74 protein-coding genes, 2 tRNA genes and 3 pseudogenes (2 of these 79 only partly in view) are annotated in these 50,476 nt (G+C 57.9%); 37 read left to right on the top strand and 42 right to left on the bottom strand.

Going from position 1 to position 50,476, the window contains the following annotated elements; all coding sequences use genetic code 11:
* From AC07VR_RS23460 to AC07VR_RS23395, 14 genes are all read right to left on the bottom strand, one after another.
* Window positions 1-802, bottom strand: the 5' portion of a protein-coding gene (locus AC07VR_RS23460) for a hypothetical protein (RefSeq protein ID WP_495012721.1). The gene continues 20 nt to the left of window position 1, outside the view; 802 of the gene's 822 nt are visible here — the first part of the coding sequence; it begins with the start codon at window positions 800-802; its stop codon lies beyond the left edge, outside the window.
* Between the two features lie 2 nt (window positions 803-804).
* On the bottom strand, window positions 805-1,443 hold the full coding sequence (locus tag AC07VR_RS23455; protein ID WP_495012720.1) for a hypothetical protein: 639 nt from the start codon (window positions 1,441-1,443) through the stop codon (window positions 805-807).
* Between the two features lies 1 nt (window position 1,444).
* The gene (locus AC07VR_RS23450; protein WP_495012719.1) at window positions 1,445-1,837 is read right to left on the bottom strand and encodes a hypothetical protein; all 393 of its coding nucleotides are present in this window, start codon (window positions 1,835-1,837) and stop codon (window positions 1,445-1,447) included.
* Complete coding sequence (locus AC07VR_RS23445; protein ID WP_495012718.1) at window positions 1,838-2,026, bottom strand: hypothetical protein; 189 nt, start codon at window positions 2,024-2,026, stop codon at window positions 1,838-1,840. It lies immediately after the preceding gene.
* 46 nt (window positions 2,027-2,072) lie between these two features.
* Entirely contained in the window at window positions 2,073-3,197 is a 1,125-nt protein-coding gene (locus AC07VR_RS23440) for a major capsid protein (RefSeq protein ID WP_495012717.1), read from the bottom strand.
* A 14-nt stretch (window positions 3,198-3,211) separates the two neighbouring features.
* Entirely contained in the window at window positions 3,212-3,967 is a 756-nt protein-coding gene (locus tag AC07VR_RS23435; protein ID WP_495012716.1) for a DUF6651 domain-containing protein, read from the bottom strand.
* A gap of 126 nt (window positions 3,968-4,093) precedes the next feature.
* A complete protein-coding gene (locus AC07VR_RS23430) occupies window positions 4,094-4,405 on the bottom strand; it encodes a hypothetical protein (protein ID WP_495012715.1) in 312 nt (103 codons plus the stop codon).
* Window positions 4,402-5,190: a hypothetical protein gene (locus AC07VR_RS23425; RefSeq protein ID WP_495012714.1), complete on the bottom strand. Its 789-nt coding sequence runs from the start codon at window positions 5,188-5,190 to the stop codon at window positions 4,402-4,404. The genes AC07VR_RS23430 and AC07VR_RS23425 overlap by 4 nt, the downstream gene beginning before the upstream one ends.
* A complete protein-coding gene (locus AC07VR_RS23420; protein WP_495012713.1) occupies window positions 5,187-5,435 on the bottom strand; it encodes a hypothetical protein in 249 nt (82 codons plus the stop codon). Before AC07VR_RS23420 ends, AC07VR_RS23425 begins: the two co-directional genes overlap by 4 nt.
* A 58-nt stretch (window positions 5,436-5,493) precedes the next feature.
* Complete coding sequence (locus tag AC07VR_RS23415; protein ID WP_495012712.1) at window positions 5,494-6,882, bottom strand: DUF4055 domain-containing protein; 1,389 nt, start codon at window positions 6,880-6,882, stop codon at window positions 5,494-5,496.
* 12 nt (window positions 6,883-6,894) lie between these two features.
* The gene (locus AC07VR_RS23410; RefSeq protein WP_495012711.1) at window positions 6,895-8,376 is read right to left on the bottom strand and encodes a terminase; all 1,482 of its coding nucleotides are present in this window, start codon (window positions 8,374-8,376) and stop codon (window positions 6,895-6,897) included.
* Between the two features lies 1 nt (window position 8,377).
* Entirely contained in the window at window positions 8,378-8,902 is a 525-nt protein-coding gene (locus AC07VR_RS23405) for a hypothetical protein (RefSeq protein WP_495012710.1), read from the bottom strand.
* A 12-nt stretch (window positions 8,903-8,914) separates the two neighbouring features.
* Entirely contained in the window at window positions 8,915-9,346 is a 432-nt protein-coding gene (locus AC07VR_RS23400) for a proteasome subunit beta (protein WP_495012709.1), read from the bottom strand.
* Complete coding sequence (locus tag AC07VR_RS23395; protein ID WP_495012708.1) at window positions 9,347-9,535, bottom strand: hypothetical protein; 189 nt, start codon at window positions 9,533-9,535, stop codon at window positions 9,347-9,349.
* A 183-nt stretch (window positions 9,536-9,718) separates the two neighbouring features.
* Between AC07VR_RS23395 and AC07VR_RS23390 the strand changes: the two genes are divergently transcribed.
* Together AC07VR_RS23390 and AC07VR_RS23385 are read left to right on the top strand one after the other, a co-directional pair.
* On the top strand, window positions 9,719-10,024 hold the full coding sequence (locus AC07VR_RS23390; RefSeq protein WP_495012707.1) for a hypothetical protein: 306 nt from the start codon (window positions 9,719-9,721) through the stop codon (window positions 10,022-10,024).
* Between the two features lie 12 nt (window positions 10,025-10,036).
* The gene (locus tag AC07VR_RS23385) at window positions 10,037-10,285 is read left to right on the top strand and encodes a hypothetical protein (RefSeq protein WP_495012706.1); all 249 of its coding nucleotides are present in this window, start codon (window positions 10,037-10,039) and stop codon (window positions 10,283-10,285) included.
* On the opposite strand, the gene AC07VR_RS23380 is transcribed toward AC07VR_RS23385, so the two are convergent.
* The 10 genes from AC07VR_RS23380 to AC07VR_RS23335 all read right to left on the bottom strand — a co-directional run bounded on the left by AC07VR_RS23380 (window position 10,282) and on the right by AC07VR_RS23335 (window position 15,659).
* Window positions 10,282-10,581: a hypothetical protein gene (locus AC07VR_RS23380; RefSeq protein ID WP_495012705.1), complete on the bottom strand. Its 300-nt coding sequence runs from the start codon at window positions 10,579-10,581 to the stop codon at window positions 10,282-10,284. The two genes, AC07VR_RS23385 and AC07VR_RS23380, sit on opposite strands and share 4 nt — an antisense overlap.
* A gap of 56 nt (window positions 10,582-10,637) precedes the next feature.
* On the bottom strand, window positions 10,638-10,853 hold the full coding sequence (locus AC07VR_RS23375; protein WP_495012704.1) for a DUF7940 domain-containing protein: 216 nt from the start codon (window positions 10,851-10,853) through the stop codon (window positions 10,638-10,640).
* Window positions 10,850-11,164 (bottom strand): phage holin, lambda family, encoded by a 315-nt coding sequence (locus AC07VR_RS23370; protein ID WP_495012703.1) that lies wholly within the window; start codon window positions 11,162-11,164, stop codon window positions 10,850-10,852. Before AC07VR_RS23370 ends, AC07VR_RS23375 begins: the two co-directional genes overlap by 4 nt.
* 102 nt (window positions 11,165-11,266) lie before the next feature.
* Window positions 11,267-11,524 carry a hypothetical protein gene (locus AC07VR_RS23365; protein ID WP_495012702.1) on the bottom strand — a complete coding sequence of 86 codons (258 nt, stop codon included), beginning with the start codon at window positions 11,522-11,524 and terminating at the stop codon, window positions 11,267-11,269.
* 158 nt (window positions 11,525-11,682) lie between these two features.
* Complete coding sequence (locus AC07VR_RS23360) at window positions 11,683-12,363, bottom strand: bacteriophage antitermination protein Q (protein ID WP_495012701.1); 681 nt, start codon at window positions 12,361-12,363, stop codon at window positions 11,683-11,685.
* Window positions 12,360-12,941: a recombination protein NinG gene (locus AC07VR_RS23355; protein ID WP_495012700.1), complete on the bottom strand. Its 582-nt coding sequence runs from the start codon at window positions 12,939-12,941 to the stop codon at window positions 12,360-12,362. The genes AC07VR_RS23360 and AC07VR_RS23355 overlap by 4 nt, the downstream gene beginning before the upstream one ends.
* Entirely contained in the window at window positions 12,938-13,378 is a 441-nt protein-coding gene (locus AC07VR_RS23350) for a recombination protein NinB (protein WP_495012699.1), read from the bottom strand. The genes AC07VR_RS23355 and AC07VR_RS23350 overlap by 4 nt, the downstream gene beginning before the upstream one ends.
* 96 nt (window positions 13,379-13,474) lie before the next feature.
* Window positions 13,475-14,098: a hypothetical protein gene (locus AC07VR_RS23345; RefSeq protein WP_495012698.1), complete on the bottom strand. Its 624-nt coding sequence runs from the start codon at window positions 14,096-14,098 to the stop codon at window positions 13,475-13,477.
* Complete coding sequence (locus AC07VR_RS23340; RefSeq protein ID WP_495012697.1) at window positions 14,095-14,820, bottom strand: replication protein P; 726 nt, start codon at window positions 14,818-14,820, stop codon at window positions 14,095-14,097. Before AC07VR_RS23340 ends, AC07VR_RS23345 begins: the two co-directional genes overlap by 4 nt.
* Window positions 14,817-15,659, bottom strand: coding sequence for a replication protein (locus AC07VR_RS23335; protein ID WP_495012696.1), 843 nt, complete (start codon window positions 15,657-15,659; stop codon window positions 14,817-14,819). The genes AC07VR_RS23340 and AC07VR_RS23335 overlap by 4 nt, the downstream gene beginning before the upstream one ends.
* Before the next feature lie 241 nt (window positions 15,660-15,900).
* Here AC07VR_RS23335 and AC07VR_RS23330 point away from each other — a divergent pair, with 241 nt between their 5' ends.
* Window positions 15,901-16,143 (top strand): hypothetical protein, encoded by a 243-nt coding sequence (locus tag AC07VR_RS23330; RefSeq protein ID WP_495012695.1) that lies wholly within the window; start codon window positions 15,901-15,903, stop codon window positions 16,141-16,143.
* Here the strand turns inward: AC07VR_RS23330 and AC07VR_RS23325 are convergent.
* Window positions 16,112-16,354 (bottom strand): hypothetical protein, encoded by a 243-nt coding sequence (locus AC07VR_RS23325; RefSeq protein WP_495012694.1) that lies wholly within the window; start codon window positions 16,352-16,354, stop codon window positions 16,112-16,114. The genes AC07VR_RS23330 and AC07VR_RS23325 overlap by 32 nt on opposite strands.
* Before the next feature lie 154 nt (window positions 16,355-16,508).
* On the opposite strand from AC07VR_RS23325, the gene AC07VR_RS23320 reads away from it, so the two are divergent.
* Entirely contained in the window at window positions 16,509-16,718 is a 210-nt protein-coding gene (locus AC07VR_RS23320) for a hypothetical protein (RefSeq protein ID WP_495012693.1), read from the top strand.
* On the opposite strand, the gene AC07VR_RS23315 is transcribed toward AC07VR_RS23320, so the two are convergent.
* The 3 genes from AC07VR_RS23315 to AC07VR_RS23305 are packed head-to-tail and all read right to left on the bottom strand — an operon-like array spanning window position 16,708 to window position 17,604.
* Window positions 16,708-17,067 (bottom strand): hypothetical protein, encoded by a 360-nt coding sequence (locus AC07VR_RS23315; protein ID WP_495012692.1) that lies wholly within the window; start codon window positions 17,065-17,067, stop codon window positions 16,708-16,710. The genes AC07VR_RS23320 and AC07VR_RS23315 overlap by 11 nt on opposite strands.
* Before the next feature lie 4 nt (window positions 17,068-17,071).
* Window positions 17,072-17,419 carry a CII family transcriptional regulator gene (locus AC07VR_RS23310; protein ID WP_495012691.1) on the bottom strand — a complete coding sequence of 116 codons (348 nt, stop codon included), beginning with the start codon at window positions 17,417-17,419 and terminating at the stop codon, window positions 17,072-17,074.
* Entirely contained in the window at window positions 17,383-17,604 is a 222-nt protein-coding gene (locus tag AC07VR_RS23305; protein ID WP_495012690.1) for a transcriptional regulator, read from the bottom strand. The genes AC07VR_RS23310 and AC07VR_RS23305 overlap by 37 nt, the downstream gene beginning before the upstream one ends.
* Window positions 17,605-17,701: 97 nt before the next feature.
* On the opposite strand from AC07VR_RS23305, the gene AC07VR_RS23300 reads away from it, so the two are divergent.
* From AC07VR_RS23300 to AC07VR_RS23285, 4 genes are all read left to right on the top strand, one after another.
* The gene (locus tag AC07VR_RS23300; RefSeq protein WP_495012689.1) at window positions 17,702-18,142 is read left to right on the top strand and encodes a hypothetical protein; all 441 of its coding nucleotides are present in this window, start codon (window positions 17,702-17,704) and stop codon (window positions 18,140-18,142) included.
* On the top strand, window positions 18,139-18,960 hold the full coding sequence (locus AC07VR_RS23295; protein ID WP_495012688.1) for a HipA family kinase: 822 nt from the start codon (window positions 18,139-18,141) through the stop codon (window positions 18,958-18,960). The genes AC07VR_RS23300 and AC07VR_RS23295 overlap by 4 nt, the downstream gene beginning before the upstream one ends.
* Entirely contained in the window at window positions 18,957-19,802 is an 846-nt protein-coding gene (locus tag AC07VR_RS23290) for a hypothetical protein (RefSeq protein WP_495012687.1), read from the top strand. The genes AC07VR_RS23295 and AC07VR_RS23290 overlap by 4 nt, the downstream gene beginning before the upstream one ends.
* A gap of 488 nt (window positions 19,803-20,290) precedes the next feature.
* Window positions 20,291-20,479, top strand: coding sequence for a hypothetical protein (locus tag AC07VR_RS23285; protein WP_495012686.1), 189 nt, complete (start codon window positions 20,291-20,293; stop codon window positions 20,477-20,479).
* Here the strand turns inward: AC07VR_RS23285 and AC07VR_RS23280 are convergent.
* A complete protein-coding gene (locus AC07VR_RS23280) occupies window positions 20,461-20,745 on the bottom strand; it encodes a hypothetical protein (RefSeq protein ID WP_495012685.1) in 285 nt (94 codons plus the stop codon). The genes AC07VR_RS23285 and AC07VR_RS23280 overlap by 19 nt on opposite strands.
* Window positions 20,746-20,800: 55 nt before the next feature.
* Between AC07VR_RS23280 and AC07VR_RS23275 the strand changes: the two genes are divergently transcribed.
* The 14 genes from AC07VR_RS23275 (at window position 20,801) to AC07VR_RS23210 (ending at window position 29,805) form a co-directional block, all read left to right on the top strand.
* Window positions 20,801-20,998: a hypothetical protein gene (locus AC07VR_RS23275; RefSeq protein WP_495012684.1), complete on the top strand. Its 198-nt coding sequence runs from the start codon at window positions 20,801-20,803 to the stop codon at window positions 20,996-20,998.
* Between the two features lie 65 nt (window positions 20,999-21,063).
* Complete coding sequence (locus AC07VR_RS23270; protein ID WP_495012683.1) at window positions 21,064-21,648, top strand: Lcl C-terminal domain-containing protein; 585 nt, start codon at window positions 21,064-21,066, stop codon at window positions 21,646-21,648.
* A 445-nt stretch (window positions 21,649-22,093) separates the two neighbouring features.
* Complete coding sequence (locus tag AC07VR_RS23265) at window positions 22,094-22,405, top strand: hypothetical protein (protein ID WP_495012682.1); 312 nt, start codon at window positions 22,094-22,096, stop codon at window positions 22,403-22,405.
* Window positions 22,402-22,635, top strand: coding sequence for a hypothetical protein (locus AC07VR_RS23260; RefSeq protein ID WP_495012681.1), 234 nt, complete (start codon window positions 22,402-22,404; stop codon window positions 22,633-22,635). The genes AC07VR_RS23265 and AC07VR_RS23260 overlap by 4 nt, the downstream gene beginning before the upstream one ends.
* Window positions 22,632-22,766 carry a hypothetical protein gene (locus tag AC07VR_RS23255; protein ID WP_495012680.1) on the top strand — a complete coding sequence of 45 codons (135 nt, stop codon included), beginning with the start codon at window positions 22,632-22,634 and terminating at the stop codon, window positions 22,764-22,766. The genes AC07VR_RS23260 and AC07VR_RS23255 overlap by 4 nt, the downstream gene beginning before the upstream one ends.
* Window positions 22,767-22,940: 174 nt before the next feature.
* Window positions 22,941-23,150 carry a hypothetical protein gene (locus tag AC07VR_RS23250; RefSeq protein ID WP_495012679.1) on the top strand — a complete coding sequence of 70 codons (210 nt, stop codon included), beginning with the start codon at window positions 22,941-22,943 and terminating at the stop codon, window positions 23,148-23,150.
* Between the two features lie 157 nt (window positions 23,151-23,307).
* Complete coding sequence (locus tag AC07VR_RS23245) at window positions 23,308-24,063, top strand: recombinase family protein (protein WP_495012678.1); 756 nt, start codon at window positions 23,308-23,310, stop codon at window positions 24,061-24,063.
* Window positions 24,060-25,715 carry a YqaJ viral recombinase family protein gene (locus AC07VR_RS23240; protein ID WP_495012677.1) on the top strand — a complete coding sequence of 552 codons (1,656 nt, stop codon included), beginning with the start codon at window positions 24,060-24,062 and terminating at the stop codon, window positions 25,713-25,715. Before AC07VR_RS23245 ends, AC07VR_RS23240 begins: the two co-directional genes overlap by 4 nt.
* Window positions 25,712-26,254, top strand: coding sequence for a hypothetical protein (locus tag AC07VR_RS23235; protein ID WP_495012676.1), 543 nt, complete (start codon window positions 25,712-25,714; stop codon window positions 26,252-26,254). The genes AC07VR_RS23240 and AC07VR_RS23235 overlap by 4 nt, the downstream gene beginning before the upstream one ends.
* An 81-nt stretch (window positions 26,255-26,335) precedes the next feature.
* Window positions 26,336-26,644: a hypothetical protein gene (locus tag AC07VR_RS23230; protein WP_495012675.1), complete on the top strand. Its 309-nt coding sequence runs from the start codon at window positions 26,336-26,338 to the stop codon at window positions 26,642-26,644.
* Window positions 26,645-26,712: 68 nt separating this feature from the next.
* Window positions 26,713-27,318, top strand: coding sequence for an Lcl C-terminal domain-containing protein (locus AC07VR_RS23225; protein ID WP_495012674.1), 606 nt, complete (start codon window positions 26,713-26,715; stop codon window positions 27,316-27,318).
* A gap of 77 nt (window positions 27,319-27,395) precedes the next feature.
* A complete protein-coding gene (locus AC07VR_RS23220) occupies window positions 27,396-28,013 on the top strand; it encodes an Lcl C-terminal domain-containing protein (protein WP_495012673.1) in 618 nt (205 codons plus the stop codon).
* Between the two features lie 57 nt (window positions 28,014-28,070).
* A complete protein-coding gene (locus tag AC07VR_RS23215) occupies window positions 28,071-28,433 on the top strand; it encodes a four helix bundle protein (protein WP_495012672.1) in 363 nt (120 codons plus the stop codon).
* A gap of 211 nt (window positions 28,434-28,644) precedes the next feature.
* Window positions 28,645-29,805 (top strand): RNA-directed DNA polymerase, encoded by a 1,161-nt coding sequence (locus AC07VR_RS23210; RefSeq protein WP_495012671.1) that lies wholly within the window; start codon window positions 28,645-28,647, stop codon window positions 29,803-29,805.
* A gap of 9 nt (window positions 29,806-29,814) precedes the next feature.
* On the opposite strand, the gene AC07VR_RS23205 is transcribed toward AC07VR_RS23210, so the two are convergent.
* Window positions 29,815-30,063 carry a hypothetical protein gene (locus AC07VR_RS23205; protein WP_495012670.1) on the bottom strand — a complete coding sequence of 83 codons (249 nt, stop codon included), beginning with the start codon at window positions 30,061-30,063 and terminating at the stop codon, window positions 29,815-29,817.
* Window positions 30,064-30,154: 91 nt separating this feature from the next.
* Complete coding sequence (locus tag AC07VR_RS23200; RefSeq protein ID WP_495012669.1) at window positions 30,155-30,790, bottom strand: hypothetical protein; 636 nt, start codon at window positions 30,788-30,790, stop codon at window positions 30,155-30,157.
* A gap of 48 nt (window positions 30,791-30,838) precedes the next feature.
* Here AC07VR_RS23200 and AC07VR_RS23195 point away from each other — a divergent pair, with 48 nt between their 5' ends.
* Window positions 30,839-32,644 (top strand): DNA cytosine methyltransferase, encoded by a 1,806-nt coding sequence (locus AC07VR_RS23195; RefSeq protein WP_495012668.1) that lies wholly within the window; start codon window positions 30,839-30,841, stop codon window positions 32,642-32,644.
* A gap of 46 nt (window positions 32,645-32,690) precedes the next feature.
* Complete coding sequence (locus tag AC07VR_RS23190) at window positions 32,691-33,218, top strand: hypothetical protein (RefSeq protein WP_495012667.1); 528 nt, start codon at window positions 32,691-32,693, stop codon at window positions 33,216-33,218.
* Window positions 33,219-33,220: 2 nt separating this feature from the next.
* Here the strand turns inward: AC07VR_RS23190 and AC07VR_RS23185 are convergent, their stop codons facing one another.
* Entirely contained in the window at window positions 33,221-33,580 is a 360-nt protein-coding gene (locus AC07VR_RS23185) for a hypothetical protein (RefSeq protein ID WP_495012666.1), read from the bottom strand.
* A gap of 129 nt (window positions 33,581-33,709) precedes the next feature.
* On the opposite strand from AC07VR_RS23185, the gene AC07VR_RS23180 reads away from it, so the two are divergent.
* From AC07VR_RS23180 to AC07VR_RS23160, 5 genes are all read left to right on the top strand, one after another.
* Window positions 33,710-34,024 carry a hypothetical protein gene (locus AC07VR_RS23180; protein WP_495012665.1) on the top strand — a complete coding sequence of 105 codons (315 nt, stop codon included), beginning with the start codon at window positions 33,710-33,712 and terminating at the stop codon, window positions 34,022-34,024.
* Window positions 34,021-34,779, top strand: coding sequence for a hypothetical protein (locus tag AC07VR_RS23175; protein WP_495012664.1), 759 nt, complete (start codon window positions 34,021-34,023; stop codon window positions 34,777-34,779). Before AC07VR_RS23180 ends, AC07VR_RS23175 begins: the two co-directional genes overlap by 4 nt.
* 52 nt (window positions 34,780-34,831) lie before the next feature.
* Window positions 34,832-35,149 (top strand): hypothetical protein, encoded by a 318-nt coding sequence (locus AC07VR_RS23170; RefSeq protein WP_495012663.1) that lies wholly within the window; start codon window positions 34,832-34,834, stop codon window positions 35,147-35,149.
* Between the two features lie 65 nt (window positions 35,150-35,214).
* Window positions 35,215-35,574: a hypothetical protein gene (locus AC07VR_RS23165; protein WP_495012662.1), complete on the top strand. Its 360-nt coding sequence runs from the start codon at window positions 35,215-35,217 to the stop codon at window positions 35,572-35,574.
* A 45-nt stretch (window positions 35,575-35,619) separates the two neighbouring features.
* Window positions 35,620-35,835, top strand: a complete 216-nt coding sequence (locus AC07VR_RS23160; RefSeq protein WP_495012661.1) for a helix-turn-helix transcriptional regulator — start codon at window positions 35,620-35,622, stop codon at window positions 35,833-35,835.
* A gap of 2 nt (window positions 35,836-35,837) precedes the next feature.
* Here the strand turns inward: AC07VR_RS23160 and AC07VR_RS23155 are convergent, their stop codons facing one another.
* The 5 genes and pseudogenes from AC07VR_RS23155 to AC07VR_RS23135 all read right to left on the bottom strand — a co-directional run.
* Complete coding sequence (locus AC07VR_RS23155) at window positions 35,838-37,064, bottom strand: tyrosine-type recombinase/integrase (protein WP_495012660.1); 1,227 nt, start codon at window positions 37,062-37,064, stop codon at window positions 35,838-35,840.
* A 163-nt stretch (window positions 37,065-37,227) separates the two neighbouring features.
* Window positions 37,228-37,314, bottom strand: a tRNA-Leu gene (locus tag AC07VR_RS23150).
* 318 nt (window positions 37,315-37,632) lie between these two features.
* Window positions 37,633-37,794, bottom strand: a pseudogene (locus AC07VR_RS23145) (GNAT family N-acetyltransferase); the annotation flags it as partial.
* A 366-nt stretch (window positions 37,795-38,160) separates the two neighbouring features.
* Window positions 38,161-38,511 (bottom strand): BON domain-containing protein, encoded by a 351-nt coding sequence (locus AC07VR_RS23140; protein ID WP_495012659.1) that lies wholly within the window; start codon window positions 38,509-38,511, stop codon window positions 38,161-38,163.
* Between the two features lie 221 nt (window positions 38,512-38,732).
* A pseudogene (locus AC07VR_RS23135) lies at window positions 38,733-39,086 on the bottom strand (NAD(P)H-dependent oxidoreductase); the annotation flags it as partial.
* Between AC07VR_RS23135 and AC07VR_RS23130 the strand changes: the two are divergent.
* A pseudogene (locus tag AC07VR_RS23130) lies at window positions 39,066-39,467 on the top strand (hypothetical protein); the annotation flags it as partial. The pseudogenes AC07VR_RS23135 and AC07VR_RS23130 sit on opposite strands and share 21 nt — an antisense overlap.
* Window positions 39,468-39,595: 128 nt before the next feature.
* Here AC07VR_RS23130 and AC07VR_RS23125 read toward each other — a convergent pair.
* The 4 genes from AC07VR_RS23125 to AC07VR_RS23110 form a co-directional block, all read right to left on the bottom strand.
* Window positions 39,596-39,669: transfer RNA gene (locus tag AC07VR_RS23125), tRNA-Cys, on the bottom strand.
* Window positions 39,670-40,123: 454 nt separating this feature from the next.
* Window positions 40,124-40,765, bottom strand: coding sequence for a helix-turn-helix transcriptional regulator (locus AC07VR_RS23120; RefSeq protein WP_494991235.1), 642 nt, complete (start codon window positions 40,763-40,765; stop codon window positions 40,124-40,126).
* A gap of 59 nt (window positions 40,766-40,824) precedes the next feature.
* Window positions 40,825-41,460 (bottom strand): hypothetical protein, encoded by a 636-nt coding sequence (locus tag AC07VR_RS23115; RefSeq protein ID WP_495012658.1) that lies wholly within the window; start codon window positions 41,458-41,460, stop codon window positions 40,825-40,827.
* Between the two features lie 159 nt (window positions 41,461-41,619).
* Window positions 41,620-42,516 (bottom strand): LysR substrate-binding domain-containing protein, encoded by an 897-nt coding sequence (locus tag AC07VR_RS23110; protein WP_494991233.1) that lies wholly within the window; start codon window positions 42,514-42,516, stop codon window positions 41,620-41,622.
* A 97-nt stretch (window positions 42,517-42,613) separates the two neighbouring features.
* On the opposite strand from AC07VR_RS23110, the gene AC07VR_RS23105 reads away from it, so the two are divergent.
* The 7 genes from AC07VR_RS23105 to dsdC all read left to right on the top strand — a co-directional run bounded on the left by AC07VR_RS23105 (window position 42,614) and on the right by dsdC (window position 49,874).
* Entirely contained in the window at window positions 42,614-43,420 is an 807-nt protein-coding gene (locus AC07VR_RS23105) for a phytanoyl-CoA dioxygenase family protein (protein WP_495012657.1), read from the top strand.
* A gap of 148 nt (window positions 43,421-43,568) precedes the next feature.
* Window positions 43,569-44,432 (top strand): substrate-binding periplasmic protein, encoded by an 864-nt coding sequence (locus tag AC07VR_RS23100; RefSeq protein ID WP_495012656.1) that lies wholly within the window; start codon window positions 43,569-43,571, stop codon window positions 44,430-44,432.
* A 28-nt stretch (window positions 44,433-44,460) separates the two neighbouring features.
* Window positions 44,461-45,183, top strand: a complete 723-nt coding sequence (locus AC07VR_RS23095) for an amino acid ABC transporter permease (RefSeq protein ID WP_495012655.1) — start codon at window positions 44,461-44,463, stop codon at window positions 45,181-45,183.
* 11 nt (window positions 45,184-45,194) lie between these two features.
* Window positions 45,195-45,947, top strand: coding sequence for an amino acid ABC transporter ATP-binding protein (locus AC07VR_RS23090; protein WP_494991715.1), 753 nt, complete (start codon window positions 45,195-45,197; stop codon window positions 45,945-45,947).
* A gap of 186 nt (window positions 45,948-46,133) precedes the next feature.
* Window positions 46,134-47,477, top strand: coding sequence for a GntT/GntP/DsdX family permease (locus AC07VR_RS23085; protein WP_495012654.1), 1,344 nt, complete (start codon window positions 46,134-46,136; stop codon window positions 47,475-47,477).
* A 37-nt stretch (window positions 47,478-47,514) separates the two neighbouring features.
* A complete protein-coding gene (gene dsdA / locus AC07VR_RS23080; RefSeq protein ID WP_494991228.1) occupies window positions 47,515-48,867 on the top strand; it encodes a D-serine ammonia-lyase in 1,353 nt (450 codons plus the stop codon).
* 77 nt (window positions 48,868-48,944) lie between these two features.
* Window positions 48,945-49,874 (top strand): DNA-binding transcriptional regulator DsdC, encoded by a 930-nt coding sequence (dsdC, locus tag AC07VR_RS23075; RefSeq protein ID WP_494991227.1) that lies wholly within the window; start codon window positions 48,945-48,947, stop codon window positions 49,872-49,874.
* Window positions 49,875-49,919: 45 nt separating this feature from the next.
* Here the strand turns inward: dsdC and AC07VR_RS23070 are convergent, their stop codons facing one another.
* Window positions 49,920-50,476: the 3' portion of a polysaccharide deacetylase family protein gene (locus AC07VR_RS23070; protein ID WP_495012653.1), read on the bottom strand. It continues 343 nt past the right edge of the window; the window shows 557 of its 900 coding nt (coding positions 344-900); its start codon lies off the right edge, out of view; it ends in the stop codon at window positions 49,920-49,922.

Raw genomic sequence — 50,476 nt, 5'->3', positions numbered from 1 at the left:
TGGGAAGCCCGGACTGGGCGTTGACGATGTGCAGCACCGGAGCGATGACTTCGGTGACTTGTTGAGTCTGGGTTGTGGCGTAGTCGATCAGATAGAACAGGTCCAAGCGGTAGAGACCTGCCTTCTGGAGTTGGTCCGTCATCAGCGATCCCGAAGAGCGAATGATCCCGAAGGAGCCATCCGTGAACGAGATGCTGTTGCCATCGGACAGCGCCGAGTCGATCGGGCTCGCCACTGCATCCCGCGCGTCCGGCGTCGCGGCCCAGATGATGATCTGCACCGACTGCTCCTGACGTTTCGTCTCCTTGTAGGCCGTGCCGAGGCCACCCACTCGCGTGAAGACGCTATGCGCGCCTGTAAGCGTGATAACTGGCCCAGCGCTAGATGCGCCTGGAATCATCGAAGCAAGCGCTGTGGCTGCGGTCGTAAGCGTGTCCGTTGCCTGCATGGCGTAGACGTAACTGGTGCCGTTCAGGTTGACCAGTAGATTCTGCCGGCTGATCGTGCCGGACAGCGTCACTACTGCGCCGACGACCGTCATCACAACCGTGTGCCCCGGCACTGTTAGCGGAACCCATCCCCGCCCGATATACCGAGTGGTCTTTCGGTCCTTGCCGGCTGGATAGACGCTGACATGCGCATTCCCTGCGGCAAGGTCGGTCTCCAGCACATTCGGCACCGGCCAGCCTGGATAAACTCGAACAGGAATACCTGCCGCGCTTGGTTGTCCTGTGCCGTTCGGATAGACAATCGCTGCAACTTGAGAGGCGAGCTGCTTCATTACATCGGTCAGGCTCGCCATAATCACACCTGCACTTGCATGGCCGTACATCGCCAGCCCATATCGGTCAGTTCGGCGCTCGACACCACGTATTTGCGGCCGAGCTCGTCGCGAATGATGTCGCTCGTACGCAGCACGATGCCAGGCCAAGCCGGCATCAGGATGGCCCACCAAGGCGTGCGCACATCGCCGGGCAGCTGGGTAGGATTCGCTTCCCCCTTTGTGCCCTGCAAGACGCTGGCAGGCCAGCCTTGCATGAGGACGGCCTCATTGGCTGGCGTATCGGCCGACCAGCCGCCAAGACCCACGCCCGCGCTCTGACCGACGCGCAGCACCGAGACAACCCGGTTCGTCTGCACGCAGTAGATCGGCAGCGTGTCCTGCATCGCGGCGATGAAGAACGTACCGCCATGACCGACCAGATAATCGCCAGGGCGGCACAGGCGCGCATCAAACAGGCCGAGCCAAGTGGCTTGCCCGTACTTGTTCGGTGCGCTGTAGGTGAAATTCGTGGTGAACGACGCAGGCAGCGTCTGCAATGCGGTTGTCAGCAGCGGGTTATTGGCGCTCGTAGCGCGGAATTGCTGGTAGTTGAAACCGATTCGCTTGGCGGCCTGCCCATAGCCTTTGTAAATTTTGTCCTGGAGCTTTGTGCCGTCCATATCAGCCCCTAACGATTCTGCTTCCGCCCTTTCCAAGGCTTGGACCTGGAGCGATACCGATGAAGGAGCACAACTCGCGGCGCCAGAGCCGGTAAAGCTTCATCCGGTCCGACACTTCGTTCTTGTTGTGCACCCAGACGGCTGCCTGATCTGTATCGAGGTTTTGAGTCGAGTCCGTCACTGCCGTTTCCAGCCCGGAAAGCGTGGTCAGAAACGTGATGATTCGAGCCTCTTCCTCAGGGCGAAGCGTTGAAAGCCGGTGATAAAGCGTCTGCCAGGTGCCGGGCGAGACCCAGCCGTAAGCCAGGTCGCGGCTATTGTCAGCAATGGTGTCACCAAGCATCGGGTAGCCAATGAAGCGCCGAACGTCGGCCAATTGCTGATCAGTTAGCATTTACTCGGCCTCTTTCACCGGAGTCCAGCCGCCGGAGTAGTAGTTCTGCACTTCGTCAGGGTGAACCTGTGCGGTGTGCGGGGCATCGTATTGATCTGGGTTGCGCTCCATCGCCACGAAAGCAATGTTCTCAGCAACATCAGCAACATCAGCAACGCCGTCATCGGTGCCGTCTTGTTTTTTAGCCATGATCGTCTCCATAAATAGCCGCCAGTTGCCCGGCGGCCATCAGTCGTTAGCCCATCAACAGGGCGGTATGGGCTGGCTTGATGTTCGCGCAACCCCATGCAGCCGATACTTCGTAGCGGACGCGGCGGTATTGCTTGTACATCGCAAACTCGAACGCCATGCCGGTGCGCGGGTCGGTGATGATCATGCGGTCATCCGCGCTGTCGCCCTCTTCCGGCAACGCAGGAGTGCGGGTGGCCAGCACGATTGCGGAGCGCGGGAACGCAAAGTTGGCCGTGAATGCACTTACCAGGGTGACGGTCGCGCCGGAAGACACGGCAGCACGCAGGCCCGGAGCACCGATGGTCAGCGAGCCGCCAGACAGCGCGGCGGCAACCACGTACTTGTAGGCGCCGATGACGATCACGTCGCCCGCAACGATGGTGCCGCTACCGGTCTGAACCGGAATCACGGTGGTGCCGACAGTCAGCGCACCGTTGGTGACATAGCTCGCGCCAGTACCAGGGGTGTGAAGGGCAACGCCAGCGGACTCACGCAGGGTGAAGCCGTGCAACTCAAGCAAGGTGCCTTGGGCACGAAGCTGGGTAGTGCCGGCTTCGTTCGCCTTGGTCAGTTGCGCCAGGGTGCGCAGCGATGCGCCGGCAGTGGTGTCGATGACGCACTGCAGATCGCTCAGCGGGGCGCCGTTATCGGCCAGGATCTTGCGAACCTGCGCCGTGTCGCCCAGGGTGCTGGCGAATGGCGTGGTGCCGGCGGTACCGGAAGCGCGAGATGCGCCGTAGGCAAGCTGACCCAAGTCGACTTCAACTTCGTTGACCAGAGTACGAATGGCCTGTGCAACCTGATCGCGGCGGATGTTTGCGTAACCAGGGCCGGTGTTAACACCCTTCTGCTCTTCACCGGTCCAACGGAAAGGAACCATCCGCGACTTGGTGATGCTGAAGGGGGTGTTGCCGACGGCTTGGTCACCATCATCTGGAGGCAGCTGACCGGGCGTCACGTTTTCGGCCGGTTGCGCAGCAGTAATCGGAATGCGGATGGCTTGGTTCAGCGCGGCGCGCTCGGCAGTCGCATCCAGGGTCACAGACGGGATGAAACCTGCGAGCTCTCGCGATACGACGTCAAGCGCTTCGTAAAGGTCGGGCACCAGGCTGGTAAGGGTGTTGGCCATTTGGATGAATTCCTTTAATCAGTAATTGTTCCGCCAGCCTTGACGTGCTCCATCTGCTTGGCAGCAGGGAGTGTTTCGAACTGAGCGCGAGGAAGTGTTTTGCTGTTGGCCGCCGCCGCGCCGCCACCCGATGCACCGCCGCCATTGGCGCCGGAGCTCTTCAGGATCTGATCGCGATAGGGGTAGTGCTCAACGAGCAGCTCCAGCGCCTCATCAAACTTGGCGGTTTCGCCTGGATTACTGCGGCTGTAGAGCTTGTTTCCGGACTTGTCGTAGGCGATGACTTCGCCGTTCTCGACCTTGAATGACTCACCGAAACGCGAGCGAACCATGTCGGCAGGAATCGCCAGCTTGTCGGCGATAAACTTCGAGCGATCGAAGCTGCCACCAACCTTTTCCGAGACCAGCTCAGACATGAGGCTGTCGCGCTCAGCCATGAGCGGGGCATATTTCTCCTCGAGCGCCTTGATTGCTTCAGCCTTGACCTTCTCGACTTCCCCGGCATCCACCAGTTTTTTGGAGTCGAAATTCTTGACCGTTTCCAGCGCCTTTTTAGCCTCGGAAGGATCAGTGATCCCTTCAAAAGCTTTCAGGCCGGTTTCGGCGGCTTCTGCGCGTTCGCGGTGAGATTTGGCCTCAGCGTTGAGACGGCTGATGGTCGCTACGGTGCCGATAGCATCGAAAGCGATCTCTTTGCCGTCGTCGCTGACATAAACAGGCTTGCCTTCGGAAACAACTACGTTGCCGTTCTCGTCGAGTTTCAATTTCATCAGTTGATCTCCGGGCATCCGCCCATCTGCTAAGCCATCCGGCCCGGTGCGGCGCTATCCATCCGGAATCGCGCCCATAAAAAAGCCCCAGCGAGTGCCAGGGCTGTGAATTCTCAAATCTGCTGGTTATGGCGGCTCAGTAGCCTTGACGCTCAAACCGTTGCTTGTCAGTGCCTGCGCCCAGTTGCTGGCTGGGTCGCCGCCGGGTACCGCAGAGACGATCAGCGCCGATGTAGCGCTCTGATATGCAGGGTCGGCCAGCTGGTCGAGGAACAGCTGCACGCACCATGTGTGGCAGCCGTACCATGCTGAGCCGTCAGCTTTGGTCAGTGGCACACTGAGGCTGCCCGGGCCGTAGCCCAACGACTCAGCGAGCGCATTGAATTGGTCGCGATATGCAGCAGGGATCAGGAGGACGCAGGATATTGAGTAGCTCATAGCGCCACCCCAGACTTGCCGCCTATGTATTTCTCAGTAGCCTTGATATCAGCTGCGCTGGTTGTTGCGCCGCGAATGACAAGACCGAACAAGTACATTGCTGAAACTCCAGTGGCTGACGACTTACCGATGAAGAACCCCGTAGTGTTATCGGTTCCGTATGTTGCGGTCTTGTCAGCCTGCTGTACGCCGTTCAGTCTCGATCTCGCTAAAGACTGCGAATTGTCAGAGGTGATTGACACAACTATTGGTGTATTGGCAGTAATTGTCGCGATAGGGATGACTGCTGCAGGACTTCTCGGCAGTAGTTGAACCCCCGATGCTGAGTTGCCTACCGTGTAGTTGTTGGTGATATAGCCTGTTGAGTTACCGCACGAGAACCAGTCTTCCCGGCTCGCTAGCGATAGAGGATTTACACCGACAAATAGCGACATGTTGCTATTTCTGAATCCTGCGTTATCCGATACCAAAAGGAAGTCATCAACCCCGTCAAACTGAAGCCACCATAATCCTGCTGACGTTTGAAGGATCGGCCGCATCGTCGAGGTGACTTGGCTGGCGTGATTGCCGCGACCGGACTTGTCGCGAATCAATCCGACTGGCTGGCCGGCTGCCGTGACTGGAATAGTGCCGGCGCTGTCCTGAAACATCGTCGACAGATCGCTAGGATCGATCCATAAGCCCTGTTCGCCAGCGGCGAAGAGAGATGCGGGAATCCTCGATGCAACTGCCTGGGCCAGGGCGGAGAATCTAAAGACCTGGAAGGCATGAAATTGGCTGTTCACTTGGTTACCACTAGTTTTGCGCTCGCATTTACCGTGCGCGCCCAGATGTAGCCGTTGCCGACAAGTGATCGGGTTATCGCCTGCCCTGGCTGAAGGACGTGACCACCAATCACCGGGACAGTGGTCGTATCGGTACAGGCGAACTCAACCGCCACAGACCCTATCCATGAAATGAGCACAGGGTTGTCGGCCGGCGCCGCAACTTGAACCCAGTTCAGATCGATACTTACGTTCGAGGTGGCCATTGCGCTCGCCTTATTTGAGTCAGCGCAGCATGGCTGCCTGGGTGTTTGTGGTAGTCAGCTAAATGCCGGGGAGCGTGACGCCTTGTTTCGCTGGCTGGGCCTTTATGCGGGCCTGCTCTTCCGGCCAAGTGAGGTTGTCCTTGAGCATCCCGCGGCGCTGGATCTCGCTGAATAACGTCTCGTCAGAGATGATGCCGGCGACATTCATTTCCAGAAGCAGATCAGCAGATGCCTCGGCAAGGGACGCGGCACCGAAGTCGTTGTAGATGACCAGGTGGCCGCCTTCCTTCTCGCCGATCCATTCCGCCATTAGCTGCATGGCCTGATCGAGCGAGTCTTCGACGTCCTGAGCGATCCGCTGCAGCGCACACATGCCCGGCTCATTGTCCGAGAGCGTCTGCGCTATGGTGATCTTGCCCGGCTTGATGACGAGCAGCTCAGCGCCTACCTGACGCATGCGATCCTCGATGTCGAGGATCGACAGGCGCCCGGCGTCAATCGCTTTGCCGGTGTGCTCGACATAGCTAAGGGTCGCGCCGATCTTGTCGGTGGTCACGGCAGTTGCCGCACCAACGGTTAGGTCATCGTCTTCGCTGAAGCCGCAGCCGAACAGGATCGGCACCCGAGCTACGTGAAGGATCGTCTGCTGGTCCGACTTCGACTGCCAGTGCTCGACGTTCATGAACGCCAGTTCGCGCAGTGGCGGCATGGCTTGCATGAAGCCGAGGCGCTTGCCATAGACCGGCACAAATGGAATCTTTTTGAGGCTGGATAAGCCCTTGTCGTGCAGAAGCCACTCAGGCTCGCCGGTCGTTTCGTTCTTCTTCTCGCGGTAGGTTTCCCAGCGGCCAGGGTAGAGAACGCGAACCTGCTCGATGACCTCTTCCTCGAATGGCCCGATTTTCTCGGTCACCGACTCCAGGAATCGCAATAGGGTAAACGTCTCGACGCCATTGATGCGCTGAGAGTCGTAGTCCAGCAGGCTTTCTGCGCAGATCTGGACGAAATATGGTCGAACGCCCGCTCTTACCTCGTCAGCCTTGGTCTTCAATCCCTTGGCCTGCGGAAAGTCGACGAGAACGCCACAGATCCCGTAGGCCATAGCCTCTTCCATGATGCTTGCGGCGAACGAGTGCATGTTCCTGCCTTGCAGGTCGATGTTTTCGCAGTATTCGAGGATCGTTGGTGGCGTATCTTTGCCGTAAGTGATCGGGCGCGAGAACGGCTTGCCGCAGAGGACGTCAATCGTGCGGGCAAAGGCCGGGAACAGAGTCGCGGTGCCAAGCCGAGCTTTGTAGAAACCCTCATCCTCGTTCGGCCATTGCGGGAGATAGGCTTTCGCTGCCTCCCTCATCTTCCCGGTGCCCCCTAATAGGGCCTTGATCATGGGCCAGCACTCCGCCATCGCTTCGATTTTGGCGGAGCGTTTGCGGACGCTATTGCTCATGGCTTATTCCAGTTATCCGGAGAATGGGCGAACGGTGGTTTTGCGCTTGCGGCGCCCTTTGGCTACGGCGAAATAGCGGAATCCATCCGATCCGTGAGAGGACCAGTCATGGAGCGGCTTGTCTTTCCAGCAGCCGCGCTTGTCGTCCCACTCTTTGCGGTAGTTTTCCAGGCAGGCAATGCCCTGTTCGCACTTGGATTCGTCGAATACGCAGAGAGGTAGGATCTCGCGAGCTTGGTCGATGCCGTCATCGACACCGATCTTCGGCACAACCTCAAAGCGGATGCTGTATTTCTGCCCGTCGATCTCATAGCCCTCGCGGGCCAGCTCGCGGCGGGTCTTGCCGTCGCTGCCGAACTCGCGGTTATCGATGTCGTGCGGCCCCCAGTGCTCGGCGTAGGTGTAACCCTTGTCCTTGAGCACCTTCATGTAATGCCGCAGCCCTTCGCCCGAGTTCTCGTAGTAGTCGATGACGTGATATTCCTCACCGACCATCCGAACGAACCAGATAGCCGTGGAGTCGCCGACGCCGATGTCCCAGAAGGTTTCGACAGGCAGATGACTGTTGTTCGGTAGCACGCCGATGCGCTGATGGGCGTAGAGCTTGGCGAACTGCTTGGCGTAGTACGCGCCCTCGATCGACTGCTGGAAGGCCTCGGCCGGAATCGACGGGTATTCCCGCTTCATGTCGTCGCCGAGCGACTTTTCCTTGGCCGCGTACCAGGCCGCCTGAGCAGCGCTAATCGTTATCCCGTGCTTCGCCTTCAGATCGCCGAAATAATCCAGCAGGCGCTGCGGGATGGCGGCGAGCGGCTCAATTGCGTACTGGGCGTTCTTCCACCAGGAGAAAAAGAAGAATTTCCAATCGAGCTGACCGAGCGGAGCCCCTGAAGAGGCCTGCTTTTCTGCTGCTTGGCTGTAATCGAAGAAGTATCCCGCCCTACCCTCGGCCGTCGACTCGATGGTAACGAAGCAGTCGGTGGCCACAGCCTCAAAAGCGCCAGTGACGATCTCCCGCGCCTTGTGCGGAAACTTGGCGCAGATCTTCCCGAACTCGGACACGTGCAGATAGCGCAGCGTGCCGCCCCGGAACGACGTGGAAACGTAGAGCGAGCCGCCCTTGCTGAACACCAGCTCCCCGGCAGCATCGTTGCTTGCAGGGTTGGCCGCTTTGATCTCGGCCGGCAGATTGTCGTAGGCGTATTTGACCTTCTCCCGAAACAGGCGTTTGGCATCGTTCAGGGTGTGAGCAATCAACGCGCACTTGGCCGACTCGAACAGCGCGGCGTCCAGCTGAATGATGCATTGCTCGGTCGTGAAGCCGAGTTGCCGAGCCTTGAGAATGATGTTCCGGGTATGCAGGCCTTCGAAGTACTCGAGCTGCTCGTCCGTCATCCGGAAGCGGACCTTCTTGCCCTGCTTGTCCGTGATGAAGTACAGGTTGTTCAGGCGCCATCTCTTGTCCCGGAGCAACTTCAGATGCTCGGGCTTCATATCAGGCTTCCTTCGATAGATCGTCCATCAGGCTTGCAAGGTCGGAAACTGTCTTGTCGCCTGTTTCGGTGTCGAGGTTGTAGGCCTGGCGCTCGCCCTTGATGACTTTGAGCTGAGCATCGACGCCGGCGTTCAAGGATCGGGCGAAGTCGCCGTGGTTGTCGGCGGTCACGTCCATGTCTGACAGGGCGTTGCTGAGCTTGTCGGCAATGCCGCGCCATTGAGCCAGGCCGGTGCGATGCGCCAGGATGACAGCAGCAGCCTGATCGGATGCTTCGTCGATTATCTGTTCATCGGTTCGCGGCTCGGACTGCGAACCATTGGCGCGAACCTCGGTGCGAACCACCTTCGCTTTCGCTGCGGCGCGAACCTGATCTGTCAGGTCTCTACTCCACCCAAGCTTCTTGGCCTGCTTTCGAATGGCGGTGTCGCTAATACCGTATTGCTCGGCTATTGCGCGAACTGAAAGCAAGCCCGCCCGGTACAGGCTATGAATTGCCTCCCAGTCGGGTTGCTTTGCTGCCATGTTGAATTCCTTCTACTGCTCGACCTTGACGGCGAGCATTCTGATCTTGCCGCCAGTGCAGCTATCGCGCTTCATGGCCATTTCTACGGCTTGATAGGCGGTTGCGCCCATGTCCATGGCGGTGAGTGCGTGGCTTGAACCGCTGCCAATGGCGTAGGACTTGTCGGCGAGGATGATGCTCTTCCAGACTCCGGTGTCGTCATCATGGCCGATATACCAGACCTGCCCGGCCTCTATAGCCATGGCGCTTGCATTGATGTCCGTTGCCGGCTCACCGAAGTAGGCGCCCGTGAGCTTCGCGTAATCGGAGGTGTGCCCGGAAATCACGAACTGAACACCCTCACGCTCCACGCATTTTTCGTAGTCGTCATAGGAGATCTGCGTGCCGCAGGTGATCCGGGAGTCATAGGCGATCACGCCGTCTTTGTAGGCAATGGTCGTCATTCAGCTCACCATGATCTGAGTCTGCTTCAGTGCGTGGCCGTACAGCTCGGCGACAATGAAGCCTTGAGGCAGTCCAGCAGCCTGAGCATCCGCTACCGCTTGAATAATGGCCCTATCCAAGGCTTCCAGCGCCTTGCTCACTTCTGCGCTGATAGGCATGGCGTGACGGATGCGTGTGACGTTGGTCATACCTATCTCCAATGTCGCGACACAATTTGTTGATTCGCGAAACGTGTCGCGGAATACGAGATAAAAAACAAACCGGAACATATTTCGTATAAATGCGCGAAATATGGCTTTACATAGGAACAATGGTCCACTATATTCACTCCATGCCGCCCACAAAGGGAAGGCGAACCCGGAGTAACGAACATGATCACCAACACCAAACAGGTCTGGATTGCTGGCAACACCGTCAAAGTAGGCTTCATGTCCCTGACCGTTGTTGCCGCGATCGCTACTCCGGGCGACTTCAAGCCTGACGCCTACATCGTTGCAAGCAAGACTCAGGTCTATCTGTTCGTTCCGCACAACGGCCTGGAAAAAATCACCGCCGAAGAAGCTCGCCGCCTGGTAGCTGAAAGCCAAGAGCACGCAGCTCGCTTTGCACGCAAAGCAATTGCTCGCGCAACCACCGAATCCACCGTGTCAGCTCTGATCGCGGAACTGGCTGCCTAATATCGAGAAGACATGATCCCGAATGCAGAGAACTACAACGGCGACACCGAATACGCTCAGCAGCTGATTGAGCGTATCGGCAAGTCTCAGACTTGGATCGCCAAGCGTCTCGGTGTGTCCGATAGGCGCGTGCGCTACATCATCAAGGGCTCGCGCATCGTCAATGGGGTCGATACGGACGTCCGCATGACCTACACCGAGCAGTTCACGCTTGAGTGCCTTGCCGCAGCCGTTGAGAGCGCTGCCGATCTCAGCTCTTAGAGCGCCTTCTTCGCCAAGGCTACAGCCTCATCGAAGAACACAGGCAGTTCATGGCCCAGCGCGCCCAGGATCGTCTTGAGCTTGTCGAAGACCACCTCAGAGATGACGCCAGCAATTGGCCCCGCCTCGGCTTGAATGACTTGCTCTGCGATTGCCGGTAGATCCAGAGCGGCAGGCGCTGGCTGTGCGGCGGCAGGCGCAGCAAACAGATTCGCGTGCAGGCCGTCTGCAGTCAGCTCAGGCGCAGCCGCTTCAGGCTGGGTCAGTTGGCCGTTGCTGTCGTATTGGTCAGGCATGGTCTTTTCCTCGGTGAAGTGTTTCGCAATCCATGCGAGGAGTGATTTAAAGAGGTTCATTGCACGGGGTCGTCAGGTTTGGCCTGAGACAGAACCCGCACTACGGCAACGCCGATACCCAACCCCATGTTGATGGCGGCGTAGTTCAGCGGGTTTACGGAGCCTTGGAACACGGTCCAGCCAATGGCGCCAGCGTTCAGGACTGATCCGGCCAATGCCAGACGAACAGACCAGAGTTTGTGCCAGCTGCCTGCGCTATCGATCAACTTCATAGCTTGTCTACCTTGCGTTCTGCGAAACGCTTACCAAGTTGACGAACCTGGTCGACGCCGAGGATGCCAACGAATCCAGCAGCGAAGAATGACCAGCCGATACTGAAGCCGAATTCCTTTACCGTCAGGCCTACGACCATCACCATCAGCGCACCGAGAGTTGCCTCGATCAGCTTGCGGACGGTGCTCGTCTCTTTGCCTTCGTATTGAACGCGCAGAAAGATCAGCAGGAATGTCAGCGCCATTGCGAGGCCGTTGTCCCTGAGCGCAGCCAGGACTAACGCCCAGAAGGAAGGGTCTTTTTCGGGCATGGGTTTCAATCCAATGTCCTCCCTTCTGGGAGTTGGGAATAAAAGGACCGCCAGAGTGAGCGGTCAAAGCGCAGCGAGGAGCAGCACGGGAAATTGAGGGCCTTATTCGGCCAGCGTGAAGTCGACGTAATAGTCTTTGCCAGGCTCGAGCTTGTCGGCCACGGACTTGACGATCTTGGCCTTGTATTCAGCTACCGGGGTGAACTTTCCGTAAATAGCGTTCTCACCCGGCGGATCGCCTGGGAGTGCGCAGACGGCGCCGAAGCGAACGTCGCACAGAGGGTCATCCCTATCGGAACCGGCGTAGCGTACATGGGTAACTTCGTGGCAGCGGAGCTTGCATCGCATAGTGTTGGACATGATGTTTCCTCGGGGTTGTGAGCAGGAGGGCCTATCAGTCTTTCGCCTGCGGAAATGAAAAAGCCCCGCACGATGGCGAGGCTCTTAAAGGTGTTTGCGCCAGTGGTAAGTTGCGCAGTGTGGTAAAAGTACCGTCATTCTCCATTCATGTCAACGAATTATGCCGCACTTTCTTCTTTTTCCGCGTGAATCACCTGCCAAACAGGCGACTGAGCCTCAATATCCACTTCTGCGATGATTGTTCTCAGGGATGTCCAAAGTTCGCGCCAGTCGCGGTTCCAGTTGTTTGGATCAACAGTCAGCTTGTAGAACTCCTTGATCTCGGCCGCTACCCGCGCCGGCCCCCATTGAGGCCCTCCATGGATTTCAGACTTGTACGACTGCAGCGCGATCGTGACAAGGTAGAGCGCCCTCACCCGCTTGCCCGGCGTCAGTTCGAGCGCTTCGGTTTTGGCCGTGATGAGCTTCTCGGCGTTCAGGACGTGACGCATGTTCATCATGGGGTGGTAGAGGTAGTGACCAAACTGCTGAACCTGGTATGGCAATGTATCGATGGCGCGCAAGATCTTGCCGGTCAGCGCGAGGTGAGCTGCCCTTGCAGTTGAGCGACCAATCGGAGTGCGACGAGTTTCGGAGATACTGATCTTCTGGCGAACAATCTGAATGCGCTCCTCCTTGTACTCGTCGCCCAGGGCGGCAAACACCACCTCATGCATCGCGGCGCGTCTGCGCTTGATCTTCGTGGCCGATTCCGCTTTCTCGGCTGCTACTGCGCTGATTGAGGTGTTCGACTCATGCTGTGCGTCAGTCCAGGCCTGACGTGCTCCGATAAGCTTCATGCGGCTTCCCCCTTCAATTCTCTGGTCATTGCCCGGTACTTGGCTTTGATGGTCTTCAAATCTTCGATGGTGTAGCGCTGGGCCTCATGAGGGCCTTCCAACCACTCAACCCGGTCGGCGCCGATCCGCTTCACCAGTTCGATGCGGTAATTCACGATGTCGCCGGACTTGTGGTTATTGCAGGGGGCACATTGGCGCCACACGTTGAGCGGTTCGAACCGAAGCTCTGGATTCGCTCCTACGGTGCGATAGTGGCCGGCGTGCCACTGGCCTTCATGGAAGCGACCGCAGCTCACGCACGGCAGCGCAGCGTCTCTCAGGCGGACCCATTCGTTGAACGCCTGCTGCGCTTCCTTCACGTACTCGCCACGCGGTTTGATCCGCTCTTTGGCTGCACGAATTTCCTTGCGGCCGACATCGGCAAGAGCCTTGCGCGCCTTCTCCTGGTTCTTCGGAGCGTCAAGAATTGCACAGGCCGGGCTACAAACTGCCTGACCCAGACGCGAAGGGACGAATGAGGCCCTGCACTCCGCGACACGGCATTTCTTCGGGCGAGGTTGTTTGGCAGGTAGGCTCATGCCGCCCTCCTCTCGCCGTAGATGGCGTACATCAGGTCGTCCGGGTGAGGCAGGAGAAGCTGTAGGTGTTCGGCGCAATAGGCGTCCAGCAGTTCCAGATAGGCCGTCATCTGCACGATGGTGAAGCTGCGAGTCTTGGCCCGGCCGACCTTGTACCGAGTGCCGTCCGGCAGCTCGACCGGATGAACCTCGGCAGGCCATAGCTTGGCGACCAGGATCTCGTGCCACTCTTCTGAGCTGGCGAGCTGGCCGAAGGATTCGCGCAGATGAGTCTGGATCAGGCCATTCCACATCCACAGCAGCTTGTTCTGTGCATCACTGCGCTTGCTGCGGATCTCGACGATGGTCAGCTTGCGTGGCTTGGCCAGGTCTAGGGCTGTGAGGTAGCCAATCAGTCGGATGCGGTCGGATTCGTTGCGGAGCATGAGGTCAGCCACAAGTCACCGCCTGGGCCATGCCAATCAATGTCGCACTGAGAATTAAAGCCAGAATTACCGTCAGGACGGGGTGCTCACTCATGAATTCATAGAAGCTCATGCCTGCTCTCCCTTGCTCAATGCGCGCATCTCTTCAAGCGCAGGCCAGTGATACCCAACCTGCTTGCCGATGACCTTCTCCATGGATTCGTTCCAGTCGTCGATGCCTTGCACCATCTGACGACCCACCGCTCTCAGTGCCTCAATCTCGGCCAGCTGCAGGATCTCGCGCTCGGTTGAGCGTGCAACCTCGGCCTTGAGCTGGTCGCGCTGACGGATGTGCGCTTGACGCTCTTCGACCAAGGCCTTTTTGGTGGCGCGCAATAGCTCGTTCTCGGCGATCAGGGCCAGCACGGCAGCAGGGTTGGCGGCAGCGATGAATTCTGCGTTCGCGCACTGAGTTGCTTCGTGCTTCGGGTCGCGCTCAAGCTCATCCTTTCGGATCGCCCTAAACATTGTGAAAAGCCCATAGCCAAAGGCGATAAAAATAGGCGCGAAAAGAATCCAGCCATTGATGACCCAGGCCTTTCGCCAAGCCATAGTCCCGATGGTTGCTCCCTCATATATCCAGGGGCCGATCCAGATGGTATTCAGCGGCCCCCAGAGAATGGTGGTGAATAGGCAAAGCGCTATCGCGGTGATAACGCATCGAATTCCCGCGCGGTCGGTGTGATCTTTCATGCTGAAACCCTCTTCTTGCCAAATTTCGCCATTAGCAGCTCGCGCGCCGATGCGCCGTCTGCCGGGATTCCCTGCTGAGCAATTCGCGCCCGGGCTTGCTGATCAGCCAATTCGTCAGCGAGTTCGAGCTCGGTCTTCTGGCTGTCATGCCCAATGCCGGTTAGGATCTTGCCGTCGAGTGGCTGGCCGGACTGGGCGCGGCGTAGAACGATTTCGTAGTTGCGTTCGAAGCGTGCACGCATCGCCTTGTCATCCTGCTTGGCCGATCGCAGGTCGAAAATTCCGGTAGCGTTGGCGGCGATTCGCACTGCTTCGTGGCTGGCAGTACCCATGAGAGCCTCCATCCATGCGTCAGCGGCTGCTGGCATGCCGTAAGCCTCTGGTCCAGGCGTGCACCACTGGATGAACTGGCCGATGCTTGGCGCGAACGGCGAGCCGCTCTTGCGGCATTGCTTGATCCCGAACTCGACTTGGTTGATGTCGCAGATACCGGCGTCGATGAAGCCCTTGGTCCAACTGCGCTGCGCCGAACCGAGCGCCTTTTCGTCTGGCCAAGCGGTTTTCCATGCCGGGAAAATAGCCTTGAGCTGGCGGAAAATCTTCTCGACCACTTCAGCGGTCTGGCTGTCGACATTGCCCAGCTGGACAGGTGCCGGGGCAGATCCTTGTCCGGTGCGTATCGCCTTTGCAGCGGCGGGCGTGACCGACTTGACGATTCTCATAGCTCGTCGCTCAAGTCATTGCGCCATGCGGTGCTGTAGAAATCTGGGCCGGCAGAAGCGGCAGACGGAGCACGGCCAGCTTGAGCGAGTCGATTAGCGATCCAGTCGGCCTTGAACCCCTGCCAGCCAGCGGACAGGGCCTCGGTCATCGCGTCCTTAGCGAGGATCCCCAGCTCGGCGCACTTGGTCAGTTCGGCGTTCAGGGCATCCCACACGGTCAGGCTGACGGCGGCGCGCTTGGTCTTGCGCAGGGCCAGCCAATCGACAAGCAGCTGGTCAGGGATCTGGTGCGGGTTGTCAGCGAGCATCTGAACCTTTCCGAAAACCGAGTCGGCAGCTGGCTTGGTTTTGCGGGGGGTGCGATTGGATTTCTCAAGGGAGGCATTACTCTCTTTCGTAGAAAGAGGTAATAGGGTTTCTTTCTTAGCATAAAGAAGGGAGTCGTCTGTTTTGGTCTGTCTCGTGATGCTTACGACTCGGTCCATATGGTCCGAGTCAGACCGGTTGATCCGACTCGGACATTCGACATAGACCCACTCCTTCGGGTCGCACAGACCGATATCGCCACGCGAACCACCCTCACGGAATATCACGCGGCGCTTCAGTAGGTGGCTGATGGCCTTGGAGACGACGTCAGGGTGCAGGTTAGTGGATTTGGATACCTCGGTAGCCTTGATGCGAACAGGGCCAGCCTGGAAGTTGATAGTGGCCTTGGCGATGAACAGGGCAACCTTCAGCTCGCGGCCTGGCAGATCGATGACCATTAAGGCATCCATCAGGCTGTTTTCCATTCGGGTGAACCCCCGAGTATTGATTGCGATGATGTTGTCGGTTGTCATTGGGTGACCTCCGGCAAATTGGTGCGCGACACGTTTTCAGATTTCGCAAAACGTGTCGCGGCACTTGAAGGGGTATTGCTTTGAATGCTCTGGTGCATGTAGGATCACCTCATCACGTTGTCGAATCAGCCGGGCTCTTACCCCGGCTTTTTCATGTCTGCGATTTGTCATCGCGGTTAAGGTCGGAACCACCTGCTACGCTGGGAAGCTCTCATCCAACCCAGCGAACCAGGAGGTTCCGATGTCTTTCAAAATCAGCCCTGAGCAATTTGCGCACGATGTAGTTATGGCGCTCATCGCCTCGGGCAGAACAAACTCAAGCAATGTCACGGCTTCAGGGATTCTGTTCGATCTAAACCATCTCGAAACGAGTGTTGGTGCGGTGGTGCAGCTGGAAAAAATCATTGCAGACATGTATCGAGATACTCCCGAATCAACAGGCGCAATAAAGCTCACTGGCGACCCGCTGAACCCGCTCCAATAAGCCTGTAAAACTCATCAAACCCAGATCTCACGGCGCGCGCGCAATTGATGGCATCCTCGCTTGAGGGCGCTCCGTGAGACCCCGAGACAAGCTTCACGAGCATCTCGCTTAAGGTTTTTGCTTCATTAGTGGCCTGGATAGCAGGCAGCTGTGCCTGCGCCATTCTTTCGAGAATTGCGCCCACTTCGATCTGTGCGTCAGATTTGCTCATGTCTTTCTCCGCATATTTGGTTGTGTCTGCTCAGCCCCTAATTAGGTGCCAGCACCTGCTGCAATGACCCTTATTAGGGGCCACACTGTTACGTCTCAGGGAAAATCGAAACCACGTTTCCTGCCTGTGCCTCTTGCGCACAGTGAGCGGCGAGATGGCGCTGCAAGGCTGCTTTATCCGCTGCAAGGCGAGCAGCACTGCGCCGCTCGACGGCGCGCTCTGCCCCCTGCAGGATTTGGTCGGTGAGCTGATCCGCGCCGATACCAACCTCGTCAGCCCACCGTTCAAACGCGTCTTTCTCGCCCTGTGCTACTTCTGGTATTGCAGGCACTTGCGCTCCCTCCATGGCCTGATCAGGCACTGAATTTTTTATCGCCGAACAGCGACAGTTGCTCATGCTTCAGCTTGAGCGCGAGCGCTTGGCGCACGAGGTCATGAATCAGTTCGCGAGGCTGCATGTTCAGCTTGCGAGCCAGCTCACGCAGCGCAGGGAAGTTGTCCAGTTCCCCGCCTTCAAGCTCCTGGTCGTCCACCAAGGGGAAGTACCCATGCGCCTGCTTGAACTGCAAAGCCGCGAGGGTCAGTTCGCGGACCAACGCCCCTGGCTGTGTCGCCCGATCCGTCGCCTCTGCTTTGAGGTCGGCATAGGCGTCGTCATTCAGGCGCGACTTGAGCTGATGGGTGTTGCGGTGCTCTTTTTTGTCGTAGGCCATCAGGTCAGTCCTCTTCCAACTGATCAACGTGCTGTACGTGCTCCATCCAGCGCTTGGCTTGATGGAAAATCGCTTCGATGTCGCGCTGGTTGAAGCACCGCATTTCGCCAGGAACGATCTTCAGATCGAGCACCGCCAAAATCTGAGCGAACTGCTCAAACTTCTCGGGCTTCATTCGACTGATCGTTGCCTCGTCGCAACCCACTGCAAGCGCGACAGGTGCATTGCCGATCGATGCAAGCTTCTGCATGAGAACCGCATAGTTCTTGCGGGCTCTTACGGTCTGCTCTTGGCTTAATAGGGACGTCGACATGATCAGGCCGCCATCGCAGCCCAAGGAAACGCCGGACATAGGTCCGCCCGCTTCACTTGGCCTTTGGTCAAAGTCTCGATTTGTAGCGCTCTCTCTGCAGGGACAGGCCGATCGCCAGAGCACCACTGACTAACAGTGGGCGAGCGAACAGCCAGGCGTCTGGCCAGCTCAGCCTGACTCCCAAGCAAGCGAGACGCTTCTCGCACCGCTTCTGCTGGTTTCATGGGGTCTCTCCCTAAGTACACAGCAGCAATATAAGGCATTAGCTAATCGATAAACAAGCTATTGCCTAACCAATCTTTGAATAGGCTTAATTAGGCAATGCTTACCGGATTAGAATTAGGTGCTGCCATCGAGGCTGCGCGGATCGCTAAAGGCGTATCGAAAAAGAAACTTGCAGACGACTTCCTTGTGAAGCCTCCGTCGGTGCAGGGCTGGGTGAAGACCGGGCGCATAGACAAGTCAAAGCTGATGGATGTGATTGCTTATTTCTCGGATACCGTCAGCCCCGAGCATTGGGGTCTGCGCCCCGGCTTCTCGTATGAAAACCTGCCTGACGATTCATCAAGCGGCGAATCAATCGAGAGCAATGAAGGTGCGTTGAGCAACCTTTTGGGCCAGCTCAAAGATGCAAAAAAGAAGGCATCTCCTAAATCACAGGCCGTGATCAGCCGAATGATTGGTCTGGCCGAGCGCGCTGAGCTGGACGATCGCGCATGGACGCTCATCAACGACTTGCTCACGGAGCTTGCCAGGAAGTGAAAGGAATCCAATTCGCGACCCTTCAGCGGGGCAGCAAGCTGTATTTGGAAGAGGGCAAGGACAATCTTGCGTTGCTGGTAGGAGATATTCGGCCTGACAAGGTCGTGGTCAGTCTGCGGGCGTTCGTAAAGGTTTGTCACAATCGGGCACAGCTACAGGCCGAATTGGTCTGCTCTGTGATTGGCACTGCTCTGGGAGTAAAAATCCCCACCCCTTACCTTGTTCTCATCACCCCAGAAGCAAAGCCGCCGATCGCCGTAGACACGCCGATGCTCGGTTTCGGTACTGCCGCCGTAGCTGGACACTCTTTTGCTCGACTTGGTAATTTTGTGCAGCTTCACACTGCGCTCAAGAATATTGATCTGGTGGCCGCATTCGATCAGCTCATTGCGAATGGCGATCGCCATCTTGGTCAGATGCTCTATGATGGAAATGAACATTGGGCGATTGATCATGCTCAAAGCTTTGGAGGATCGACTTGGGCTGACTTTGGCCTGCCGTCACCAGAGATCGACATTATCAACTGGCTGCTTGAGCGGTCAGATTATGGCGTTACCCTTGGCTTAGATGATGTGGCCAGGTACGCGCTTCGGAAGCGGGCGAACAAAAGCTTCACCCCTCTCATTGGTAAAGTCGAAGGTCTTTTCATCGAGGCTGGGCTACAACGTATGATCAGCGAAGAGGCGCTACGCGACCTCTACACTTGGATCGAGTCCAGAATCTCCCACGCGGTTGAGCAGATATGTCAGAAGATTGGCTTGCCCGATATGGGCTACGCAGCGACATCGTTGAGCAGTTCCCAAGGCTCCCAGAATTGACCGCATTCTGGGCACCTATCCGTGTCGAGCCCATCGCCATGTCAGGCGAGTTACTCACGGTGGCAATCGCGATTATCGGCGAGCCTGGCACTAGGCCGCATATCGTGTCCGCCCTATCAGAAGACGTTATGACGACTGTTTTCGGAACTCATGGTCTCAGCCTCATGGGTGTTGCTCGCACTGCTTCGGCAAGCCTCTTCACGCATCTTTCCGGAACAAACGATTTTAAGTCATGGGTGCCTCCAATGAGCGGCATCTCGCTGGGCAGTATTGAGGAGGGTCAGGGCGAGTCGTTTGAGGATATTGCCAGGCAGGCACTTAGAGCTTGCGCCAGCCTAAGTGCTATGACTGAAGCCTTTAGGCAGCAAGAGAAGAAGAGCGAACAGAATAGGCTTGTCACTAGTATGAAGAAGGCCATGCAGGCTCTCGACCCCGATCTTGCGGACCGCTTCCATGTGCAGGTTCCGGTCACAATTCGAAATTCCAAGATGTCGATATATTGCGACTACTACTCGTCAAAATTAGCGATCAACATGTGCAATATGGGTCCTGGCCGTAATCTCCATCAGCAATTCGAAGCGTTCTACTCCCGGCTGTGCAGGCTGGACCAGCTTCGAGGGAATGAGGCGTTGATTGAACACAACCAGGATCCACACATTTTACTGGCCGTGCCAGACGAGGCTGCAATCGAGGCCTCTGCCGACAAAAGCAACATTCACCATCTGCACGATAGAATCCTTATGGTTCAGGATTTGACTGAAAAGCGTAATTTCAGTCTTTCAACGGTTCCTTCTGCCGAGCAGGGTGCTCGCCTCATCATCAGGCTTGAGCGCGCCGCATAAGGCACCCCCCCCCTACAAAATTAGCCCGCCATCGCAGCGGGCTTTTTTTCGTCTATCAGAAAATAATTAGGCATTACCTATTTACAGATATTAGGCATTGGCTTACATTCGCCCCATCGCTACCGAGCACCTAACAAGGGACCAGTCGCGAAGGGCCTCAAAAGACCCGCCGCTCTTTAACAACCTGATGGACGCCGAGCTGGCCGATGCATAGCCAGCGGACGTACCGCGCAACGGTATGCAGCGATTCGACCTTATGTCGGCGCTGGGCACAGGAGACCTCATTCGGAGGGCGTAGCTGGAGAGGCTGCGTGGTGGTGAGTAGGTGTATGGCTAATGGCGGCATGACCCCAAGCACACCGAAAGACATCAACGGGAACGCGACCGTTGGCCTGTGCAAGGAATAGAGATTACCTGCCCGTTATCAGCGGGCAGGATGCTCTCCAGGTGGCCCTACCTCAGGGCCACGCGGAAAGCAGGAGAACGAAGTGAACGAAGCCCAAGCAAAACAGATTCAAGAACTAGTGCAGGAGATCGCTGAAAGAAACGGCATCAGCTTCGATGCCGCCTTCAAGGCTGCGATGGGCGCTGTCCAGTATCACGCCATTGATGTTGTGCCTTGGGGGAAGGAAGCCTCTTTCGGATCAGGTAGCTCTTCTCACGCCGTGAATAGGTGAGCAGACCATTCCTGAGCCAGGCACAGGAAAACAGAGGGTCCCCCATAGGACGAAAGTGGAGTGGCAACCGCCACGACCTTGTCCCGCAGAGCCGGGGCTTCCAAATTGCTAGCCCCGAAATATGTTCCGGGCGGCAAAGCATAGGTTTTCCCATCGTCAAACACGGTCGTCCTTTGCAAACCAAGTGCTTCCATCTTTTTGTGGAGCGCCGTGTATTCCTCGCCGTCTGCTTTAAACAGTTCAACTCGAACCAAATATTGCGCCATAACAATATCCTTAATCTCGACTGTGGATCCAAGATCTTAAGGTTTTCCCTCGACTGTGGAAAGCGAGGAAACAGGGAGCCTGACCCTGCAAAAACAGGCGTTTTTACTGAACAACCAGCGCCGCGTCAGCCTGACGTTAACTGCCCGAGCACCTGGTACTCCATCTTCCCAGGCTGCATCGGAGCGTGATCTGAATCCTGCCGCCAAGCAGCAAGCTTCCATGCAGCGAAGCCCGAGCAATGAACAGGGCTGATGCAGAGATTGGCACCTGCCAGATCACACTCCAATGCAGTACAACACCCCGACAAGGAACCCACCATGAATGCTCAACTAATCACCTTGACCCACGGCGACACCATGATCTCCAGCCCAGACTCAGGGCTGATCCTGCAAGTGCTGACTGGCCTTGTGGGTGTTGCTCCGGCGAACATGCCAGCCGCCGACTTCACCCCGGCGCTCGGCGAGTACTGGCCCGGCCAGGGTGGCATCTACGGCGGCAAGATGCAGGCCCGCGACGGCCAACCTGAGTACCACCTGATCTTCGCTGCTAAAGATATCGGCGAGCATGCTTGTGGCGGCCGCGGCACAGAGTCGGGCGCCACTAGTAAGTGGGACGGCATGAGGAACACTGAACAGCTTCTGTCCGAGGGTGATCGCCCGGCGGCTATCGCAGCAGCCAAATACTCCGCTGATGGTCACCACGATTTCTATCTGCCGGCCGCCGCCGAACTGTACGAGGCGTGGCTGAATATTCCTGAGCTATTCGGCGACAGGGCGCACTGGTCGAGTTCGCAGCGCTCCGCCGACTTCGCATTCACCATGCTCTTCGATGTTGGCTATCAGTACTACTACGCCAAGTACGACGAGCTCCGCGTCCGCCCCGTCCGCAGATTCATTCGTTAATTCATTAATTGCTCTTCTTTGCAGGCGAATCGCGGGGCGGCGCAAGGTCGCGCGGCCAGACCTGATACTTCCGAGGATGTGCTCGGCGCCTGAAAGACTTCACCCAACTCAACTCGGAGGATACGGCCATGGAATAAACACCTTACCCGAACTGTTCCTTATGAACACGGTGGGCGAATCACATCGGGATAAGCCTCGGTTCGCCGGGGCTTTTTATTGTCGAAACCAGTCGCATGCCCTTCCCCGCGCCCAACGGTAGATATCGGGATGACAAGGGCAGCCGAGTGTTTTCAGCAACCAAACAGTTGGAGGCAATCATGAAAACCAGCACCCCGCGCAACCGTGAAGCCGACGCGCTTCTCCTGCGTACATGCTTTTCGAATGCAGAGCTTTACGGCCTGGCGTGCGTGTTCGTGCCAGCGGTTAAACCTCGGAGGGTTCGGCCATGCAATACGAAGTGACCATCGAGGATTACGTCCTCCAGTGCAACGTCATCCATTGCGTATCGGTGAAAGGCGATCCGACCTCCTGGGCGAGCCCGGACGATTTCTACGGCTACAACGAAATGGAGTTCGAGATTGTCTCGGGCTTCACCTACGACGAAAGCGACCAGCCAGTTGATATTGGCAAGAACGGCTGCGCGGCCATCGCCGAGCGGCTCGCTGAAGAGATCGAGGAGTTGCTGTGGGAGTGCGTGGCGGCGGCGCGGGATGACGACTACAAGGATCGCGATTACGGCGACTGGGAGGCGGCATGAATCAGCAGCAGCGCGACCACCAAACCGCCGCAACCTGGATCGAGGGCGAGATCGACAACATGATCCGCGACCTCGGCAAGTCCAACGCCAGTTCGGCGGCCACCTCGGTCATCACCCTGGCCTTCCTGCTCCGCGCAATCAGCGAAGACGAACAGCGGCACTATCTGGCGCGCATCGATCAGATCTACACCTCCTACAACGCCTCGATCAAACAGGGAGTTGCAGCATGACCATCATCGCCAGAAACGCCAAAGCAATGACCGAAGCCCTGCAACGACAGGGCTTTTTTCTGGTCGCCGATCTCCCTAAGCGCATCAACATTCAAACCCGGCGCGGTATGCTGGTTGCGAGGGTCTCATGAAGCGCCTCGGCACCAGGGTCTACACCTTCGTTCCCGGCCCGTACGTAGGAGATGAGCCATGAGGACTTTCTACTGGATTCTCGCCTGCGGCCTGACGATTCTGCTCATGCAATACAGCCTGTTCAAAGAGAACGGCGCACCTCGGCAGATCAGCCTTCCTGTGGCGGTGGTGAGATGAAGCCGTTTAACGAATGGGTGATGCAGCCGGTCACGCCGCTGAGCCAGCGTCCCGCACTTCCAGAAGGGTTGTGGGAAGACAAGCGCGGCAACCTGCTCGCTCAATGCGTCAGATGCGAGCGGCCATACCACTATGACGGCGATTTGGCCGATGGCTTTGACCCTGCCATGTCGTACTGCGGAATGTCAGAAAGGTGCCTGCCATGACCAGCCACCAGCGCACACGCCGAATTCTGATGTGGCGCGGCTCATTCCCTGCGATCGCCCTCTTCAACTTCCTGATGCTGCTCGGCGCTCTCGCTGATCGCGTCACTCAATAACCCACACCTTTCAAGGCTGCGCGAGTCGCGGCGAGGGATTTGTCATGTCCGAATTAACCGTAAAGCAAAGCTTCAGTCTCTCCCCTCAGTCGCTCGGCGAGGCCATGCAGTTCGCTGAGATCCTGGCCAAGTCGACCATTGTGCCGAAAGAGTTCCTTGGTAACCCGGGCAACATTCTGGTCGCCATCCAGTGGGGCCTAGAGCTGGGCCTGCAACCGCTCCAAGCCATGCAGAACATCGCAGTTATCAATGGCCGGCCAGCGCTGTGGGGTGACGCAGTGATCGCCCTGGTGCGCGGCTCGCCTCTTTGCGAGTACGTCTATGAGAGCGACGACGGTGAGACAGCCACCTGCCGGGTGAAACGCCGCGGCGAGAACGAGCAGGTAGTCACGTTCAGCATGGTCGATGCGAAGACGGCCGGACTGATCGGCAAGCAAGGGCCCTGGACGCAGTACCCGAAACGTATGCGCCAGATGCGCGCCCGAGCTTTTGCCTTGCGCGACGTTTTTCCAGACGTGCTGCGCGGGATGCCAGTTGCCGAAGAACTGATGGATGCTCCGAAAGAGCGCGAGGCCGGGCAGCCCCTCGCCAGCGTAGCCAAGATCGCAGCGCCTGCTGAGCTTGAGGCGTATCCGAATGAAAAGCTGGCAGAGAACCTGCCGAAATGGCGCAAGGCGATTGAGGACGGCAAGTCATCGCCTGAGCACCTGATCGCCACTGTCAGCAGCAAGTACACGCTGACCACCGAACAAATTGACGCAATCAACCAGTTAAAACCACTCGAAGGAGAAGCAGCATGATCATCCATACCGTGGCTCAAGGCTCCGCCGAGTGGCACGCACTGCGCGCTCAGCACTTCACCGCTTCCGAAGCTCCGGCAATGAAGGGGGCATCGAAGTACCAGACCCGCACCGAACTGCTAACTCTGAAGAAGACCGGCATCGCGCCGGACGTGACGCAGTCGCAGCAGTACATCTTCGACAAGGGCCACGCCACTGAGGCGGCCGCCCGCCCTCTGGTTGAAGTGATGATCGGCGAAGAGCTGTATCCGGTCGTTGGAACGCTGGGCAACCTGCTTGCTTCGATGGATGGCGCGACGATGCTCGGCGAGACATTGTTCGAGCATAAGCTCTGGAACGAATCGTTGGTCGCTCAGGTGAAGGCCGAAGACCTCGCCCCGCATTACTACTGGCAGCTTGAGCAGCAGCTGCTGGTGAGCGGCGCCGAGCGCGTGATCTTTGTTTGCTCCGACGGCACCGCCGAGAACTTCGTCAGCATGGAATACCGCCCAGTCGCCGGCCGCGCCGCACAGCTGGTCGAAGGTTGGAAACAGTTCGAGGTCGATCTGGCAAACTTCGAGATGGCAGACGCCCCTTCGATTGTCGTCGGCAAGGCGCCTGACGAGCTGCCCGCGCTGCGCATCGAGCTGACCGGCATGGTTACCGCCAGCAACCTCAAGGTGTTCGAGCAATCGGCGCTGGCGGTCATCGACTCGGTGAAAACCACGCTGGCCACCGACCAGGACTTCGCCGACGCGAAAAAGGCCGTGAAGTGGTGCGGCGATGTCGAGGACGCCGTCGAAGCCGCGAAGAAGCAGGCCTTGTCGCAAACCCAGACCATCGACGAACTGTTTTCGTCACTGGATCGCATCAGCAGGCACGCCCGCGAAACTCGCCTGAAGGTCGACAAGCTGGTGAAGGCGCAAGAACTGCTGGTGAAAACCAACATCAAGCAGAATGCTGAACAGGCCTTGGCCGACCACGTCGCAGCCATCAACAGGACGCTGGGCAAGGTAACTCTACCGAACGTGGTCGCTGACTTCGCCGGCGCCATGAAGAACAAGCGCACCATCGCCAGCTTGCAGGATGCGGTCGATACCGAGCTGGCTCGAGCGAAGATCGAGGCCAGCCAATCGGCCGACGCGATCCGCCTGAACCTCGAAAGCCTGCGCACCCTTGCCATCGACCACGCTTTCCTGTTTGTCGACGCTCAGCAGCTGGTGATGAAGGCCAACGATGATCTGGTCGCCTTGATCAAGGTTCGGATTACCGAGCATCAGAAGACTGAGGAAGAGAAAGCCGAAGCTCAGCGCGAGAAGATTCGCAAGGAAGAACTGCAACGCATCGCCAACGAGCAGGAGGCCACACGGCTGGCAGCAATCAAGCCTGAGCCTGTCATCGAGAAAGCTCCCGAGCCTGTACGCGAAGCGGCACCTGCCAGGACCGCCGCGCCAACAGCAAGCGCTGCAAAGCCGGCTCCCACCCAGGCGGCAAGCCCGGTCAGCTATCGGGCCGAAGTGTTTGACCTTGAAGCTCTGGTGCATGCGGTCGCTGGCGGAATGGCTCCGCTATCGGTGCTCACCGTCAATTGGGAAGCGCTGGATAGGATGGTCGCCGACCAAGGATCAACCTTCAGCATGGCCGGGGTGACCCTGGCAAAGGCGGCAGCATGATCGTCAGTCATGAGCTGAGCATGATCCAAATGAACGAGCCGCTACGCGCACAGCTGGCGGCGAACATCGAAGCCTTCTTGAGCATAGGAGGGACTATTCAGGAGCTACCCGGCTTCGGGATAGTCCACCGGCCGCCGAACTACAACCGGTCGATGCAGCATCCACCAGACTTCCAGTCGACAGAGATCAGGAACGAAACCCGAGAGCAGGTTCAGCGCATCAAGGAATACGGCAAGACCATGACCCGCGACCAGGTATGCGAGAAGGAAGGCATATCGCGCCGAGTCCTTCTGGGGATCGCTAAGCGGCACTCCATCAAGTTCGTCTCAGCCATGGGCAATGGCGGAAAGGCGACGAAGGCCAAGAACTCTCCGCCCGAGCGCGAACTGATGCTGGTCGCCAAGATCCGTGACTGCCTCAGCCAAAACATGAGCCGCAAGCGCTGCTACGAGACGATTCACATCAGCAGCACACTGTTCCATCGGCTGATCAAGGATTACAAGATCAACTATCCAACGCTTCAGTCCGCGTTCAGATGAGATCTCGAATAAAGCTCGTTCAGCAACGTAAACGTCAAGCCTGGCTGGATCTGCCGGCCAACGAATTACAGGAGGCAGGCCATGGCTACCGAAGGGAAAGCGCGCTCAGCGAAGACCGCGGCGAGGCGGAAGGATCGCGGCGAGGAAGAGTTACGACTCTGGGTTCTACCAGGGACTAAGCAGGCCCTCATTGAGCTGATGCAGTGGAATGACATCGAGGAACAGGGTGAAGCTCTTACGCTGATGATTCATCACCTGCATGCGCTTGGCCCGGGCCAGTCAGCCCCATTGCTTGCCCCGCCGCGACACGTTTTCACCATATCCGAAAACGTGTCGCGCAAACTCGAGTTGGCCTACCGCAAAGAATCGCTGCGAATCTGCAGCGAATAACCCAAATCCCAAAGCTGCGCATCCGGTCACGGAGGGCGGCGCCTGACTGGAAAAAACGAGGAATCACGATGAAGCCTGAAATGATCACCCTTAAGCATGGCGACTCAACAATCAAAATGCCCGCATCGCACCTGGCCAAGCTGGCAATGGCCAGTGTCTTCGCCCAGGTGCTACCTGCGGCCAATGTTCCAGTTTTGCCGGTTACTGGTATCCCTGCGCTGGGCAGCTACTGGCCTAGGCAAGGTGGTGTCAATGCAGGGTTGGTTCGGGGCCAAGACGGAACCCGTGACTATTACCTGATCGTGCCGACCGGTGATGACCTGGGCGAACTGAAATTCGGCGCATACGGCGATGATGTCGAGGGCGCCGCCAGCGCGTGGGATGGCCTGGCCAATACCCATGCATTGATCGCTTCCAGCAAAGGCTGTCCGGCCGCAGAGGCTGCCGTAGCATTTACCTGTGACGGGCATAACGACTTCTATCTGCCCGCACGGCGCGAACTGCAAATTGCCGAAGCGAACGTCTCCGAGGTGTTCGCTAAGGGTTGGCACTGGTCTTCAACGCAGCGCTCCGCCACCACCGCATTCACCATGCTCTTCGATGGTGGCAGTCAGGTCACCATCGTCAAGTACGACGAGCTCCGCGTCCGCCCCGTCCGCAGATTGTTCATTTGATCATTCATTAATTCGTTCTTGATCGGCATCGGGGCGCAGCAGCGCCTTTTTTGTTGCCATAAAAAAGAGGAAGCACCATGTCCGCAGCAGCTAAAGCAGTACCAGCGTTCACCCTCCCGGAAATCGGCCAGGCCTTCGGCGGCGGATTCTTCGGCGGCATCACCGTCGAAGATGGCAAGCGTTACCTGAATATCACCGCCGGTGCCGAGCATGAGCTGGAGGGCACTTGGGGTGAGTACGGCGTGAAGATCGAAGGCGCCGACAGCTTCACCGATAGCCGCAGCAACACCGAGGCGATGGCCGCTGCTGGCAGCGAGCTGGCACAGAAGACTCTGGCCTTGGTGATCGGCGGGTTCAACGACTGGGCGATCCCGGCGCGCGACGTGCAGGAGCTGCAGTATCGCCACTTCAAACCGACCACCGAAGAGAACTGGGCGAACAGCCGCAACGGCGACAACCCGAACAGCCTGCCGGTGGGCACCCTGTACAGCGAAGAGTCGCCGAGTCAGACGCCGCTCACCGCCTTCCAAGAGGATGGAGCCGAAGCCTTCAAGGACACCTGGTACTGGTCGAGTTCGCAGCGCTCCGCCTACTTCGCATTCTACATGGGCTTCGATGCTGGCAATCAGAACTTCAGCGGCAAGGACCTCGAGCTCCGCGTCCGCCCCGTCCGCAGAGAATTATTGATTGATTAATTCGCTCATTTAATCCGGCCGCTTGCGGCCGGTTGCTCTTCACGGAGATGCACTGCAATGGGAATGCACACGGATTTATCGATTCACAAGGTCGCGTTTGACCTTCTGAGTCTCGCAACCGATATCACCCGAAACATCCCGCGAGACTTCAAAGCCGGGCTTGGCGCGAAGATTCGGGATGAATGCATCGAAGTCATGGTGCTGATCGCTCGGGCAAACGCTGCACGCGACAAGCAACTTCACTTGGGCTCACTGGTCGAGCGCGTTCAGGTGATTGAGTTCCTGCTCAGGCTGTTCAAGGAAAAGCGCTTCATCAGCATCCCGCAGCACGCCAGCGCTATTGCCCTCACCGCCTCAATCGGCAAGCAGGCCAATGGCTGGAAAAGATCCACGAAAACCCCAACCGCGCCCGCTACCTGAGAGTCAAGGCTCCCACGTCTGTGCGATTTGAATCTGGTCGTGCCGCTGACCTTCGGGTCACCGCCATGCGCATCAGAGATACCGCCGGTCTAAAGCGTCCGTGTAGGTCTCGCGCAGTTTCCTTGCTGATCGGCTCTGCCTTCGGTTTGGCGACGTAGATAGCACGATAGGTCGCAGCGCTCCGCCAACAACGCATTCAACATGAACTTCGATGATGGCAATCAGAACAACAACGACAAGAACAACGAGCTCCGCGTCCGCCCCGTCCGCAAATTCGAACGTTGGTCCCTACCCGTTCTGCGATCTTGTCCAAGCCTACTACGACTGCCGGCGCTCAAAGCGAAACAGCCAAAGCGCACTGGCGTTCGAAATGGACCTGGAGCAGAACCTGATCCAGCTTCACGACGACCTGATCGCCGGCACTTACCGGCCAGGCCGCTCGATATGCTTCGTGGTCACCCGACCGAAAGCCAGGGAAGTCTGGGCAGCGGCCTTTCGAGACCGCGTCGTCCACCACCTGATGTACAACCATGTGGCACCGCGCTTCTACGCCAGCTTCATAGCGGACAGTTGTGCCTGCATTCCCGGGCGCGGCACCTTGTACGCCGCCACCCGGCTTGAGTCGAAGATTCGCAGCGCCAGCCAGAACTGGTCGAAGCCGATCTTCTATCTGAAGTGCGACCTGGCCAACTTCTTCGTCGCGATCGACAAAGAGGTTCTGCGCAAGCAGCTGGCCGCGAAAATCACCGAACCATGGTGGCTGGCACTCGCGGAGCAGATCCTGATGCACGATCCTCGCGAAGACTACGAGGTGCGCAGCCCGGCCCATCTGTTCAACCGGGTACCGCAGCATAAGCGCCTCACTGCGCAACCTGCACACCTTGGCCTGCCAATCGGCAACCTGTCGTCGCAGTTCTTCGCCAACGTGTATCTGGATGCGCTGGACCAGTTCGCCAAGCACCGGCTGGGCGCCAAGCATTACGTGCGCTACGTCGATGACTTCGTGTTCCTGCATGAGTCACCGCAACAGCTCAACGCCTGGCTGGCCGAGGTCGAAGCATTCCTGCCTAGCCTCGGCGCCAAGCTGAATCCGACGAAGACCATCCTCCAGCCTATCGATCGCGGCGTCAACTTCGTTGGCCACGTTATCAAGCCGTGGCGGCGCTCCACCCGCAAGCGATCAGTTGCCCAGGCGCTGAAGCGCACTGCTGCAGCGCCGGCTGAGGATCTGCGCGAGGTGGCCAACTCTTACTTTGGGCTGTTGAGCCAGGCCAGTCATAGCGAGAAAGACCGGGAGAAGCTGGCCAGAGTCGTGCTGAAGCGCGGCAACAGCGTCAATGCTGCGCTGACCAAGACATACCAGAAGAAATAACCGGAGCAGTTAAGAGTCAACGCCAAGTATTTGGTCGATCTCCCGCTCTGCAATCTTTTTTCCCTTCTCTACAGCAGCATCAAAACTTTCGTATTTTGTCTTTTCATGCGACGACAAAACCGGTGTTTCTGGGTGATCCACTTCGACACGCAACCCTTTCGGAATCGGGTCGTCGGCATGCCCCCATATGAAGTCGATCTTTGATTTAACGCCGCGATACTCATGATCTACAGGCCAAGGTCTGTCCACTAAAACCATCTCGCTCTCCTCAATCCGGCTCCATGCCGGGCCATCAAGCAATAGCCCACAAACTCAAATCACGCCAGCCGGCGAGGAGCTGAAACGAACCTCATCCGACAAGATGTCTTTGCAAAATTCCTGACTGATTGAAAATTAAATTTGTATTATCCCTGGCTCTGATAGAGCACTGATCAAGCAAATCGTAAAGATCCCCCATATCAGGCGCATCCGAGCCCAAATAAACAGTAATAAACTTAGTCGCTACTGCTCCCACGCTTTTTTCTATATCTCGATGTGTTATTTGAAACTCCAACTCCGCAGCATCAAAAATTAGTAAAACCTCCTGCCACGCCTTGTCGACCTTGGAACACTGCTCAAACCATGCCTTCTGCGATTCTTGAAAAACCTCTGGAAAATCCACAGTACGTGACTCCCAGCCGACTCTGTGCGCACGAGCGACCATTGAGAACAGCTTATTGAGATAAGCGTTTGCGGCTCGCCCACCATCTAATGAGTCTTGAAATTTTTTTATAGCCTTCCATTTTTCTGAGTGCCTGAATTGCGTTTGCCAACTGGTAAGAGCAACAACTGCAACAACTCCTGTAATCGCAGTTCCAGCAAAACTAAGTAACTCCATTGCATCTCTGATGCTTTTACCTGTGGTTGACTCAGCGCTGATTCCGAGACCAATAAGAACGCCTAGGACCACCAGCAAGAAGCATCCTCCGAGAACAATACGGTCCATAACCCCACTCCCCTGTAGATCCCGGAACTATACCGGCGAGGATCCCCTATGTCCGCACAACAGAAGAAGCCCCAGTTCATCCATGGCCAGCCAAGCATGGCCCTGCCCTTCCAGAAAGAACTGGTGGTGGACCTGTTCGCCGGCGGTGGTGGCGCCAGCACCGGCATTGCCCGGGCGTACCGGGAGCCAGATGTAGCGGTGAATCACAATCCAATCGCGTTGGCCGTGCACCGTGCCAATCATCCAGAAACGGCGCACTACGTCGCCGACGTGTTCGAGGTCGATCCTATCCACGCCACCGGCGGCCAACCGGTGGGCATTCTCTGGGCCTCACCCGACTGCCGCCACCACAGCAAGGCCAAGGGTGGCGCGCCGCGCGATCGCGGTGTTCGTGGTCTGGCCTGGGTGGTGGTGCGCTGGGCGCACGCAACCCGGCCGCGCCTGATGTTCCTGGAGAATGTGGAAGAGTTCTGCGACTGGGGTCCGATCGACGAGGAAGGACAACCGATCAAGGCCAAGCGCGGGCGCACCTTCAAATCCTTCATTGCCGCGCTCAGCACCGGTCTGCCGGCTGACCACCCGGACATGCCGGAGATCCTGCAGTCGATCGGCGAGTTCGTTCCGGCGGAAAGCCTGGTGCGCGGGCTCGGCTACAACGTCGAATGGCGCGAGCGCATCGCGGCCAACGCCGGCACCCCGACGATCCGAAAACGCCTGTACCTAGTGGCACGCAGCGACGGCAAGCCGATCGTCTGGCCAGCACCAACGCGCCACAAATTGCCGTCGGCGAAGCAGCAACCTTGGCGCACTGCCGCGGAGTGCATCGACTGGAGCAATCTCGGTCGCACGATCTTCCGTGAAAAGCCGATGGCGGTTAACACGATGCGCCGCGTCGCCAAAGGCTGCTGGCGTCATGTGCTGACCAGTGCGAAGCCGTTCATTGTCCCGATGCGGGGCACGTCGGCAACGCATACAAGCACCCACGGTGTGGACGAAGCGCTTTCCACCATTAGCGCCGGCGGCACTCATCACGCTCTGGTGCAGCCGATAGCGGCGCCGTTCCTCACCGAGTGCGCCAATGGCTCAGCTCAACGCAACTTCGACGTGCAGGAGCCGCTTCGGACGCAGGTCGCACAGGTCAAAGGTGGCCACTTTGCCGTCGTCGCTGCACACATGACGGCTTTCGGCCAGAACGCCGTTGGCAGTTCGCCGGATGAGCCGACCCAGACGGTGCTGGCCGGTGCCGCGCGACACGGAGTCGTTGCCGCTTTCTTCGAGCAGGCGAACGGCGGGTTCTACGACGGTGATGGCCGCGCCGCCGACTCACCGCTTTCGACCATTTGCCAGTCCGGAGCCAATCAGCGATTGGTGAACGCCTACCTGGTGAAGTATTACGGCAACGAGAAGGACGGCATTTCGCTGACCGAACCGATGCACACCTTGCCGACGAAGGACCGGGTCGCTCTGGTCGAGGTGGTGAAAGTGCCGGACACGCTGACACCGGAACAGATGGAAGGCGCCCGGCGCTGCGCCGCCTTCATGCACGAACACCTGCCGGAACACTTCAAAGACCCGGCCGAAATGGTGATGGTCGGTGGCTATGTGCTGGTGGACATCACCCTGCGCATGCTGCAACCGCCTGAGCTGAAGGCAGCGCAGGGCTTCGACAAGGGCTACATCATCGACCGTGGGCTGTTTGTTGACCCGGTCACCGGTGCCCAAGAGTGGCGCGACATCAACAAAACGGACCAGGTCAGGCTGATCGGTAACAGTGTGTGCCCGGATGAGGCAGAAGCCCTCGTCGCAGCTAACGCCGCCGACATCATCGAGCTTTACCAGCGCCTCGCAGCGTAACCCTCAATCCTCCACCGCCCGGGCATGACCCGGCATAGGACGCCCAATGCCCACAATTATCTGGCGCCTTGTCGCCAAGCTGCTTGCGCGCCCGGCCATTGCCGCCTGGCTTATCGATCGCGCCAAGCGCACCCCATACCAACACATCATTTCCGCAGACGGCGCCACGATGTATATGGGCCGCTGGTGGCTGTTCAACCCCTACTCGCGAACGACGCACAAGCCCGCGCTCTGGTGGTGCCCGTGGTCGTTCCGCATCCACCACATCATGCGGCCAGACGAAGACCGGGATCTGCATGACCACCCATGGAACGCCAGGACAATAATCCTGCGCGGTTTTTACAAGGAGCAGCGGCGCCAATTCTGGGAAGCCGGCGGACACACTGACCTTGAATACTGGCGAGAGCCCGGCGACACCGCCCGCCTGATGCACGGCGAATACCACCGGATCGACGAAATCTCACCTGGTGGTGTCTTCACGCTGTTCATCACCGGTAAGTGGCGCGGTGACTGGGGATTCCTTGTCAACGGAGTGAAGGTGCCATGGCGAACCTACACCGGGACGGATAACTGAGCCTACATCAGCCCTGTCATCTGACCGACCTTTACGGCGATTTCTACGAGGTTTTTAGCGCATGTTGTGAGATGTCCGGCGCTCACAAGCCATTCGTTCAGCCGAGATTTCTCTGCAATCGCCACCTTCTCCTCGATTGGTGCGGCCTTGGCCTTGAGGATTGCCTGAACCAGCTCGTCTAATCGATCTGCTGGAGTGTTATCCGGAAGACCTACGGCCTGCATGAGCGCCGGATTGTATAGCTCGACTGCCGTATCGTTTCGTCGGAAGTGCGTATCCGTGGCGTTTATCTCGATATCGCCGGTAGCAATTAGACCCACGCCATTGTCTTCAAAGCTGCATCCATTGAGATTCATTTTCATTGTTTTGGCTCGTAGTCGCTGCGATTGTCAGCCCATCGTTGATATACGAAAGGCCATCATCACCGCAACAAATCATTCGTAACTCCCTCCCCCTTCAAGGTCAGCCGCTATAGCGGCAAAGGAACAGTCATGCCTGAAGAAAAGTTGATTGGCCCCGTCGAAGTCATGCGCGACGAGAACGGTTATTGGTATCACCCGGACATTCCGGAGTTCGACGAAGACGCCGAAGCTTGGAAAGCGTGGCTCGAAGCCCAGGGCCTGAAGGTCATCGGCTGGCACATGGATTCCGATTTGGAAGCCCACCCCTACTGGGAGGACGGCGCGGCGCACTGCCTCGGCTGGGAACCAGAAACGCCGCCGGCGTACGACTGGTTCCTGCTTGGTATTTTCGACACGGACGACGGCCCCTACGTGCAGTGGGCACGCCGCGAGGTGACACAATGAGCCAGATAAAAGAACGGCCAATCCTGTTCTCGGCCCCGATGGTACGCGCCATCCTTGAAGGTCGGAAGACGGTCACGCGGCGGCCGGTGAAGGGTGGGCAGATTCCCACCGAAGACACCTCTATTCCCGCCGGTGAGCGCCAGCGCTGGAGTGCAATCGGCCAGCGTGACCCGCGCTACGGTTTCTGCGTGTTTGGAGCGACCGAAGTGGAGTGCGCCAAGGAACTGGCCGAATTCGCGCCGTGCCCCTATGGTCGAAAGGGCGAACGACTTTGGGTGCGCGAGACTTGGCTGCCTGACCCAGACGCCGATCACGACGCCTGGTACGACCACACCGAGACCTACACGTCCTGGAGCGGTTGTGGCTCAAGGATCGACGGCGTCCCACCTGCGCTTCGCAATTCGGGGCACTGTATCTACAAGGCAGGCTGGGAAGGCAGCGACCTGGTATGGCGCCCATCCATCCACATGCCGCGCTGGGCCTGCCGCATCCTGCTGGAGATCACCGATGTCCGGGTTGAGCGGTTGCAGGACATCAGCGATGAGCAAGCCAAAGCTGAGGGAATCATTCCTCACGTAAGGGGTGGATGGCACTGGCACGCACACAACCCGCAAGACATGGACGACTGGCATCAGTTCGGGTTCAAGTCACCGGTTTGGGCCTTCCACGATCTTTGGGTGGGTATCAATAGCGCCGAAAACTGGGATGCGAACCCGTGGGTATGGGTCGTCGAATTCAAGAAGGTGACGCCATGATTCTCCCCGCCCTCGCCTACATGGCCTGGCTCATCTACACGGGGCCGCGGCGATGAACCGAATGGTCAGCGTCCGCACTGAGGCTCTGGCCGGCCCGGCGCTGGCCTGGGCAATCGAATCACTTGAAAGCGACCAGCAGTCCACGGCCGGACAGCTGCAACTGCCATTCACCCGTCAATTTGACGTCGAGCAGCTGATCGAGAAGTACAGCGTCTGGGTCGAGCCCGGCTACCACTACGCGTGGCTGGCTGATGCGAAGCGCGATCCTTTCGAGCGCCAGCCCGGAGAGACTCGCACAATCGCCGTGTTCCGGGCTGTTGTGGCTGCGAAGCTCGGCAACCCTGTCAGCGTCCCCGCCGAATTCATTTAACCAGCTGTAAACCAAAACTTTACAACTCAACCAGCCTGCCGGTGAACGGCGGGCGAGGATTCGTTATGTCCGATTTTCAAACCGAAACCACGCCCACCGCGCGTAAGCAGCATAAATGCTGTGAGTGCTGCGGGCCGATACATCCCGGTCAGCAGTATCAGCTTATTTCCGGCAGCTGGGATGGCGACATGGACAGTTTCAAGACATGCCCAGATTGCCTTGCTGCCCGCACTTGGGCCACCGCCCAACCTGAATGGGGTGGCGATGGAGAACACCTCTACTACTTCGGCAAGTTGGAAGAAGACCTGTCGTACCTGGCCCCAGAGATCACCTCACAGGACGGTCGCAGATTCCATACGTACCGCTTGCAAGTACTCATGAGCCGTCGCCGGCTCGCCGCCCAAGCACTGCGAAAAGCCGCCTGAACCCAATAACCACCTTCTGCTGCCTCGCGCGGCATGGAGCATCAAATGAATACCGCACAAAACGAAGAATTTATCGAATACATCCGGCTGCCCGAAGTGCGCCGCATCTCCGGGCTCAGCACCGCAACTATTTACCGGATGGCCGGAGGGGGAAAGTTCCCTCGCCAAGCCAAGGTCGGAGAGCAGGCCGTGGCCTGGGTCCGGTCGGAGGTCGTGCAGTGGGCAGCCAGTCGAGCGGCTGCGCGCCAGCAGGCACAATAGACCTACACCCCCTCCAGCTTGTCCAGGTAGTCAGCCCAGTCCTGCATCATCCCCCGCCTCTGCTCGACGTACTCCGCGTGGTTGTACGTTTTTCGGACCTTGCTCGAGCTTGCGTGCGAAAGCTGCGCCTCGATCCAGTCCTCGTTGTAGCCCATCTCGTTCAAGGCCGTTGAGATCGTGGCGCGAATACCGTGCCCGGTCAGCCTGCCTTCATACCCCATGCGTTTCAGAGCCATATTGACCGTTCCGTCGCTGATCGGCTTGCCCGGGTCACTCCGACCCGGGATCAGCAGTTTGTAACGGCCGGTCAGCTCATGAACTTGGCGCACCTCTTCAGCCGCCTGCCGCGAGAGCGGTACCAGATAGGCCGGCACTTTATCTCCTCCCTTTGCCCTGATCACCTTCTGCAACTGCTTGACGCCTTCGGCTGGAATGGTCCATAGCGCGCCATCCAGATCAAACTGACTCCAGGTCGCATTGCGCAGCTCTCCAGTTCGAACTCCGGTCAGCAGCAGGATGCGAATTGCGCTTTTCGTGTATCCAGCTCCGTTGAATTGGCGCAATGCCACCAGAAAGTCTTTCAGCTCCACCTGACGGAGCATCGGATTGTGCTTCTCCGGCGGCTCTTTCATGGCCACGATATCCAGATCTGACGCTGGGTTTGTTTCTATATAGTCCGAGGCGATGGCGAACCGGAATATCTCGTTCAGCCAGGTGCGGCACTTTCGGGCCACGTTCAATGCGCCGCGGGCCTCGACCCGACGCATGGCACTCAGTACATCGGAGCGCTTCACGTCGGCCACGGGGATTTTGCCTAGGGCAGGAATCAAGTCCTTATCCAGGTACATGCGTGACTGGGTGACGCCACCTTTCTTTGCGCTCAACATCCGTGGCGATTTGAAGGCATGCCATTCATTGGCCACAACTTCGAACGTTTTTACGGCACCGGTACTGGCGGCGCGCTTTTCTTCGCGACGCTGCGATCGAGGATCAACGCCCTTTGCGATAAGGGATCTGGCCTCGTCTCGCCGCTCACGGGCTTCTTTCAGGGTGATTTCGGGATAGGTGCCCAGGGATATGCGCGGCTGCTGTCCGTGCCATGAGAAACGGAAGTGCCACGCTTTTGAGCCTTTGGCGGCTACGAAAAGAGACAGCCCGGCGGTATCGCTCAGGCTGTAGTCCTTTTCTTTGGGCTTTGCTTGCCTGACGGCTGTGTCAGTGAGGGGCATTAGTACATCACCATGGGCAATCGAATTCAGATGTGCTGGGCAATGTACTAAAAATATTGAGAAGGCGTGAGAATTGTTGAGAAGAGCTGATAACGAAAAAGCCCCGCAGGCTAGAGTCTGCGGGGCTTTTTGAGAAGGCTTGATAAGGCCTGAGAATCGAATATGGTGCCCGAAGCCGGAATCGAACCGGCACGCCCTTACGAGCGGGGGATTTTAAGTCCCATGCGTCTACCAGTTTCGCCATTCGGGCGGTAGCGCGGTGAAGCGGCCGAGAACAGGTTAATAACGATTACGCAGTCCTGGCGCTTGTGCAGCAAGGGAGGAAATATATACATCCCTTCCCCTTGAAGCAAGGTCGCTGACGTCAAATGCAAGACAAAATCCTGCTTTGAAGCTCAAATAAAAAAGATCCGTAAATCATTGATCTACGGAGCCTATTTATAGTGGAGGTCGAGGTCAGAATCGAACCAGCGTAGGTGGATTTGCAATCCATCTACGAAAAAACAAGCTATTTCAATAGGTTAGCATGAGCATCGTTCCGCAACCAACTGATTTTCAAGGGTTTGTTCGCGTAAAAGATCGCAGACTCATCTCGGGTGATGCGTTCTGCAATGAAGTCGTACGTTTCCTGAATATTGGAGGGCTGCCCATAAAATCCTCTGTAGGCATCGAAGAGTTTCGCGATTTTATCGACACAATCTACGTCAGCGCGTACGACTTGAACGTCCATGACTTCCACTCCCTGTTACCTGGATTAATAAAGTCGAAGGATTGTATCTGCCCTATCCACGGCTGTAGCAAGCCCGGATTCATACCCGCAAGCGACTGGCCGGCGAGGGTCGAATCCGCTCGCGTCACGACAGAACGAGCGATGGCAGCTTGATCTATACCAACGCGGCAAGGCATTACGCTGGAGCCTACAGGCATTCAACCTGCCGACGCCCGGCAGATCGATGGACTCCACCTCACAGCAGATCCCGCTCTCGCGCTACAAGCGGTGACAGCATCGTGGCCTGTTAGTCCGTGGAAGTCCTCAATCTGCATTGCGCCCCGCTCCCCCCCAACCAGGAGCGCGGCGCTGGCAAGGTCGTCATCGTCACTTGTCGTCCGTCTTTGCTGACGATTGTGGCCGACTCTCAGTGCTCTCTTCGGCGTTGGGAGCTTCTGGAAAACTCCCTGGCGTGAACACGTGGGTCTGCAAGTCGCTGGCATCGACTTCGGCGACACCATGAACCGAACGGGCCAGACCTATAGCCTGCTCACACTGCCTATGGGTGTTGACACGGCCGCTCAACGCCACCATGCCCGCATGGGTTTTGACATTGACATGCAGACCAAGGGCCGGTTCGGAAAGCGCCAGGGCCGACTTCACCTTGGTGGTAATCCATGCGTCGTGAACGGCCATTTCCAGACCATGAGAGTAATGCTGGAAGGAGTGAATTTTCATGACAGGACCCTCTCTTGCGTAATCGAACGTACTTTGCGTCCCATTTACTGTGCTGCCCTGTGCTTGTCAGACGAGCGCTATGGAAACCTGATTCGTTCTGGAGTGCTCGCCACACAAACAAGGACACAGACTAATTATAGTGCGGCCGCTACGCTGTGCCCGTGAATGTCCGCCTTGGTCGCTCTGTACCAGGCGCAATACCTGCAAAGCGCCCGTCGCTGCCGATCCCGGCCGACAGAAAACGCCCAGCCATTGGCGAACACTCGATCGATCCATCCCTTGAGAAGTGCCGGCATCGACCACCAGTAGACGGGATAGACCAGCACAAGGGCATCGGCGCGATCGATCCTCGCCTGCTCGGCGACCACATCTGCGCGGGGCGGCGCCTCCTTGTGATGGACAGCCAGATCAGCCGCGGTGAACCGCGGATCAAACGCTTGCGCTGAGAGGTCCGCGATTTCAAAGGAGTTGCCGGGATCGGCCAGGGTTAAGCCATCAGCGACTTGAGCAGCGAGGCTATGGGTAAGGGACCGGGGATCGTGATGAGCAACAACGATGAGTGCGTGCTCCTCCAGGGCAACGAGATACCCGGCGTGATCGCGGCGCTGGCCAGTTCACCGGAGCTCGAAAAGATCAAGCGCGAGTACGAAGCGGTCTTCATGAACAAGTGTCGGATTGCCCTCTCCCCCTTCACCAGAGAAGGTGCTATCGCGCCCGCGGGTCTTCGGGCGATGCTCGGTGCGGCCGAGGCCCTGTCCCATGCCGCCGCAAACGGAGAAATCACACCCGCGCAGGCGCAGGACGAACTCTTCGAGACGATCATCGCAATGGTCGATAGAAGCGCGCGCGGCACCCATGGCGTCGCAGAGGCCAGCAGGCTGGGCGACCAGGCTCTGTACGGCCCCCCCTTGAAATGCCTGAGCGATACGACCTCACCGACCCATCTCGGGAAATGATCAAGGATCCAATCACTCAGGATCGGAGAACGGGTCACCGACGAAACAACGACCGATTGCGGAACACTTCACTTTCCAGCAGGCAATAAAAAACCCCGTAGATCATTGATCTACGGGGTTTTCAAGAGTGGAGGCCGAGGTCGGAATCGAACCGGCGTAGGCGGATTTGCAATCCGCTGCATAACCATTTTGCTACTCGGCCTCAAACGCTCGATGCCATATAACGACATCAACCGTATACAAACTGGAGCGGATACGGAAGCCAAGCTAACGACCCAAACCTTCATCCTGCAAGCCGCTTGTAGCCAAGCGCCTGAGCGATGGGCGGCATTATGGAGAAGAAGACAGGACTTGGCAACCCCCTGAATTCTAAAAGATTTAACTCTCCTCTCAATTCATCGATTCGCTGTCCGGTGCAGGCAAAAACAATGGCCTCACCCTCCTCCATAAAGCGCCGTGACTATTGCGACAGCACCTGCTGGGATGAGGTATCGATAACCGGGATTGGCTTTCTTCGCCCAGAGGTCGGCATAGTCAGCTGCATCGAGCGCATGTGATCTAGCACCATCCTGGCAACCGCTCGGTGTTGTGCTTGTCGCAACCTGCCGAGGAGTCTTTTTAAAGCGCCGAGTTTGGCGACACTCCTGGCACGTGACTTACAAGAGAGATTTGTCGCTTGAATCCGGCGGCTTGCGGTTCAGGTGAAAGCGGCAGACCTCGCCCCCGCGCACCATGCACTCGAGGTGTTCCACCTCGCCGCCGCCCAGCGCGCCGATGAGCGCCAGATCAAGCTGGCAGACTTCAGGGTGGGTTTTGGCCAAATGATGGAACACACAGTTGTGGGCGACTATTTCCTTCTCGCCAGAGGAACGGAAAAACACCTGCGATTCATATCCAACCTGATTCATGTGGCTGACGATCCGCTCTTCGTCTACGACCGCTTGCTCCATTCCCGCGGCCATTTTCTGACCGAGGCTGCGCATCAATCTGACCAGATTGTCGTGGCCAATGATTTCGGCGACCTCGCCAATCAACAGATCGGCCAGCATCTGGTATTGCCGTGGAAACAACTCCCGGCCGGAGCTCGAGAGCAGAAACAACTGCTGAGGGCGTCGGCCAGTAGGTCGGGTTTCGCCACGCAGGATCAGACCGTCCCGCTCCAGCGCGGTCAGGTGTTGTCGAATGGCGGTACGCGTCACCTGGAGGTGGCTCGCCAGATCATCAATACTCATACCCGCCGGCTGGTACAGCAGTGCTGACAAAAGATCCTGCTGTGTACGACCCATCCCCTGCAGCATTGTGCAACCTCACCGCTTTTGCCAAAAAAAAAAGGGGCGCTTGCGCGCCCCGTCCAACGTCAGAATTTGTCCGGAAACTGTTTGACCAGTGCTGCACCCAAAGTGTCTGCAAGGACCTGCATATGTTGCCGCATCGCCGCCCAGGTTCGGGCTTCAGCGGCATAGTCCTTTTTGCCCAACTGATCAATTTGCGCGATGTGATGGCCGCCGTGAGTGCTGAGCATGGCGACCAATGTCCCCTCCGGCAAGTTGGGGTTGGCCGAGGCCAGGAAATGCGCCAGGGCTTTGGCGTTACTGGTCAGTTCTTCAACGGCGGCATTTTTCCCCTTGGTGTCCTTGGCTACAGAGGCATCGCTGTAATGTTTCACCGCCCCCCAATGCCCGGCGAGCAGCTTCAACAGCTGATCGGCTGCAGGCTGGCCGTACAAGGGTGCAAGGCTATTGGCTATCGAGGTGGCGTTGGTCACCACTTGAGCCACCGCTGTATCCGCCTGCGCGCGATTGCCTTGCTGGCTGGCGACAACGTAGTTTCTGATCCAGAAAATGTGCTCCACCCACAGATCCCGCAGTGCCAGTCGAGTCGTGAGCGCCGCTTCTGGCGCCCCCGCGACAGGCGCCGGGCTTTGAGCGGCGTAACTCCAGACCGGTTGAGCGCAAAGTGCAAAAAGCAAGAAACCCAGAGCTTTGATGTTCATGGCGGGAGACTCGAATTGATGGTTTGTTCAATAACGGTAGTTTCGACATATATATATGTCAATATTGAAAAATGACCTTCCGTCGAGACATTGCCCTGCGTGACAGGATCAAATTCACCCGCCATGCAGTGCAGTCGAACGCAAATGAGCAGATTGACGCTATGGCAGGGCTTCGCTGGCAGCCCAGCGCATGAAGGCTTCAGCGACCTGTGACGGGCGCATTGCGCTGGATTGGGCGAGCACTACGCGCTGCGGCTTGACGGCTTCGCGCAGCGGACAACAGACAATCGGTTTACCGTCGTAACTCTGATCACCTGCCGGACGGGTGCAAGACAATGCCACGCCATAACCATGGGCAACCAGGCCGCGCTGCATCTCGAAGGTCTGGGTGTATTGCTGCGCCATTGGATGCAGATCGTGCGACCAGAATAGCGAGAGGAAGTACTCTCGCGTCTGCGCAATGTCTTCGAGAATCAGACATTCGCGCGCCAGATCAAAGAGCGATACGTCCTCCTGCGCTGCCAGCGGGTGATCGGCTGGCAGCAAGGCATAGGGTGAGAGTTGAGCGAGCACTTGCCGCTCGGTCAGCGGATCGAGCCCCAACTCATAGGTCAATGCCAGCTCCGCCTTGCCTGCGTTCAAGGTGCGATGCACACCCGCCAGATCGGTTTCGAACAGCGTGATCAACACTTCTGGGTGCTGCGCACGAAAGCCGGCCAGTAATCGAGGTGCGAAATAAGGTCCCAGGTCCTGAAAGCAGACCAGCGTCAGCTGTCCACGTAGCGTTTGCCGGTCACTATGTTCCTCGGTCATCGCCGCCGCCAGATTGAGAATGTCCCGCGCGCGCCCCAAGAGTCGCTGCCCTGCCGGCGTCAGCTCCAGCCCGCGACTGACCTGGCGCCGAAACAGGCGCTCACCCAGCACCTCTTCCAGCTGAGAAATGGCCAGGGACACCGAGGGTTGCGATACATGTCGCGCCCTTGCCCCGGCACTGATGCTTCCATGCTCGGCGGCGGCAACGAAGTACTCCAGCTGTCGGAACGAAAAACCTATCATCTTTTCCTATACTCAAGAATAAGAAATATATAGTTTTCCTATTCAGGCTTAAAAGCAATACTCCTCGCACACCGCTAACACCAGAGGAGCAAGTCTGATGATGTCCGATGTCGAGGTATTTCAGCGAGATGGCGCTGTCGTCCTGCGCGGTGTCTTCACCGACTGGATCGAACGCCTGCGTGAAGGATTCGAACAGAACCTCGCGCAACCCAGCCAGTTTGCGATAGAGAACGTGGGCAGCGGCGAAAACGGTCGCTTTTTCGAAGACTACTGCAACTGGCAACGTATCCCGGCCTTTACCGACTTTGTCATGAACTCACCGGCAGCGGGGATCGCGGGCCACATCATGCAGTCACACCAGGTGCAGGTCTTCCACGATCACATCCTGGTCAAAGAGCCCGGTACCTCCAAACCAACGCCCTGGCATCAGGATCTGCCGTACTACTGCGTGGATGGATTGCAGACTGCCAGCTATTGGATTCCGCTTGATCCGGTGACCAGACTCAACACCCTGAGCGTGGTACTCGGTTCACATCTGTGGCCTAAACCGGTACGACCGAAAAGCTGGGCCAGCAATACGAACTTCTATGGCGAGACCCATTCGACAACCGGGGAAAGTGTCTTTATGGACATGCCGGATGTGGATAACGGCGACTTCAGAATCCTCTCGCCGGAATTGCAACCGGGCGATGCCGTGGTGTTTGACTTTCGCACTGTGCATGGTGCCGCGGGCAACCAGGGAACCGGGCGCAGAAGAGCATTCTCGACCCGCTTCATCGGCGACGATGTGCGTTACATCGCGCGCCCCGGGCGCACATCTCCGCCCTTCCCGGGGATCAACCTGAAAACCGGCGACCGTATGCGCGAAGACTGGTTTCCGGTTGTCTGGCGCAAAGACGACTGAGACGACTGCACACGCCTGCCCCCTACCTTCATCGCTCGCCTCCCCGGGAATCAGGGAGAAGGAGTTGCACACCATAGATACACGGTTCCGAGATTGAGAGCTTTTGCTCAGCAAAATAAAAATAACATTCCCAATCGGAGACACACCCATGCAACGTTCATTACTCAAAATCAGCGCTCTTGCATTGCTCCTCGGCACTGCCGGCCTGGCTCAGGCCGGTAGCAGCTGCCTGGCGGACGTCAAAGCCTCAGGCGTGCTGCGATCCGGTAACGGCCTGATGGGCACGAAACCTTTTATTTGGCAAAACGAAGATGGCAGCTACGGCGGCTTCGAAGCCGAGCTGTTCAAGGAGATCGGTAAACGTATCGGCGTCCCCAAGACCGAGTATGTCGTTACCGAATGGTCGACCCTGATTCCCGGCATGAAATCCAGGCGCTGGGACATTATTCTCTCCGCCATGTCGGCGACCCAGGAACGGGTAAAGAACGCCGGGATCCTCTTCAGCAATCCTTACTTCCTGAGCTACAACTACGTCATCGTGAAGACCGACTCACCGATCAAAACGATGGACGACCTCAAAGGCAAGAAACTCGCCAGCGTGATGGGGACCGACGACTCGCTCAACGCACACCGGCTGGCTGACGCCGGCGTGGTGGGCGAAGTCATGGACTTCAACGGTTTCGGCGAGCCCTTCCAGGCCCTGCAGAACAATCAGGCCGATGCCGTCCTGCTCGATCAGGGCACCCTGATTGGCCAGAAGGAAACCATGAAGAACCTGCGCGTCGTCGGCGAGCCAATCCTTTATCAACCGAAACCGGAATGGGCTGCTGCCGAAGCCAAGGCGCCGTACATCTACGGTACGCAAGCGATCGCCGTGCGTGACGAATGTGGGGATTTACGCGAAGCCATCAACGGCGCACTCGACTCAATGATCGCCGATGGTACTCACCAGACCATCCTCGAAAAATACGGCGTATGGGACTCCATGCAAACCAGGCTGATCAAGCACTGACCCTTAAGCAAACAGAGGGATACCCGCCATGTACGACTTCTTGTTTGTCCTCATCCCCCAGTACTTCCCATTCTTGCTCAAGGGCGCGGTAGTGACACTGGAACTGTCAGTGTTGAGCATGACCCTGGGCATACTGATCGGCATTGCCGTCGCTCTCGGTAGACTGGCGCGCCGGTCTTGGCTGGACTGGCCACTGCGCAGCTATGTGGAACTCTGGCGAGGCGTGCCGCTGGTCGTACAGTTGCTGGTGATCTACTTCACCCTGCCGCAAATCGGCCTGACACTTTCCGGCTTCTGGGCCGGGGTGCTGGGCCTTAGCCTCAACCTCGGCGCCTACCTGTCCGAGGTCTTTCGTGCCGCCATCCTCTCGCTGGACAAGGGCCAGCGGGAGGCGGGTCTATCGATTGGCATGTCGCGCACCAGGATCTATCTGCGAGTGATCCTGCCTCAGGCATTGAAAATTGCGATCCCGACAGTGGGCGGCTATTTCATCTCACTGCTCAAGGACTCCTCGCTGGTTTCCTTCATTGCCGTCAATGAGCTACTGCGTCACGGCAGCATCGTTATCGCCAATACCTTCCTCAGCATGCAGGTCTATCTGATGGTAGCGATCATCTATTTCGTCCTGAGCTTCATTGCTGCACGCGGGGTGCACTGGATCGAGCAACGCCTGACACCGGCCCACCTGCGCACAGGCACCCGTACCGATACGAGTCCAATATCCTCCAGGCTGACAGAGGCCAAATCATGAATGCCGATCCCATCCTGCAGATCAGCGGCCTGCATAAGGCCTACGGAAACACCAAAATCCTGCGCGGCGTTGACCTCACCGTAAAGCGTGGCGAAGTCATCTTTCTTATCGGCCCTAGCGGCGGCGGCAAGTCGACGCTGCTGCGCTGCATCAACTTTCTTGAAACGCCCTGCGCCGGTGAGATCACCTTTACCGGGGAAAGGCTGTGCCATCAGGACAACCAGACCTACCAACAGGTGGACGAATCCCGATTGCGCATGGCGCGCAGCAAAATGCCAATGGTGTTCCAGCAGTTCAACCTGTTCAGCAATCGTACTGTTCTGGAGAACGTCATCGAAGGACCGGTGCATGTGCTACGCCGCCCCAAACACGAGGCAATCGCCGAAGCCCGGGCCATTCTCGACAAGGTCGGCCTGTCGGCACGCCTCGACTACTACCCTGACCAACTCTCCGGCGGGCAGCGTCAGCGAGTCGCTATCGCGCGAGCCCTGGCCATGAAACCGGAACTGATCCTGTTCGACGAGCCTACCTCGGCCCTTGACCCGGAGCTGGTGTCCGGGGTGCTCGACACCATCCGCCAACTCGCCCAGGAAGGCATGACGATGATCATCGTCACCCATGAAATGAACTTTGCACGCAAACTGGCCGACCGCATCTGCTTTGTCGCTGACGGTGGCATTCTTGAATCCGGTTGCCCGGAGCAGCTACTCGCCTCTCCCAACAACAGCCGCATCGCCAGTTTTATCCAGTCGATGCAGCACTGACCAGCGCCTCCTCATGTCAGGCTCTTCACTGAATCCGGCATGGGGAACCCCCTCCCCCATAGGTGACATCAGATCACCCGTTCGTTGAAAAAGCATCCTTTGTAAACCCCTTCAGCGCTGGCGCTTAATCCGCCGCACCGTGAGGTATGCGGGTTAACGCGCTCAATAAAATAATAAGGGGTTGTCATGCAAGAAAATGCGGGCCTATTACTGATACTACTGGCAGCGATCGTGATGATCATTGTGCTGGTGGTCAAATTCAGAGTTCATTCCTTCCTGGCCTTGATGCTGGCCAGTTTTGTCGTCGGCGCCGGGGCCGGTATGCCCTTGCCGAGCATTGCCGAATCCTTTGAAAAAGGCATGGGCGGCACTCTGGGCTTTCTCGCAGCGATCATCGGCCTGGGCAGTATTCTCGGCAAAATGCTCGAAGAGTCAGGTGGCGCCGAGCGCATCGCTCAGGCATTGCTCAATGCCCTGGGCGAACAGCGCGCCGCATGGGCGATGATGCTGGTTGGCTTCGTCGTAGGCATCCCGGTGTTCTTCGAGGTGGGGTTTGTCTTGCTGATCCCGCTGATTTACGTCGTCGCCAAGGAAACCCGCCTCAATATCCTGTATGTCGGAATACCGCTGGCCATTTCGCTGATGACCGTGCACTGCATGCTGCCGCCCCATCCTGCCGCCATGGCGATTACCAAGATGCTCGGCGCCGATGTCGGCACCGTCATCCTCTACGGTTTGATCGTCGGCTTGCCGACCGCCATCATCGCCGGCCCTGTCTGGGTCAACCTGGTCTGCTCGCGCACTGCGCCCGCTAGCCAAGAGGCTTTCCTGGATGAGCGCTGCGTCCTGAGTCCGCACCGAGAGCTGCCAGGCCTGGGACTGACCCTGTTTACCATCCTGTTGCCGCTGCTGTTGATGGTCGGCAAGACGTTGGCTGTCATGAGCCTGCCTCAAGGCACCAGCCTGTACAGCCTGATGACCTTCCTCGGCAACCCCCTGACCGCCCTGGCGATCGCAGTGATCTTTGCCTACTGGGCGCTGGGACTGCGCCGTGGCTTGCAGATGGCGCAACTGCAGGTCTTGACCCAGAGCTGCTTCACCCCGCTGGCGAACATTTTGCTGATCATCGGCGCCGGTGGCGCGTTCAATGGCGTGCTGATTGACAGCGGCGTCGGCAAAGTCCTCGCCAGCACACTGGGGCACTGGGACATCAATCCGATCCTCCTGGCCTGGCTCGTCGCCGGCCTGATGCACCTGGCCGTGGGCTCGGCAACCGTGGCAATGGTCAGTGCTGCTGGCATGATTCTGCCAATCCTGGACGCCATGCCAGGGCAAAACCGCGAACTCATGGTGATCGCCATCGGTGCCGGCGCTATCGGCTGGACCACCGTGACTGACTCGGCTTTCTGGGTGGTCAAGGAATACCTGGGCGTCTCCCTGAGTGATGCGCTGAAAAAATTTACCGCCGGTACCGTGCTCGCCTCAGTCATCGCCTTGGGGATGACACTACTGTTGTCGCATTGGGTGTGAGCCCGTCCGTCTGCAATTAAAAGTCTGGAGTAACAAGATGACCCTGGATAAAACCATCGAATCATGGTGCGAAAGCCATCCCTTGATCACCGAACTGGTGAACCTGAAGGAAACCACCTGGTTCAACCCTGCCCTCGCCCCTGCCGCACAGGCGTTGAGCGACGTGGCCTTGACCGCCGCCGATATCGCTGATGCCAGCGCCCGGCTTGAGCGTTTTGCACCATTTATCATGTCGGTTTTTCCTCAGACCAGCGCCAGTCACGGCATCATCGAGTCCGAGATTTTGCCCCTGACTAAATTGCAGGCGGCTTTGGCCAGCCAATACCCGCAGGCATCGCAGGGCGCCTTGTGGCTCAAGGCCGACAACCTGCTGCCGATTTCCGGCTCGATCAAGGCCCGCGGCGGGATTTACGAAGTACTCAAGCATGCCGAAGACCTGGCTCTCGCCTCGGGCCTGATTCAACCCGGCGACAGCTACGCGAAACTGGACAGCGAAGAAGCCCGCAAATTTTTCGCTCAGTACAGTATTGCCGTCGGCTCCACCGGCAATCTCGGGCTGTCCATCGGCATCATGAGTGCCCGTCTGGGCTTTCAGGCCACCGTGCATATGTCCGCCGACGCGCGGCAATGGAAGAAAGACAAGTTGCGCTCTTGCGGGGTCACCGTGATGGAGTACGAGTCCGATTACAGCGTGGCCGTCGAGCAAGGCCGTAAACAATCGGAGTCCGATCCGCACTGCCATTTTGTCGACGATGAAAACTCGGTCAACCTGTTCCTGGGCTATGCCGTGGCCGCTGAGCGCTTGCAGCGACAGCTGACGGCGGCGGGCATCACCGTTGATCAAGAACATCCCCTGTTCGTTTACCTGCCGTGCGGCGTAGGCGGTGGCCCTGGCGGCGTTGCCTTTGGCCTCAAGCACATTTATGGCGACGCAGTGCATTGCATCTTCGCCGAGCCGACTCACTCGCCTTGCATGCTGCTGGGGGTCTATACCGGTCTGCATGATGCGGTCTCTGTCTATGACTTCGGCATCGACAACAGCACCGCGGCCGATGGCTTGGCGGTGGGTCGACCGTCCGGTTTCGTCGGTCGTTCGATGCAACGCTTGCTCGACGGTTACTACACGATCAGCGATGAGGAAATGTACCGCCTGCTGGCCCTGATGGAATCGACCGAAGGCATTAAACTGGAACCCTCCGCGCTGGCAGGCGTTCCTGGCCTGATCAGGGTTGTGCAGGAGCAACAGGGTTATCGAGAGCGCCTGAACCTGACCGAGTCGCGCCTGGCCAACGCCACCCATCTGGTGTGGGGCACTGGAGGCAGCATGGTGCCCGACGAAGAAATGGACGCCTACCTGACTAAAGGACGGGTGCTTCTGGCACTGCAATAAACCTTGATCGTCGGTCCGTGCCCGTGCTCAATGCAGGGGCACGGATCCATCGATTTTCGCCAGCGGAGTACCTATTGATGCTGAACCTTCCCCCCCGACCTGGGGCCCAAATCAATAGCACGCAGTTTGCCAACCTGCATACTTTTCTGGTGGCGGCTCGACACCTGAGCTTTTCCCTGGCCGCACAAGAGCTGTGCCTGACGCCGAGTGCCGTGAGCCATCGCATTGGCAAACTCGAACGCGCCCTGTCACTGCGCCTGTTCGAGCGCCTGACACGGCAAGTCCGGCTGACGGTCGAAGGCGAACGCGTGTTCATGATTCTGCAAGGCGTCATGGACGAGTTGACGGAGGCGCTGCAACCATCTCCTGACTCGGAAATATCCGGCTCAGTCGCGCTCTACTCCCGCCCCTCGGCCGCTCAATGCTGGCTGGTGCCACGCCTGGCCGATTTTCACGAACGCTACCCTCAAATCTCATTGGATATCCGCGTCGGAAACGACAACATCGACTTCCGCACCCAAAATATCGACCTGGCCCTGCTGTATGCCAACGGTGAATTCCCTGGCCTGGTCAGCCATAAACTGATGAGCGAAACCATCGCCCCCGTTTGCACTCCTCAATACGCTCATCGACATGGTTTGCTGGAGAACCCCGAAAACCTGCGCACCTGCACCCTTCTGCACGACGCTCTGGCCTGGGAAAACGCCGTTTACGATGCAGAGTGGCAGCTGTGGGCCGGGCATCAAGGCATGCAAGCGTGGCTACCGAAAAAAAGCCTGACCTTTGATCGTTCCGACTTATGCGTTACCGCGGCAATCAATAATGTCGGTATAGCAATCGGTCGCCAGCGCCTGGTGCAACGACGAATAGATCAAGGTGAATTGATCCTGCCCTTTGGCGGTTTTACCCAGCCCGGGCGTTACGACTATTTCCTGGTCCACCCTCAGCGCACCCCCATGCCAAAGCGCGTCCAGGTATTGATTGACTGGCTGCACGAATGTACGTAACCACCGACGAAAAAATTTCGCCGGCGCCATACCTGCTTATCAGTCTTAATCCGAATTGCTTTTCCAAAACCAGTTCCAGAACCCTGGCAAACGGACAGGTTCGGAACTATCGCTGACCGTGCGGGCCATGACGGCACGCTGCAACGCCGATCGGTCATCGTAAAAAGGCTTGGCTGCGGTTGCCACGCCCGTCTCGCGCGCGCTGTCGATCAGGATCTGCAGGTATTCCTGCATATGCCGGGATGTGTAGCGATTGAGGTCGTGAAAGGTCACCACCACCGGAATGGCGCCATCGACCGTCGGCAACTCTCCAGCGGCGATCCGCTCGCGCACCTCGGACATTTGCCTGAGCATGTTGGAGCGTCTACGCAGACTGAAATTGTAGCCCCAGATCTTGCCGTCATTGGCACTCAGATCGGTCAGCAAAACATGCATGCCATGGCGCTGATACGCGGCGAAGGTACGTTTATCGTAATTCCAGAATGGCGGGCGCACGAAAATCGGAGCCGCGCCTGTGATTGCAGCAATGTCCGCGCTGCCATCGGTGAGCGACTGCTCCAGTTTTTCCGGGTTCAGCGAGCGATGATTGGTGTGCCCCGGCG

Source organism: Pseudomonas sp. GW821-FHT02H09 (assembly GCF_059421425.1).
The sequence above is the reverse complement of the archived record's forward strand: the minus strand, read 5'-3'. Positions and strand labels throughout refer to the sequence as shown.

Excerpts from the sequence above, each read along its gene's own strand:
- AC07VR_RS23455 (WP_495012720.1), bottom strand. The coding sequence starts at position 1,443 with ATGGACGGCACAAAGCTCCAGGACAAAATTTACAAAGGCTATGGGCAG.
- AC07VR_RS23450 (WP_495012719.1), bottom strand. The coding sequence starts at position 1,837 with ATGCTAACTGATCAGCAATTGGCCGACGTTCGGCGCTTCATTGGCTAC.
- AC07VR_RS23445 (WP_495012718.1), bottom strand. The coding sequence starts at position 2,026 with ATGGCTAAAAAACAAGACGGCACCGATGACGGCGTTGCTGATGTTGCT.
- AC07VR_RS23440 (WP_495012717.1), bottom strand. The coding sequence starts at position 3,197 with ATGGCCAACACCCTTACCAGCCTGGTGCCCGACCTTTACGAAGCGCTT.
- AC07VR_RS23435 (WP_495012716.1), bottom strand. The coding sequence starts at position 3,967 with ATGAAATTGAAACTCGACGAGAACGGCAACGTAGTTGTTTCCGAAGGC.
- AC07VR_RS23430 (WP_495012715.1), bottom strand. The coding sequence starts at position 4,405 with ATGAGCTACTCAATATCCTGCGTCCTCCTGATCCCTGCTGCATATCGC.
- AC07VR_RS23420 (WP_495012713.1), bottom strand. The coding sequence starts at position 5,435 with ATGGCCACCTCGAACGTAAGTATCGATCTGAACTGGGTTCAAGTTGCG.
- AC07VR_RS23415 (WP_495012712.1), bottom strand. The coding sequence starts at position 6,882 with ATGAGCAATAGCGTCCGCAAACGCTCCGCCAAAATCGAAGCGATGGCG.
- AC07VR_RS23410 (WP_495012711.1), bottom strand. The coding sequence starts at position 8,376 with ATGAAGCCCGAGCATCTGAAGTTGCTCCGGGACAAGAGATGGCGCCTG.
- AC07VR_RS23405 (WP_495012710.1), bottom strand. The coding sequence starts at position 8,902 with ATGGCAGCAAAGCAACCCGACTGGGAGGCAATTCATAGCCTGTACCGG.
- AC07VR_RS23400 (WP_495012709.1), bottom strand. The coding sequence starts at position 9,346 with ATGACGACCATTGCCTACAAAGACGGCGTGATCGCCTATGACTCCCGG.
- AC07VR_RS23395 (WP_495012708.1), bottom strand. The coding sequence starts at position 9,535 with ATGACCAACGTCACACGCATCCGTCACGCCATGCCTATCAGCGCAGAA.
- AC07VR_RS23390 (WP_495012707.1), top strand. The coding sequence starts at position 9,719 with ATGATCACCAACACCAAACAGGTCTGGATTGCTGGCAACACCGTCAAA.
- AC07VR_RS23385 (WP_495012706.1), top strand. The coding sequence starts at position 10,037 with ATGATCCCGAATGCAGAGAACTACAACGGCGACACCGAATACGCTCAG.
- AC07VR_RS23380 (WP_495012705.1), bottom strand. The coding sequence starts at position 10,581 with ATGCCTGACCAATACGACAGCAACGGCCAACTGACCCAGCCTGAAGCG.
- AC07VR_RS23375 (WP_495012704.1), bottom strand. The coding sequence starts at position 10,853 with ATGAAGTTGATCGATAGCGCAGGCAGCTGGCACAAACTCTGGTCTGTT.
- AC07VR_RS23370 (WP_495012703.1), bottom strand. The coding sequence starts at position 11,164 with ATGCCCGAAAAAGACCCTTCCTTCTGGGCGTTAGTCCTGGCTGCGCTC.
- AC07VR_RS23365 (WP_495012702.1), bottom strand. The coding sequence starts at position 11,524 with ATGTCCAACACTATGCGATGCAAGCTCCGCTGCCACGAAGTTACCCAT.
- AC07VR_RS23360 (WP_495012701.1), bottom strand. The coding sequence starts at position 12,363 with ATGAAGCTTATCGGAGCACGTCAGGCCTGGACTGACGCACAGCATGAG.
- AC07VR_RS23355 (WP_495012700.1), bottom strand. The coding sequence starts at position 12,941 with ATGAGCCTACCTGCCAAACAACCTCGCCCGAAGAAATGCCGTGTCGCG.
- AC07VR_RS23345 (WP_495012698.1), bottom strand. The coding sequence starts at position 14,098 with ATGAAAGATCACACCGACCGCGCGGGAATTCGATGCGTTATCACCGCG.
- AC07VR_RS23340 (WP_495012697.1), bottom strand. The coding sequence starts at position 14,820 with ATGAGAATCGTCAAGTCGGTCACGCCCGCCGCTGCAAAGGCGATACGC.
- AC07VR_RS23335 (WP_495012696.1), bottom strand. The coding sequence starts at position 15,659 with ATGACAACCGACAACATCATCGCAATCAATACTCGGGGGTTCACCCGA.
- AC07VR_RS23330 (WP_495012695.1), top strand. The coding sequence starts at position 15,901 with ATGTCTTTCAAAATCAGCCCTGAGCAATTTGCGCACGATGTAGTTATG.
- AC07VR_RS23325 (WP_495012694.1), bottom strand. The coding sequence starts at position 16,354 with ATGAGCAAATCTGACGCACAGATCGAAGTGGGCGCAATTCTCGAAAGA.
- AC07VR_RS23320 (WP_495012693.1), top strand. The coding sequence starts at position 16,509 with ATGGCGCTGCAAGGCTGCTTTATCCGCTGCAAGGCGAGCAGCACTGCG.
- AC07VR_RS23315 (WP_495012692.1), bottom strand. The coding sequence starts at position 17,067 with ATGGCCTACGACAAAAAAGAGCACCGCAACACCCATCAGCTCAAGTCG.
- AC07VR_RS23310 (WP_495012691.1), bottom strand. The coding sequence starts at position 17,419 with ATGTCCGGCGTTTCCTTGGGCTGCGATGGCGGCCTGATCATGTCGACG.
- AC07VR_RS23305 (WP_495012690.1), bottom strand. The coding sequence starts at position 17,604 with ATGAAACCAGCAGAAGCGGTGCGAGAAGCGTCTCGCTTGCTTGGGAGT.
- AC07VR_RS23300 (WP_495012689.1), top strand. The coding sequence starts at position 17,702 with ATGCTTACCGGATTAGAATTAGGTGCTGCCATCGAGGCTGCGCGGATC.
- AC07VR_RS23280 (WP_495012685.1), bottom strand. The coding sequence starts at position 20,745 with ATGGCGCAATATTTGGTTCGAGTTGAACTGTTTAAAGCAGACGGCGAG.
- AC07VR_RS23270 (WP_495012683.1), top strand. The coding sequence starts at position 21,064 with ATGAATGCTCAACTAATCACCTTGACCCACGGCGACACCATGATCTCC.
- AC07VR_RS23265 (WP_495012682.1), top strand. The coding sequence starts at position 22,094 with ATGCAATACGAAGTGACCATCGAGGATTACGTCCTCCAGTGCAACGTC.
- AC07VR_RS23260 (WP_495012681.1), top strand. The coding sequence starts at position 22,402 with ATGAATCAGCAGCAGCGCGACCACCAAACCGCCGCAACCTGGATCGAG.
- AC07VR_RS23255 (WP_495012680.1), top strand. The coding sequence starts at position 22,632 with ATGACCATCATCGCCAGAAACGCCAAAGCAATGACCGAAGCCCTGCAA.
- AC07VR_RS23250 (WP_495012679.1), top strand. The coding sequence starts at position 22,941 with ATGAAGCCGTTTAACGAATGGGTGATGCAGCCGGTCACGCCGCTGAGC.
- AC07VR_RS23245 (WP_495012678.1), top strand. The coding sequence starts at position 23,308 with ATGTCCGAATTAACCGTAAAGCAAAGCTTCAGTCTCTCCCCTCAGTCG.
- AC07VR_RS23240 (WP_495012677.1), top strand. The coding sequence starts at position 24,060 with ATGATCATCCATACCGTGGCTCAAGGCTCCGCCGAGTGGCACGCACTG.
- AC07VR_RS23235 (WP_495012676.1), top strand. The coding sequence starts at position 25,712 with ATGATCGTCAGTCATGAGCTGAGCATGATCCAAATGAACGAGCCGCTA.
- AC07VR_RS23230 (WP_495012675.1), top strand. The coding sequence starts at position 26,336 with ATGGCTACCGAAGGGAAAGCGCGCTCAGCGAAGACCGCGGCGAGGCGG.
- AC07VR_RS23225 (WP_495012674.1), top strand. The coding sequence starts at position 26,713 with ATGAAGCCTGAAATGATCACCCTTAAGCATGGCGACTCAACAATCAAA.
- AC07VR_RS23220 (WP_495012673.1), top strand. The coding sequence starts at position 27,396 with ATGTCCGCAGCAGCTAAAGCAGTACCAGCGTTCACCCTCCCGGAAATC.
- AC07VR_RS23215 (WP_495012672.1), top strand. The coding sequence starts at position 28,071 with ATGGGAATGCACACGGATTTATCGATTCACAAGGTCGCGTTTGACCTT.
- AC07VR_RS23210 (WP_495012671.1), top strand. The coding sequence starts at position 28,645 with ATGATGGCAATCAGAACAACAACGACAAGAACAACGAGCTCCGCGTCC.
- AC07VR_RS23205 (WP_495012670.1), bottom strand. The coding sequence starts at position 30,063 with ATGGTTTTAGTGGACAGACCTTGGCCTGTAGATCATGAGTATCGCGGC.
- AC07VR_RS23200 (WP_495012669.1), bottom strand. The coding sequence starts at position 30,790 with ATGGACCGTATTGTTCTCGGAGGATGCTTCTTGCTGGTGGTCCTAGGC.
- AC07VR_RS23195 (WP_495012668.1), top strand. The coding sequence starts at position 30,839 with ATGTCCGCACAACAGAAGAAGCCCCAGTTCATCCATGGCCAGCCAAGC.
- AC07VR_RS23190 (WP_495012667.1), top strand. The coding sequence starts at position 32,691 with ATGCCCACAATTATCTGGCGCCTTGTCGCCAAGCTGCTTGCGCGCCCG.
- AC07VR_RS23185 (WP_495012666.1), bottom strand. The coding sequence starts at position 33,580 with ATGAAAATGAATCTCAATGGATGCAGCTTTGAAGACAATGGCGTGGGT.
- AC07VR_RS23180 (WP_495012665.1), top strand. The coding sequence starts at position 33,710 with ATGCCTGAAGAAAAGTTGATTGGCCCCGTCGAAGTCATGCGCGACGAG.
- AC07VR_RS23175 (WP_495012664.1), top strand. The coding sequence starts at position 34,021 with ATGAGCCAGATAAAAGAACGGCCAATCCTGTTCTCGGCCCCGATGGTA.
- AC07VR_RS23170 (WP_495012663.1), top strand. The coding sequence starts at position 34,832 with ATGAACCGAATGGTCAGCGTCCGCACTGAGGCTCTGGCCGGCCCGGCG.
- AC07VR_RS23165 (WP_495012662.1), top strand. The coding sequence starts at position 35,215 with ATGTCCGATTTTCAAACCGAAACCACGCCCACCGCGCGTAAGCAGCAT.
- AC07VR_RS23160 (WP_495012661.1), top strand. The coding sequence starts at position 35,620 with ATGAATACCGCACAAAACGAAGAATTTATCGAATACATCCGGCTGCCC.
- AC07VR_RS23155 (WP_495012660.1), bottom strand. The coding sequence starts at position 37,064 with ATGCCCCTCACTGACACAGCCGTCAGGCAAGCAAAGCCCAAAGAAAAG.
- AC07VR_RS23140 (WP_495012659.1), bottom strand. The coding sequence starts at position 38,511 with ATGAAAATTCACTCCTTCCAGCATTACTCTCATGGTCTGGAAATGGCC.
- AC07VR_RS23120 (WP_494991235.1), bottom strand. The coding sequence starts at position 40,765 with ATGCTGCAGGGGATGGGTCGTACACAGCAGGATCTTTTGTCAGCACTG.
- AC07VR_RS23115 (WP_495012658.1), bottom strand. The coding sequence starts at position 41,460 with ATGAACATCAAAGCTCTGGGTTTCTTGCTTTTTGCACTTTGCGCTCAA.
- AC07VR_RS23110 (WP_494991233.1), bottom strand. The coding sequence starts at position 42,516 with ATGATAGGTTTTTCGTTCCGACAGCTGGAGTACTTCGTTGCCGCCGCC.
- AC07VR_RS23105 (WP_495012657.1), top strand. The coding sequence starts at position 42,614 with ATGATGTCCGATGTCGAGGTATTTCAGCGAGATGGCGCTGTCGTCCTG.
- AC07VR_RS23100 (WP_495012656.1), top strand. The coding sequence starts at position 43,569 with ATGCAACGTTCATTACTCAAAATCAGCGCTCTTGCATTGCTCCTCGGC.
- AC07VR_RS23095 (WP_495012655.1), top strand. The coding sequence starts at position 44,461 with ATGTACGACTTCTTGTTTGTCCTCATCCCCCAGTACTTCCCATTCTTG.
- AC07VR_RS23085 (WP_495012654.1), top strand. The coding sequence starts at position 46,134 with ATGCAAGAAAATGCGGGCCTATTACTGATACTACTGGCAGCGATCGTG.
- dsdA (WP_494991228.1), top strand. The coding sequence starts at position 47,515 with ATGACCCTGGATAAAACCATCGAATCATGGTGCGAAAGCCATCCCTTG.
- dsdC (WP_494991227.1), top strand. The coding sequence starts at position 48,945 with ATGCTGAACCTTCCCCCCCGACCTGGGGCCCAAATCAATAGCACGCAG.